Here is a 56486-nt window from a genome sequence, read left to right as displayed (position 1 = left end):
GGGCCAGGATCCTCGACCCGGCCGTCAACTACCTCCAGTGGTACCCGGCCGAGGCCGACGTCTCCAACCGGCCCGGCTGGTTCTACCACGAGGACGAACGGCCCAAGACCGCAGCACAGTTGATGAACCTGTACGAGAAGAGCGTCGGCCGCAACGCCTCGCTCCTCCTCAACGTCCCGCCGGCGCCCGACGGCCGGATCGCCGAAGGGGACGTCGCGTCACTCACCGCGTTCGGCGACGACGTGCGCCGGATCTACGGCGGTGACGTACGGACCCAGGGCCCGGCCCCGTACACCTTCGACCGGGTGGCCGTCCGTGAGGACATCAGGCACGGCCAGCGGGTCGAGCGGTTCGCCGTGGAGGCCCGGATCGACGGGGCCTGGCAGCGGATCGCCGAAGGCACCACCATCGGCAACGAGCGCATCCTGCCGCTCCCCGCGGCCGTGACCGCCACCTCGGTCCGCGTCAAGGTGCTGGAATCCAGGGCGAAGCCGTACCTGGCTGCCACGACGCTGCACCTCACCACCGCACCGGCCGGTTCCTGACCGGCCACGAGCCCGCGCATCCGGGCCGGCCCTGACCCGGCCCGGATGCGCGACGCCCCGGCACGCCCTACCCCTGGTCCAGATACGCGAGCACCGCGAGAACACGGCGGTTGTCGTCGTCGGAGGGCGGCAGGTCCAGCTTCCCGAAGATGTTCGAGGTGTGCTTGGCCACCGCCCGCTCCGTGATCACCATGTGTGAGGCGATCGCCGCGTTCGAACGGCCCTGGGCCATCAGTTCCATGACCTCCCGCTCCCGCGGCGTCAGCCCGCCCATCGGCTTGTCCTGCGCGCGCCGCGACAGCAGCTGCGAGATCACCTGCGGGTCCATCGCCGTGCCGCCCGCCGCGACCCGCCGAACCGCGTCGATGAACTGGTCGGCGTCGAAGACCCGGTCCTTGAGCAGGTAGCCGATCGCCCCGTTGCCGTCCGCCAGCAGCTCGCGCGCGTACAACTGCTCGACGTGCTGGGAGAGCACGAGCACCGGCAGCCCCGGCCTGGCCCGGCGGGCCGCGAGGGCGCACTGCAAGCCCTCGTCCGTGTGGGACGGCGGAAGCCGGACGTCGACCACGGCGACGTCCGGCTTCAACTCGGCAAGGGCCCGGGTGAGTTCGGGCCCCGTCTCGACGGCGGCCGCGATCTCGAAGTCGTACGCCTCCAGCATGCGCACCAGGCCGTCGCGCAACAGGAAGAGATCTTCGGCTAGGACAACTCGCAAGGGATCTCCATGGTCACCATGGTGGGACCGCCCGCGGGGCTGCTGACGGCCATGATGCCGTCGAATGTACCGAGTCGGCGTTCGATGCCGCTCAGGCCCGAGCCCTTCCCGGTCGCCGCACCGCCCTTCCCGTTGTCCGTGACCGAGATCCTCAGCATGCCGTCGACATGGTTCAGGTCCACCCAGATCCGGTCCGCGCCCGAGTGCTTCGCCGCGTTCGTCAGGACCTCGCTGACCGCGAAGTACGCCGCCGACTCGACCGGGGCCTCGGCCCGGCCGTCCAGCTCCACGTCCACCTCGGACGGGATCGGCATCCGCAGCGCCAGCGCCCTGACCGCGTCCCCGAGACCGCGCTCGGCGAGAACCGGCGGGTGGATGCCCTGGACGAGATCGCGCAGCTCGGTCAGCGCCTCGGCCGAGGACGCACGGGCCATCGCCACGAGCTTCTTCGCCTGGGCCGGGTCCTTCTCGATCAGCGCCTCGATCGTGCCGAGGTTCATGCCCATGGCGACCAGCCGGGCCTGCGCCCCGTCGTGCAGATCCCGCTCGATGCGCCGCAGTTCGGAGGCGGCGGTGTCGACCGCCTCGTGCCGGGTCTCGGTCAGCCGGTCGATGCGCAGGGCCAGTTCCTGCTCGTGCGTGGGGGCCAGCACCGAGCGGGCGAGCACGAAGTGGGCCCGCAGCAGCCGCTCGCTGAGCAGTACACCGGCCGCGAAGAGCGCCACTCCGAGCGCCGCGGCGGCCAGCCCCGACGCCTGGCTGTCGACGGGCACGAACGCGTACCAGTACCGGTCGTCCGTGTAGACCCGCCACAGACCCGCCGCCAGGACGAAGCCCTCCACCGGGTAGATCATCAGGGCCGCCGCCAGGGTGGCCACCACGTAGCCGGCGGTCATGTCGACCATCAGCCACTGGATGTCCCGCCAGGTCGCCGGGTCCTTCAGCATGAGTGTGGTGCGCTCCACCTGCCCGGTGAACCCGCCGCGCACATCCTTCGGCAGTGGCCGGTACGGGACGGGGATGCGGACGTCCGACCAGGTGATGGCCAGCAGCCGGCGCTGATTGGCGTGCCGGCGGACCGTCGTCAGCACCCAGGGGGTGGTCACCAGCCCGATGCCCAGCAGGATGAAGGCGATGGAGAGCACCGTCAGCACGAACAGGGTGAGCGATCCCGCCAGCGAGGCGACCGACAGCAGCAACCCACGCCCCGCGGCCAGCAGCGCGCCCCTCACCCGTCCCCGTGTCGCGTTCATCCTGATCCCTCTTCCCTCTCCGGGCCGGTCCCGTCCGGCCTGATCCGCCGGACGCGCCCTGGCCGGGGCCGCCGTGCCGGCCCCGGTCCGTACACAGTCTGACCCGGTGGCCCCTGTGGGCGTCAGCCGTTTCGCCACCCGGCGGGGGTGTACCTACCACCACCCCCGCACCGACGCCCTACGTCACGCCGAGTGGGGGCTTCGACGGCTGGGGCGGCGGGCCCGGAATTCCTAGATTCGTGGTGTCCGGTCCGACGCCTACACAGGGGGCGAACAACACCATGAGGCCCAACCTCGCGGCACGTATCGGTGTGTGGAGCACACACCATCGCAAGACAGCCGTTCTCGGCTGGCTGCTCTTCGTCGTACTCGCCGCGGGCATCGGCGGCGCGTCGGGGATGGTCGAGATGACCAACGCGGAGAACGGGGCGGGCGACTCGGCGCGCGCCGAACAGATCCTCTCCGACGCCGGCCTCAGCCACCGCGCGGGTGAGCTGGTCATGGTGTCGTCGACGAAGCCCGACGGCTGGCGGACGGCGGCCGGCGAGCTCACCGCGGCCATCGGCCGGACCGGCGAGGTGGCGGACCTCGCGGCTCCGGTCCCGTCCAAGGACGGCAAGGACGCGCTGATCACCTTCGAGATGAAGGGGGACGCGGTCACCTCCGCCGACCGGGTGCAGCCCGTCCTGGACGCCGTGGCCGGCGTCCAGGAGGACCGGCCGGACGTCACCGTCCGCCAGTTCGGCGAGGCCAGCGCCGGCAAGTGGCTCGGCGACCTGCTCTCCGACGACATGAAGAAGGCCGAGTTCACCGCCGTACCCCTGGCGCTCGGCATTCTGCTGGTCGCCTTCGGGGCCGTCGTCGCGGCCCTGCTGCCCGTGGGGCTCGCGCTGACCGCGTGCATGGCCGCGTTCGGACTGCTCTCGCTCGCCAGCCACCAGCTGCACCTCTTCCAGACCACGTACTCCGTGATGTTCCTGATGGGCTTCGCCGTCGGCGTCGACTACTGCCTCTTCTACCTGCGCCGCGAACGCGACGAGCGGGCCGCGGGACGCGACGCCGAGACGGCGCTGCGCATCGCCGCGGCGACCAGCGGCCGGTCCGTGCTCGTGTCCGGGCTGACGGTCATGGTCGCGATGGCCGGCATGTTCCTGTCCGGCCTGATGCTGTTCAAGGGCTTCGCCCTCGCCACGATCATCGTGGTCTTCATCGCCATGATGGGCTCCGTGACGGTCCTGCCCGCCCTGCTCTCCTGGCTGGGCGACCGGATCGACGCAGGGCGTGTGCCGCTGCTGAACCGGCGCGACAAGCGCGGCGGGAAGGAGAGCGGCAGGATCGCCGGCAAGCTGCTGCGGCCGGTCCTGGCCAAGCCGAAGTTCTTCGCTGCCGCATCGGTCGTCGTTCTGCTGGTACTGGCCGCACCGGCCCTCGGCATGAAGACCGAGTCGCTCGGCCTGGAGAAGCAGTTCGGTTCGGACTCCGCACTGTCCGTCGCCTACCAGCACATCAACGAGACCTTCCCCGGCGGACCCGCCCCGGCCCAGGTGGTCGTCGAGGCCGACGACATCGAGGCCCCCGCCGTACGCAAGGCGCTGGCCGGATTCGACCAGGTGACCGTCCACCGGGCGCAGAACGTCGCCGAGATCGAGGTACCGCTGCCCGGCGGCGAGGCGGCCCTGACCGAACTGAGGGAGGACCGGCTGCCGGCCGCGTTCGACGGCACGGGCGCCCGCGCCCATGTCACCGGTGAGGTGGCCGGGTCCGTGGACTTCAACGACCAGCTGAAGCGCGGCATCGTGCCCGTCTTCCTCTTCATCACCGCGGTGACCTTCCTGCTGATGCTGTTCTGCTTCCGCAGCTACGTCATCGCCGTGACCTCGATCCTGCTCAACCTGCTCTCCGTGGCCGCCGCCTACGGCGTGATGACGGCCGTGTTCCAGCACGGCTGGGGCGCCTCGCTGATCGGCTCGGAAGGCGTCGGCGCGATCGAGGCCTGGATGCCGCTGTTCGTCCTCGTCGTCCTGTTCGGGCTCTCGATGGACTACCACGTCTTCGTGGTCTCCCGGATCCGCGAGGCCCACAGCCGCGGTCTCTCCACCCCGGCCGCGATCGACGAGGGCATCCGGCGCACGGCCGGTGCGGTGACCGGTGCGGCCGTGATCATGGTGGCGGTGTTCTCGGTCTTCGGGACGCTGTCGATGCAGGACATGCAGCAGATGGGCGTCGGCCTGGCCGTCGCGGTACTGCTCGACGCCACGATCGTACGCATGGTCCTGCTGCCCTCCGCGATGGCGCTGCTGGGCGAACGGAACTGGCGCACCCCGCGCGTCCTGCGCCGCCTGCCGGAGATGGACCACGGCGAGCCGCAGCCGGAACCCGCCCGCGCGGCGGCCCCTGCGATGCACGGCTGACCCCGGACGAACGAAGTGGGCCCCGGCTGCGGTACGTTCCGCAGCCGGGGCCCACTTCGTGTGCGATCAGGGCGTGTACTTGTAACCGACGCGCCGCACCGTCTGGATCGACCGGCGGTGCTCCGCGCCCAGCTTGCGGCGCAGCCGGGCGATGTGGACGTCGACGGTGCGCCCGTCGCCCACATGCCCGTAGCCCCAGACCGTGGTCACCAACTGGTCCCGGGTGTGCACCCGGTGAGGGTGCGTGACCAGATGGGCCAGCAGTTCGAACTCCAGGTAGGTGAGGTCGAGCGTGTTCCCGTTCACCGCGGCCGTGCGCTGGACGGAGTCGATCCGCACCGGCCCCGTCCCGGCGTCCGCCGGCACCAGGTACTGGGCGGTCGCGGCCGCGATGGCCGACTGCTGATCGGCGGGGACGAGCACCAGGTATCCGACCATCGGCGGCCGGCCCGGCAGCGCCGGCAGGGTGTGCTGGGGCGCGGGCAGCCAGGTGGCGCCCGGAGTCAGGAACGCGGAGACATCGGCCGGCCGGACGACCTCGTCCGGAGCGACGGCGCGCAGCCGGTGACGGTTGGGGGAGGGGGGACGGGAAGAGGCGGTCGCAGCGGTCGCCGACGGCGCTGCGGTGGCAGCGGCTGCGGCGGAGAAGATACGGGTGTTCGCCATGAGGGTCAGCTCTTTCGCGCGAGGGAGTCGTCTGTGGACTGACTTGCTTCGTGCGCGCGGACCGAAGACCGGGGTGAGCGGTGTTAGAGGGCCTGCGCGTTCAACGCGCGGCAACACACCCGGTCGAAGTCGTGATGCTGACGGGAGGGCCAGAACGGCTCGAGGTCGCTGCGACCTGACGAGGAGTGCTGGATGCTGGCCATGACCCCATTGAACCAGAGAACGGGGCGTGGGAGCAGACCTCTCTCACCCGTCGATACGGCCCCTTTGCCATGGCCCCGCCCCGGGCTCAGCCCACCAGCCGTTTCCGCCAGTCCAGGCCCGCCAGTTCGATCGCCCGGTCCGGCGAACCGTCCCACTCCACGGTCAGTCCGGCTTCCCCCAGCACGGCCGCCACCTCCCGGCCCACAGCCGCAGCCGTCTCCGCAGACTTGTCGAACCCGCCGTAGTACAGGGTCAGTCCGTGCCCGGCCGCGGCGCTCTCCGTGCCCTGTATGTGGAAGAAGACGAAGCCCCGGGCGTCGTCCCGTCCCTCCGCGCGGATCTCACCCACTCCGCACGACCGGCAGCACGCGAAATGCTCCCGGGCGGTGATGCCCCGCCCGTCCAGCACGGCGAAGGCATCCCCCAGCCGGTCCGGATCGGTCACATCCGCCCACCGCCGCTGCTCTTCGACCCGCTCCAGCCACAGCCGCTCCACCAACTGCCGCGCCTGCGCGAGCGTCACCGGATGCACGCCGTCCTTCACCAGGTAGTCCTCGGCCGACTCGGCGAGATCCGCCACACTGCCGTACCCGCCGCGGAGCAACTCCCGTACGCGCTCCTCCAACTGCCCGCGGATGTCCGCCGCGATCTCCGGTACGGGCTCCGGCTCCGGCAGGCCGGCGCTCTCCCAGCCGATCCCCGTGTCCCACCCGGGCTCCTGGCGGGCCCAGCGCGCCATCAGGGCGGCGACCTGCCCGGGCGTCTCGACGAGGGCGCGGACATGGGTGGCGGCTCCGCCGGTGCGGTGCTCCACGTCGTACGCCCCGTCGACCTCGTGCCACACCTGGATGAACGTGCCCGGGATGTCCGGTATCCGCTGCACGACCAGGAAGCGGTCACCGGTCATGCCGATCCGGTGCACCAGGCCGCCGAGCTCCTGCTCCGAAACACGGGTGTGCGTCTGCTGGTTCTCGGTCGCGATCTTGATCTCGAGCATGCGACCAGCCTGGCACACCGCACTGACAGTGCCCCGGGCACGCGCAGGGGCGCCCGCCGGACCAACCGGTGGGCGCCCCTCGTGCGGACGGTCGCTGCTGCGGGATCAGACCTGGTCGGCCTTCTCCAGCGCGGTGCAGCAGGTGTCGACGATCAGCCGCGTGACGACGTACGGGTCGACGTTGGCGTTCGGACGACGGTCCTCGATGTAGCCCTTCTGGTCCTGCTCGACCTGCCACGGGATACGGACCGAGGCGCCGCGGTTGGAGACGCCGTAGCTGTACTCGTTCCACGGGGCGGTCTCGTGCAGACCGGTCAGCCGGTCGTCGATGCCCGCGCCGTAGTTCTTGACGTGGTCCATCGGCTTCGAGCCCTCGCCGAGCGACTCGGCCGCGGTGATGATCGCCTCGTAGCCCTCGCGCATCGCCTTGGTGGAGAAGTTGGTGTGCGCGCCCGCGCCGTTCCAGTCGCCCTTGACCGGCTTCGGGTCCAGGGTCGCGGAGACGTTGAAGTCCTCGGCGGTGCGGTAGAGCAGCCAGCGGGCGATCCACAGGTGGTCGGAGACCTCCAGCGGCGAGACCGGACCGACCTGGAACTCCCACTGGCCGGGCATGACCTCGGCGTTGATGCCGGAGATGGCGAGGCCCGCCTTCAGGCAGTTGTCGAGGTGCTTCTCGACGATCTCGCGGCCGAAGATCTCGTCCGCGCCGACGCCGCAGTAGTAGCCGCCCTGCGCGGCCGGGAAGCCGCCCTCGGGGAAGCCGAGCGGCCGGTGGCCGTCGAAGAAGGTGTACTCCTGCTCGATGCCGAAGATCGGCTCCTGGCCGGCGAACTGCTCGGCGACCGGACGCAGCTCGGCCCGCGTGTTGGTCTCGTGCGGGGTCATGTCGATGTGGAAGACCTCGCACAGGACCAGGATGTCGTCACCGCCACGGATCGGGTCCGGGCACGTGAAGACCGGCTTCAGCACCCGGTCGGAGGCGTGGCCCTCGGCCTGGTTGGTGCTCGACCCGTCGAAGCCCCAGATGGGCAGCTCGGCCACGTCGGACGACGGGGAACCGGGCATGATCTTGGTCTTGGAGCGGAGCTTGGCGGTCGGCTCGGTGCCGTCGATCCAGATGTACTCAGCCTTGAACGTCACGGAAGCCCATCCTTTGCGGGTGCTGCGGTCTATGCAGCGCAGCTTCGCAAGACGCGATTTCCCGACCGTTGCCCTCGTGTGAACCCCGTGTTACCGAGGTTTCCTGCGTAAGACGGCCCCGCCGTGGGGCGTCGGCTACCGGCCGCGGTTCCGGGGCGGAGCCCGGAAGCCGGCGCCCCGGATTCCGGTCGTCCTCAGGCCGGCGGTGTGCCCCGCGACAGCCGCCGGACGCCGGAACCGTCCCCGTCGTATACAGGGCCCGGGCGCCCCCTTCCCGTCCCGGTGGGACCGGTTCCTCTGGGCGGTCGGGCGCACCGGCACACTGGTCCCATGACGACACCCGCGACACCTCTGCGTATCGGCCTGGTCGGTACGGGCCCCTGGGCCCGCAACACCCAGGCCCCCGCCCTCGCCGCCCACCCCGGCGTCGTGCTGAGCGGGGTGTGGGGCCGCCGTGCCGAGGCCGCCGGGGAACTGGCCGCCGCACACGGCACCACGGCGTACACCGGTGACGCGGGCCTCGACGAGCTCTTCGCCGCGAGCGACGCCGTCGCGTTCGCCCTGCCGCCCGATGTCCAGGCACCCCTGGCAGCCCGGGCCGCAGCGGCCGGCTGTCATCTCCTGATGGACAAGCCGGTGGCCACGACCGTCGAGGGCGCACGGGAGGTGGCCGAGGCCGCCGAGCGGGCCAGGGTCGCCTCGATCGTCTTCTGCACCCTGCGATTCGCTCCGGAGACCGCGGACTGGATCGCCGAACAGGGCGCGACGGGCGGCTGGTTCACGGCCCACGCCGAGTGGATCGGCGCCCTGTGGGCGCCGGGCGAGGACAGCGAGTACGCCGCATCCCCCTGGCGCCGGGAGAAGGGCGGCCTGTGGGACGTCGGCCCGCACGCCCTCTCGGTCCTCATCCCGGTGCTCGGCGACGTCACCGACCTGACCGCGGTCCGCGGCCCGGCCGGCACCCACCACCTCGTCCTGCGCCACACCTCCGGTGCCTCCAGCACCGTGACGCTCACCCTGGCGGCGCCGGTGGCGGCGGCCGGGGTGGGGATCGAGCTCAGGGGCGAGCACGGCATCGCCGGTCTGCCGCGATGGGACGGCGCGGTCGGCGCGTTCGGCGCCGCGGTGGACGCGCTGACCGAATCGGTGCGTACGGGGGAGGCGCACCCCTGCGACGTACGGTTCGGGCTCCGGCTGACCGAACTGCTCGCGGAGGCCGAGGCGCAGGCGGGCACCTGAGCCGTGCGGGTCGGCCCGGTCGGCTGCACCCCGGCCGGGTGCGGGGCGCGGGCCGGCCCGCCGCAGCCCGGTCAGGCCCGGGACCTCCTCATGAGCGGTCCGTGCCCCCGGCCTGGTCCGGCTTTGCCGACACCGCGGCGTGGAAGCCGAGCAGAAACCGTCGTACGGCGGCGACCTCGACCTCGTCGAACCCCCGCAGCAGGGCCTCGGCGCTCCCGATCATCGGCCCGAACGCCGCCCATCCCAGTTCCACCGCCTGCGGGGTCACGGACAGCAGTACCCGCCTTCGGTCCCGGGCGTCGCGGGTGCGCGTCAGATGACCCAGGCGCTCCAGCCGGTCGATGAGCGAGGTGGTGCCGGCCGAGTTGAGCCCGAGCTCCGCGCCGAGCCGGCCGGCCGTGGCCCCGGTCCCGCTCCGCCCGGCGTCGAGCAGGCAGATCAGGGCTCGTACATCCGTCGGATGCATACCGTTCCGGGCCGCGAATTCGGCCTGACGCAGGCCGAATTCGACCGTGACCTTGCGCAGGAGATGGACGATCTCCCGCTCGGGACCCTGCTCGGCCATGGGTGACTCCTCGCCCTATTATCTCGCTCGGCGAGATAATATCTTCGGACGGAGTTCAGGGAGCATCCATGACACCCATCGCGTCCGCCAACGGTACGGCTGCCTTCCTCGCGGCCTACGACGAGGTCATCGCCACCCGCTGGCCCGCCGGCACGACCTCGACGCGGATCCCCACGCCGTACGGCACGACCCATCTCAACAGCTACGGCCCTGAGGACGCCCCACCCCTGCTCCTGCTGCCCGGCGGCGGCGCCACCTCCACCGTCTGGTCCGCCCAGGCCGCCGCTCTCGGCCGCACCCATCGGGTCCACGCCGTCGATCTCGTGGGCGAGCCCGGCCGCAGTGTGGTGGGGGAGCGCCCGATCCGCACCGTCGAGGACCTGTGCGACTGGCTCGATGCGGTGCTGGACGCACTGGACACCGGACCGGCCGCGCTGTGCGGTCATTCATACGGCGGCTGGATCGCCCTGCACCACGCTCTGCGCGCACCCCACCGCGTCCGGCGCCTGATCCTCGTCGCCCCGACCGGCTGCTTCGCCGGCTTCCGCGCCCAGTATCTGGTGCGCGCGATCCCGATGCTGCTGCGCCCCGACGCCGCACGGACGCGCGCCTTCCTCGCCTGGGAGACGGGCCATGTCCCGCTGGACCCGGTCTGGCTGCGCATGCGCGAAGCGGCGGCGGGCCTGCGCTGGGTTCGACCGGTCACCGGTCCGCGCCCGGCACCGGAGGCCCTGCGCGGGCTCGGTGTACCGGCCCTGGTCCTGCTCGCCGGACAGGGGCGGGCCCAGCAGGCGAGCCGGGTGGCGGGCGCGGTGGACCGGCTGCTGCCGCGGGCCGAAACCGTCGTGCTGCCCGGCGTCTCCCACCACGCGCTGCCGCTGTACGGGCCGGTGACGGCCGAACTCAACCGCAGAATCGGGGAGTTCCTCGATGCCGCGTCCGATGATTCCCGGTAGTCCCGGCACCGCCGTACGGGCGGTCCGGACCGGACCGGCGCGCGCTCAGCGACCCAGGGCGTCCCGGACCGCCTCGTCCGTGCGCGCGACCACGGCCGTGCCGTCCTCCGCCGTGATGATCGGCCGCTGGATGAGTTTCGGATGCTCGGCGAGGGCCGTGATCCAGCGCTCCCGCGCATCCGCGTCGCGCGGCCACTCCTTGAGCCCCAGTTCCTTCGCGTCCGCCTCCTGCGTCCGCGTGATGTCCCACGGCTCCAGCCCCAGCCGGCCGAGCACGGCCCTGATCTCGTCCGGCGACGGCACGTCCTCCAGATAGCGGCGGACGGTGTAGTCGGCGCCCTCCGCGTCGAGCAGCGTCAGGGCACTGCGGCACTTGGAACAGGCGGGATTGATCCAGATCTCCATGGGGCCAAAGGTACGCGATGGACCCCCGAAAACCCCTCTGGCCAGGGGCGATTGTCAGTGGGGGGCAGTAAAATGGGGGTAGTTCGTGAGGGTTCCACCACCGCGCCAGGAGGTTGCCAATGGCCGTAGCCGCAGTCACGACCAAGCCGCTCGACACACCCCTGAAGAAGAAGCCGCTCCCTGCCGGCCGTCCCCGTGAGTGGTACGTCTCCCACAATCGCCGGCTGAAGGCGATGCGTCTGGCGATCGCCCTGCTCGACACGGGCGTGTTCTACCCGTCGAGCGCGAGCAACGCCCGGATACGCACGACCGCCGAGCGCCTCGCCATCCACCCGCCGTCCGACACCACCTGCCGTATGGTCCGCGCGCTCATCCGCTACGGCCGCTGACCGGCCCGCCCACCATCCGTCAGGGACCGTGCCCCCGGGAGACCGGGGGCACGGTCCCTGTTCAGTACCCGTCGCAGGTAGCGGTGGCGAAGGCGCCCGAGGCCCTGGCGGTGCGGTGGGTGCCGTCGTCCACCGTCACCGAACAGGCCACGTCACCGCCCGACTTCCCCAGGCTGACCTCGAACGAACCGCCGCTCATGAAGCCCTTGGTGTCCAGTTCCCCGGTCCACGGCAGGCGCCTCAGGGTCAGCCGTGCGGTCGACAGCTCCTCGCCCTTCCACGTGCTGTAGGTGAGCGTCACGTCCTCGGCGGCGCCGGTGACCTCGTACCGGATGTGCACGGTGCGCGAACTCTCCGCGGAGACCTCACGGGCCAGCACGGCTGAGACCGCACCGGCCCCGAGCGCGAGCACCACGACGATCAGCAGCAGCACCCACGGCCACAGCCGCCGCCTCCTCGGGGGCGGCGGGGCCGGTGCGCCGGGGGCGGCCTGCTCGCTCATCCCTCCAGACTCGGTGGTCCGTGCTCCGTCCGCGACCCCACGTCCGCCACCCCCTCACCCGGTCGGCCTACACCGCATGCGTACTCCACCGCCGCCGCATTGACTTGGGCCGACGGACGAGTGCTGGGAGGCACGATGACGAGGCGAGGCGTACGGGGCGCGAGCGCGGTTCTGGTGGCGATGACGGTGGCGTTCACGGCATCGGCCTGCTCGGACGACGGGGACAGCGCGTCGAGCACGGTGTCGAAGGCGGCGTCGGCCGCTTCTTCGGTGGCCTCCTCCGTCGCCTCCAAGGGGTCCGACGTGGTCGCCTCCGCGACCGCCGCCGCCGAGGACAAGCTGAACAGCTTCAAGGACGGCGTGAACGCGAGCGGCGACGTCAAGGCGGGCGCCCCGGCCACCGACGCGGACGGCCGGGTGACCTCGAAGGTCACCGTGTCGAACGGCACCGACTCGACGCAGTCCTACGCCGTGCAGATCAACTTCAAGGACGCGGACGGCAATCTGCTCGACACGGTCGTGGTGTCGGTCGACGACGTGGCCTCCAAGAAGGCCAAGGACGCCACGGCCCGCAGCAACCGGAAGCTCGACGGCGACGTCAAGGTCGAGGTGGGCCAGGCGCTGCGGCACTGACCGTGCGAGTGGCCGCCCCTCGTACCGACCGTGCGAGGAGCGGCCACGGATCGCGTTGAGGCACCCGGGCGGGACGAGGCCGTACGGACGGTGACGGCGACGGTTCCCACCGGTCCGCGCGCACTCGTACCCGGCCCTCCCGGCCCTCCTGGCCGTACCGCGAAGCCGGAGCCGGCGCCGGGATGCGAGCTGATGGGCCGGTGGCCCGCCGGGCGCCGACGGCCGGGCCGAAGGCGCGGAAGCCAAGGGTGTGCCCGGCCCTCGTTCCAGCTGCGCATCCGCTGCTCGCCGATAGTCCGACGCCCTGTGAGACAACCTCCGCGGCATCGGCGACCTGACCGGCACGCACACGGCCGGCGACCTCGTCCGGCTCATCCGAACGGCCCTCGCGCCCGGCCTGAGGGCCGGTGGCTGTCGCGGCAGTGCATGATCGGAACACCGGCCCCGCCCGAGCGGGACGCAGACCGAACGCTCGGGCCCGACACACGGGAGAGCACCCATGCGGATTCACCTGACCAGCGTCTTCGTCGACGACCAGGACAGGGCCCTGCGCTTCTACACGGACGTGCTGGGCTTCGTGAAGAAGGCCGAGGTCCCGGTCGGCAAGGACCGCTGGCTGACGGTGGTCTCGCCGGAGGACCCCGACGGCACCGAACTCCTCCTGGAGCCGGACGGCCATCCCGCGGTGAAGCCGTACAAGACGGCTCTGGTCAACGACGGCATCCCGGCCGCCTCCTTCGCCGTGGACGACGTTCACGCGGAGTTCGCCCGGCTGCGCGGCCTCGGAGTCCGCTTCACCCAGGAGCCGATGGAGGCGGGCCCGGTGACGGTCGCGGTCCTGGACGACACCTGCGGCAACCTGATCCAGATCCTCCACAGCCGGTGACGGCGGGCAGGACGTAGCCGGGCCGGCACCGTTGTCGGAGCCGTGCGCGTTCACCGGACCTGACCGCCCGCCGGGCCGGCGGTCCCTGCGGGGGCGAACGGGCGAGGGCCGCCACCCCGGTCATGGGATGGCGGCCCTCGCCCTGCTCAGAACTGCTGAGCCACCTGCTGCCTAGAGGTCGAAGTACAGCTCGAACTCGTGCGGGTGCGGGCGCAGCTGGATCGGGGCGATCTCGTGCGTGCGCTTGAAGTCGATCCACGTCTCGATGAGGTCGGACGTGAAGACGCCGCCCGCCAGGAGGTACTCGTGGTCCGCCTCGAGGGCGTCGAGCACGGCCGGGAGGGAGGTCGGGACCTGCTGGACGTTGGCGTGCTCCTCGGGAGCCAGCTCGTAGAGGTCCTTGTCGATCGGCTCCGGCGGCTCGATCTTGTTCTTGACGCCGTCCAGGCCGGCCATCAGGAGGGCCGAGAAGGCGAGGTACGGGTTGGACGACGGGTCCGGGGCGCGGAACTCGACGCGCTTGGCCTTCGGGTTGGAGCCCGTGATCGGGATGCGCATCGCGGCGGAGCGGTTGCGCTGCGAGTAGACCATGTTGACCGGGGCCTCGAAGCCGGGGACCAGGCGGTGGTACGAGTTCACCGTCGGGTTGGTGAAGGCCAGCAGCGACGGGGCGTGCTTCAGGATGCCGCCGATGTAGTAGCGCGCCATGTCCGAGAGGCCCGCGTAGCCCTGCTCGTCGTAGAACAGCGGGGAACCGCCGGCCCACAGCGACTGGTGGACGTGCATGCCCGAGCCGTTGTCACCGAAGATCGGCTTCGGCATGAAGGTCGCGGTCTTGCCGTTGCGCCACGCGACGTTCTTCACGATGTACTTGAAGAGCATCAGGTCGTCGGCCGCGGCGAGCAGCGTGTTGAACTTGTAGTTGATCTCCGCCTGGCCGGCGGTGCCGACCTCGTGGTGCTGGCGCTCGACCTGGAGGCCGTTCTTGTCCAGCTCCATGGAGATCTCGGCACGCAGGTCGGCGAAGTGGTCCACCGGCGGGGTCGGGAAGTAGCCGCCCTTGTAGCGGACCTTGTAGCCGCGGTTGTTGTCCTCCGACCCGGTGTTCCAGGCGCCGGCCTCGGAGTCGATGTGGTAGAAGGACTCGTTCGCCGAGGTCTGGAAGCGGACGTTGTCGAACACGTAGAACTCGGCCTCGGGGCCGAAGTACGCGGTGTCGGCGATGCCGGTCGAGGCGAGGTACGCCTCGGCCTTCTTGGCGATGTTCCGCGGGTCACGGCTGTACTGCTCGCCGGTGATCGGGTCGTGGATGAAGAAGTTGATGTTGACGGTCTTGTCGCGGCGGAACGGGTCGACACGGGCGGTCGACAGGTCGGCGCGCAGGGCCATGTCGGACTCGTGGATGGCCTGGAAGCCGCGGATCGAGGAGCCGTCGAAGGCGAGCTCCTCGGTCGGGTCGAAGACCGCCGCCGGGATGGTGAAGTGCTGCATCACACCGGGCAGGTCGCAGAACCGGACGTCGATGAACTTGACGTCTTCGTCGGCGATGTACTTCTTCACGTCGTCGGCGTTCTGGAACATCCAACTCCTCCTACTCCCGGCCCGGGAGGGACGGGGTTGCAGCTCGTTGTGTGGCCAGTGCGGTGGCACACGCTGGACCCGACCATAGGCAGACCGGATTTCTCAAGCATGACCCATTTGTTTCGCCGAAGTTAACCGGGCCGGGTGTGAGCGGCACCTCATGTGCGCGGCGACGGCCGGTTCCCGGCACGTTCCGGGCCGGTTTCGGTGCGATGTCCCCGACGGTCCCGGCCCCCGCCCGGCGGGGCGCGGGAGCGGGCGCAGTACCGTGGTCGGGTGGACAATAGGCAAGCAATCGGATCGTGGCTCTCCGGGCCGCGCGCGGCCGCCGAGGAGATGGGCGCCGACTTCGGCTACCGGGGCAAGCGGCTCGGGCTTCCCGAGCAGGGGCCGGGGGCCATGGCGCCGCTCGGACGGCGTTTCGGCGCGATCTTCGTGGACTGGGCCCTGTGCATGCTGATCGCATACGGGCTGTTCGCTCGCGGTGACCAGCAGGCGACCGGGAACTGGGCGCTCGGCGTCTTCCTCGTACTGAGTGTGCTCACCGTCGGCACCATCGGCTGCACACCCGGCAAGCGCCTGCTGCGTATCAAGGTCGTCGCCGAGGACGGCGGGCGCCTGGGGTTCGGGCGGGTGCTGGTGCGCAGTGTGCTGCTGTGCCTGGTGATCCCGGCCCTGGTCTGGGACCGCGACGGCCGCGGGCTGCACGACCGGCTGGCCCGCGCGGTTCAGATCCGTATCTGAGGAACGCGCGCGACGGGCGGAAGAACACGAAACGAAGCAGCACGAAGCAACGCAGCACGAAGCGAAGCAGCACGAAGCAAGGCGGCACGAAGCAAGGAAAACCAAAGAGGGCGGGTCGCGAACCGGTGGTTCGTGACCCGCCCTCTTCGTGCGTTCTCTCAGTCCGCTCAGCGCATCTTTCCGCCGCGCGGCATCCGCATGCCCTTCGGCATGGGGCCCTTCGGCAGTGGCATGTTGCTCATCAGGTCGCCCATGGCGCGCAGCCGGTCGTTGGCGGCCGTCACCTGCGGGCCGGTCAGGACGCGCGGCAGCTTCAGCATCGTCGTCCGCACCTTCTTGAGCGGCACCTGACCCTCGTCGTTGCCGACGATGATGTCGTGCACGGGTACGTCGACCACGATGCGGGCCATCTTCTTCTTCTCGGCCGCGAGCAGGCTCTTCACCCGGTTCGGGTTGCCCTCCGCCACCAGCACGATGCCCGCCTTGCCCACGGCACGGTGGACGACGTCCTGGCTGCGGTTCATCGCGACCGCCGGCGTCGTGCTCCAGCCTCGGCCCACGCGGTCCAGCACGGCCGCAGCGGCGCCCGGCTGTCCCTCCATCTGCCCGAAGGCCGCCCGCTCGGCACGCCGCCCGAAGACGATCGCCATCGCGAGGAGGGCGAGCACGAAGCCCAGGATGCCCAGGTAGACCGGGTGGCCGATCAGGAAACCGATCGCGAGGAGGACACCGAAGGTGACGATTCCCACACCCGCGACGACAAGCCCGATCTTGGAGTCGGACCGCCTGGTCATCTTGTAGGTCAGGGCGATCTGCTTGAGCCGCCCCGCGTTCTCGGCGCTGTCCGCGCCTTCAGTGGTTTTTGCCTTCCTCGCCATGCAATGAAGTTTACGTGGCCTAGGAACGGTGGTCGGCCACGGCCTCCAGTACGTACTCGGACTCGACCCGGTCCTTGGCCCGGCGGCGGTCCTCGAGGACGGCCGTCCAGGCGTTTCGGCGGGCGGTGCGCTGGCCGCTGCTCAGCAGCAGCGACTCGACGGCGCGGAGGGCGTCGGTGACGGACGGAAGGGCGGTGGCGCGTACCGGCACGGCCTGCATCGTGGAAGTCCCCTCGGAACGGATGCGCTCACCGGGCGGTGCCCGGCGGGCGGAGTGTGCTGCGCGGACTGGATACGGGGCGCAGGGGCGACGCGGCCGCGAGAACCACTGCGCTGCCTGTATCCAGGGTCACTGCTTGGTGTTACCAGCGCGTGACCGGTCGGTCAAACACCAATGAAACCTTGATACGGGCGTCGCGCACGCCGACGCGGCCCATCCGCGCCTCGGACCTGCGAGGAGTGGACGGGCCGCGTCGAACGAGCTATTACTGCTCAGTAGCTTCTTGTGCCCGGATTCACACGGGCGCTGCTACGCGGTGGGCGCCGGGGCCACCGCACCACGCCGCTCCATCGCCTGCTGGAACAGCCGGCCCGCGCGGTACGAGGAGCGGACGAGAGGTCCGGACATCACACCGGAGTAGCCGATCGCGTCGGCCTCCTCCTTGAGCTCCACGAACTCGTGCGGCTTCACCCAGCGCTCGACCGGGTGGTGGCGCGGCGTGGGCCGCAGGTACTGCGTGATCGTGATGAGCTCGCAGCCCGCGTCGTGCAGGTCCTGGAGTGCCTGGCTGACTTCCTCGCGGGTCTCGCCCATGCCGAGGATCAGGTTGGACTTGGTCACCAGACCGGCCTCGCGGGCGCGGGTGATGACCTCCAGGGAACGCTCGTAGCGGAAGCCGGGCCGGATCCGCTTGAAGATCCGCGGCACCGTCTCCACGTTGTGGCCCAGCACCTCGGGGCGCGAGGAGAAGACCTCGGCGAGCTGCTCGGGCTCCGCGTTGAAGTCGGGGATCAGCAGCTCCACCTTGGTGTAGCCGTCCTCCCGCTCCGCCGTCTGCGCGTGGATCTGGCGGACGGTCTCCGCGTACAGCCAGGCGCCGCCGTCCTCCAGGTCGTCGCGCGCGACGCCCGTGATGGTGGCGTAGTTCAGGTCCATCGTGACGACCGACTCGCCGACGCGGCGGGGTTCGTCCCGGTCCAGCGCCTGCGGCTTGCCCGTGTCGATCTGACAGAAGTCACAGCGCCGGGTGCACTGGTCGCCGCCGATGAGGAACGTGGCCTCGCGGTCCTCCCAGCACTCGAAGATGTTGGGGCAACCGGCCTCCTGGCACACCGTGTGCAGACCCTCGCTCTTCACGAGCTTCTGCAGCTGGTTGTACTCGGGGCCCATCTTCGCCCGGGTTTTGATCCACTCGGGCTTGCGCTCGATGGGGGTCTGGCTGTTCCGGACCTCGAGGCGCAACATCTTGCGCCCGTCGGGTGCGACAGCGGACACTCCGGCACTCCCCTTTGCTTTCGCTGCATTGGATTCTTCGGCGAACACCAGGGTACGCCCGTAGTTCAAACGGCTTTACGTCTGCCCAACCTGTGGCCGGCAGGGCCTATTCCCGCGGAGGTGTTCCGAGGGTCAGGCCGTGGCCACGACATCGTTCGTACGCTCGATGGTGCGCGGCGCGAGTTCGGCGTTCTCCAGGACGTCCCGGAGGTGCTTCTCGACGACCGGGAGCACCTGGGCGATGGTGAGGTCGCGGCCCAGTTCGTACGCGAGCGAGGTGACGCCCGCGTCCCGGATGCCGCAGGGCACGATCCGGTCGAACGAGGTGTTGTCGGGGTTCACGTTGAGGGCGAAGCCGTGCATGGTCACGCCCTTGGCGACCCGGATGCCGATCGCGGCGAGCTTGCGGTCCTCGCGGCGCTGGCCGGCGTTGGACGGGGCGTACTCGGGTCCGTTCAGCCGGGCGTCGAACTCCTCGTCCTGGAGCCGTGGGTCGAAGTCGAGCGAGAGACCGCCGATCGCCGGGCGCTGCTCGACCGGGTCGCCCAGGACCCAGACACCGCTGCGGCCCTCGACCCGGCTGGTCTCCACGCCGAACTCGGCGGCCGTACGGATCAGCGCCTCCTCCAGCCGGCGGACGTGTGCGACGACGTCCACGGGGCGCGGCAGCTTCTGGATCGGGTAGCCGACCAGCTGGCCCGGACCGTGCCAGGTGATCTTGCCGCCGCGGTCCACGTCGATGACCGGGGTGCCGTCCAGCGGGCGCTCGCTGTCGGCGGTGCGCCGGCCGGCCGTGTAGACGGGCGGGTGCTCCAGCAGCAGGCAGGTGTCGGGGACGGTGTCCTCGAACCGCGCCGCGTGCACCTCGCGCTGCTTCTGCCAGGCCTCCTGGTAGTCGACGGCTTCCTCGCCGAATCCCAGACGGACGAACCGAAGCTCAGTCACGACAGCAGCCTCTCTACTTGCGGTGCCGGGGCCGGGGGTGTCCCGTCACCATGCACCGAATCGCGCCTCCGGCCACTGTACGACCGGTGCCGGAGCGGGGGCCCGGCAGGTGGTTCCCGTCAGCGCCGCCCTCAATCCTCACACGATCGGATGAATGTGATGCGAAGGCGGCCGGGGTTGCCCCGGAGGCCGCTAAATTCGCGCCGTTCCCTCGGGCCCGGCCCAGCACCGCGACGCCGTGGGGAGCACAGAACAGTCCCTGAGGGGCTGCCCGCCCGGCCCCGTAGGCAGGAGACCGTACAGCTGATGTCGGAACGACCTCCGCAGCGCACCCCCAACCGCCGACTCGCCTCACTCATCACCGAAGCCGGGTTCTCCAACGCCGGCCTCGCCCGCCGGGTGGACCAGCTCGGACTCGAACACGGCCTCGACCTGCGGTACGACAAGACCTCCGTGACCCGCTGGCTGCGCGGACAGCAGCCGCGCGGCACCACGCCCGCGCTGATCGCGGAGGTCTTCACCAGGCGGCTCGGCCGCCGGCTCTCCGCGCAGGACCTGGGACTGGACGCCTGCGCGCCCGTCTACGCGGGCCTGGAGTTCGCGGCCACGCCCGCCGAGGCGGTCGACATCGTCAGCGGGCTGTGGCGCAAGGACTCCGGCAGTCATGTGGAGCTGCGGAAGATCGCCTTCACTCCGGCGGGGCTGGTCGTCCCCAGCCGGGACTGGCTGATCGGACGGGCGGACGAGTGGGTGGGACGGACCGGGGACGGCGCCGCTGTCGCGGGCCAGGCCGCCAGGGCGCACGCCGGGCCGCGCCCGGCACCCGGCGCCGCCGGGACACACGGCGGCGCGGCGCAAGGGCCGTACGGAGGCGGGATCGGTTCCGGAGGGGGGTCCGTGCCCGGGGTGCCCGAGCAGGGCGGCGTGCCCGGGCCCGGTGTCCGGCACGGCTTGCGCGGGCCCACCCCGTCCCGGCCCGCCGGACCGCACGGGCCGGGCGGCTCCCCGCCCGCCCTCGCGGCCGGGCCGGGCGGCGTCCCCAGGCAGCGGCAGACCGAGCGGGGCTCCGGGCAGAAGGTCAGCAGCGGTGACGTCGCCGCCCTGCGCTCGGTCGCCGAGCTCTTCCGCACCCTGGACAACGCCTACGGCGGCGGCCACGCCCGGCAGGCCCTCGTCCGGTACCTGGAGCACGAGACGGAGCCGATGCTGCGCGGCACGTACGGGGAGGCCACCGGGCGGCGGCTCTTCGCCGCCGCCGCCGACCTGACCCGGCTCGCGGGCTGGACCTCGTACGACATCGCGGCCCACGGGCTCGCCCAGCGCTACTTCGTCCAGGCGCTCCGGCTGGCCCAGGCCGCCGGTGACCGGGCCTACGGCAGCTTCGTCCTGATCACGATGAGCCGGCAGGCCGTCTACCTCGGGCACGGCCGGGAGGCGGTCCAGCTGGCACGGGTGGCCCAGCAGGGCGTCGGCTCTTCCGCGCCCCATGCCGTCCTGGCCCTGCTGCACGCGGTCGAGGCACGCGGACACGGGGTCCTCGGCGATGCCAAGGCCTGCGCGGCCTCGCTCACCCGGGCGGAACGCGCCCTGGAGGCCTCCCGCCCCGGCGACGAGGTGCCGCACTGGGCGCGCCATTTCGACGAGGCCCAGCTCGCCGACGAGTTCGGGCACTGTTACCGGGACCTCCAGCAGTACCGGGTCGCCGCGCAGCACGCGGAGCGCTCGCTCCAGCTGCGCGCCCCCGCGTACGCCCGCAGCCGCCTGTTCTGCCGAGTGGTGCTGGCCTCCGCGCGGCTCGGGCTCGGCGAGCTCGACCAGGCCTGCCGGCTGGGTGCGGAAGCCGCGCAGCAGGCCGCCGAGATGCGGTCGGTACGCGCCACGGAGTACGTACGGGACTTCGAGCGGCGCCTCGAACCCTTCCGGGACGCCGCCGCGGTCCGCGGCTACCGCGAACGGGTGGCCGCGCTGGGCTGACGGGAGGCCCTGGGACCTCCCGTCAGGGTCAGGCCGCCTCCGGGAGCGCCGCGGTGCCCCCGGAGGCCGGCTGCACCCCCAGGTCGGTGAGGATCGCCCCGGCCGCGCGCCGTCCGGAGGACAGGGCCCCCTGCACCGATCCGGTGTCGCGGTGGTCGCCGCACACGTACAGCCCCGCGAGCAGCCGGACCGGGCGCTGCGGGTCGTGCGGGGGCGCCATGGCGGGCACCGCCTCCGGATCGTGGTGGGCCGCCAGCAGCTCCCAGTCGTCGGTGGGCATGCCGTACAGGGCCGCGAGATGCGTGCGGACCGTGCGGTCCAGATCGGCCGGCGGCGTACCGAGCACCGTCGAGCTGATCAGGACCCGGCCGTGCGGGGCGCGCGACGGGTCGACCTCGCTCATCACCGCGGTGTGCGCGACCGGACCCGAGCGGTCGGCGTCCAGGAGCAGCGAGGCGCCGGTCGGCGGGGGAGCGGGGGCGGTGTGGTGGAGCACCGTCACCGGGTGGAAGGGCGGCACGCGCAGGCCGGGCAGCAGCTCGGCCGCGGCGCCCGCGCCGGTCGCCAGCAGCAGGGAGCGGCAGCCGATCTCGCCGTGTTCCTTGGTGCGCACCGCGGTGATGTCCGCCGATGTGACGTGCACGCCCGTGCGTACGGTGCCGGGCGGCAGGGCGGCCGCGAGCAGATCGGGCAGCGTGGCCGAACCTCCCGACGGTACGCAGAGCCTGCCGCTCGCGTAGCCGCGCAGCGCGAGATCGGCGCACCGGCTCGACGTGCCGAGCGCGGGGTCGCTGAGCAGCGCCGTGAGCAGGGGGCGCACGAATCCGTTCAGCGTCCGGGCGGACAGGCCGCGGCCTGACAACGCGTCGAGCGCGGCGCGTTCGGGCCGGGCCAGGACGCGGGCCCGGGGGGTGGCCGCGAGCCGGGCCAGCGCCACCCCGAGCCGGGCGTGGTCGATCGCCCCGCCCATGGCCCCGGTGAGGCTCCCGCTCAGAGGGGCCCGGGGGGCGCTTGCGAGGGCGCGCGCTGCCTTGAGTGCGCCCCGTGCGCCGCGTGCGCCCCGGGGACTGCGTATCTCCCCGGTCCGGTACCGGCGGCCCTCGCTGTGGACGAGCACGCCGGGATCGAAGTTCCGCAGGACGAGTCCGTCGAGTCCGGGCGTCGCGTACAGCTCCGGATACGAGGTGTTGAGAAGTGGTCCCAGGTGGTCGAGCCGGAACCCGTCCACCTCGTCGGTCATCATCCGGCCGCCGACCCGGGGGCCGGCCTCCAGGACGCTGACGCTCACTCCCGCACTGGTCAGTAGGTGGGCCGCTGACAGGCCGGCGATCCCGGCCCCGATGATGACGACGTCCGCGTGGTGTGCCGTGCTGAGCACGTGCCCCTCCCCGAGTCGGCGCAACTGGTGGGAGGCTCTTGCCCTCAACCGGCCCCCGGAATGCGCGAGTTCGCCACGAGGCTAGGAGGGTGGCGGGATTCCGCGCAGTCGCGCGCGGGCCGGGGCACCGGTGCACGGGGTCGCACGTCCGTCCGAACGGAGCGACGGAGGACGGCTCCTGGGCGGCGGGGTCAGCGCAGAGCCGCCCGGATGGCGGCGTCGATCCCGGGGAAGGCGAACGCGAACCCGGAGTCCAGCAACCGTCCCGGCAGCACCCGCTGACTGCCCAGCACATCCTCGGAGAAGTCGCCCAACGCGATCCGCAGCGCGGGCGCGGGAGCGGTGAACAGCGTGGGCCGGCGCAGTACCCGGCCCATCGCCGCCGTCACCTCGCCGTTGGTGACCGGGGCCGGACCCGTCAGATTGACCGGTCCGGACAGCTCCGGGGTGTCCAGGGCGTGCCGCAGCGCAGCGATGTGGTCGTGCAGCGCGATGAAGCTCCAGTACTGCCGGCCGTTGCCGAGCCGGCCGCCGAGCCCCGCGCGGAACAGCGGGAAGAGCCGGGCCCAGGCACCGCCCTCCCGGGCGACGACCAGTCCGGTGCGCGCGTGCACGGTCCGCACCCCGGCCTCCTCCGCGGCGGCCGTGGCTTCCTCCCACTCCACGCACACCGACGGCAGGAACCCGTCGCCGGGCGGCGCGCCCTCGTCCACCGAGCGGTCCCCGGTGTCGCCGTAGAAGCCGATCGCGGACCCGGACAGCAGCACGTTCGGCGGGACGTCCAGTGAGGCGACGGCCTCGGCGATCGCGGCCGTGCCCAGGACCCGGCTGTCCCGGATCTCCCGCTTGTACGCCTCGGTCCAGCGATGGTCGCCGACCCCGGCCCCGGCGAGATGGACGACGGCGTCGCAGCCCACCAGACCGGCCACGTCCACGTAACCCCGCTGGGGGTCCCACTCCACCTCGTCGCCCGACCGGGCGGGCCGCCGGACCAGCCGGACCACCTCGTGCCCGTCGGACCGCAGCGAGCGCACCAGCGCCGCTCCGATGAGTCCGGTCGATCCGGTCACGGCGATACGGGAGTGCGGCACGGGTCGCGGCATGGGTCCATCCTGCCCCACATGCCGCAGGCGACGCATGGCACAGTGACGCGCATGGCCGAGTCCCTCCCCCTTCCAGTGCCCCTCGTCCGCCCCGCGGTCCTCGACGACGGCCCCGCTCTCACGGAGCTCGACCGGAGCACCTGGTCGACGCTGCACGCCGTGCAGCCGCGGCCGCAGCCGCCGTACGCGCCGTTCTTCGACGACCGGCACCTGCCGCAGGACATCCTGGTGGCCGACGCGGTGAACCCGGCGGGCGCGACGGTCATCGCCGGGTACATACGCGTGGTGCCGCCCACCCCGCTGTCCTGCAACGCGCACGTCCGGCAGATACAGGGCCTCGCCGTGGCCGCCTGGGCGCGGGGCCGCGGCACCGGCCGCACGCTGATCCGCGCGGCGTGCGGGACGGCACGCCGTCAGGGGGCCAACCGGATCACCCTGCGGGTACTGGGGCACAACGCTCCCGCCCGCGCGCTGTACGAGTCGGAGGGGTTCACCGTCGAGGGCGTCCTGCCCGGCGAGTTCTTCCTGGGCGGGCGCTACGTGGACGACGTGCTGATGGGCCGGCCGCTCGGCCCGTGACCGGCACCGGGCCGGCCGCGCCTCAGCCGGCGCCGAACCGCTGCCACAGCTCGGGCAGCCGCGCGGCCAGGACCGCGTCGTCCTCGAAGCCGAACGGGGTGCCCTCCGGCTCGGCCGGCTGCGGCGGCAGCCCGAGGTCCGGCGCGACCACACCGGTGAGCTGCTCGTACGCCTCGTCGGCTGCGTAGCCCAGTTCTTCCGCGTCCCCGTCCAGCTCGTCGTCGAAGTCGTCGAGGAGCTCGGCCAGGCTGTCCGGATCGTGCACCGCGCCCTCGAAGACCTCCCGGCCCTGGCCGATCAGCCAGCAGCGGAAGTAGTCGAAGGCGTCGTCGCCGGCCCCGCCGAGCAGCACGGCGGCGGCAGCCCACAGGTCCCAGCGGTACGCACGGTTGTAGCGGGCCTCGAAGTGCCGCGCGAAGTCCAGCACGGAATCGGGATCGAGCTGCACCAGCCGTTCGACGAGCAGGTCGGCATGGTCCTCGGGGTCGCCGTCGGCGGCCTCGCGGGTGCTGTCGATGAGCTCCCAGAATTCCGTCTCGTCCATCACGGGTCCAGCATCTGCCCCCGGGAGGGCCGATGCACGCCCAGACGCCGAAATGAAGCCTTACGGCCTCACATAGAGCGAGTGGAGGGCTTCGGCGGCCGCCGCGAACCTGCCGCGCAGCGTGGCCGGCTCCAGGATCTCCAACTCCGGCCCCAGGGCCAGCAGCTGACCGAACGCGACGTCCAGGGACTCGACCGGCAGGGTGACCGTGACCCACCCGTCGGCCCCGGGCGCACCGGCCCCCTCCAGAGCGTCCCGCGCCGCGACGCGGTCCACGGCGTGCGGCAGCCGGCGCACCCCGGCCTCCGAGAGCCGCAGCGTCACCTCGGCCCGCAGGAGCGACCGGGCGAACTGGGCCGCGCGTTCGTCCCAGAACGCGGGCAGGTCGAAGCTCTCGTCCCGGACGAACCGGGTGTCCGACACGGTCACGGCCGTGAAGCGGTCGATCCGGTAGACCCGGAAGTCCTCCTCCGCACGGGCGCAGAGATACCAGACCCCGGCTTTGAGGACGAGGCCGTACGGGGCCAGCTCACGCTCCACCTCGGTGTCCCGGCCGGCCCGCCGGTAGTGGGCGCGCACGGTCCGGTCGTCCCACACCGCCTCGGCCACGGCGGGCAGGAGCTCAGGTGTGACCGGTTCCTGGTACCAGCCCGGAGCGTCCAGATGGAAGCGCCGGGCGGCGCCCGCGGAGGCGTCCCGGAGGGAGGGCAGGAGGGCCGCCGACACCTTGAGCCGGGCGGCGGACGCGGCGTCGGCCAGCCCCATCTCGCGCAGGGCGGAGGGCAGGCCGGAGAGGAAGAGGGCCTCGGCCTCGTCACGGGCCAGCCCGGTGAGACCGGTGCGGTACCCGCCGACGAGCCGGTACCCGCCGGCACGGCCCCGTTCCGCGTAGACGGGGATCCCGGCCTCGGAGAGCGCCTGGGCGTCCCGGGTGACGGTCCGCTCCGACACCTGGAGCTCGTGGGCGAGCTCGGCGGCGGTCATGGCGGGGCGGGACTGCAGGAGCAGCACCATTCTGATGAGCCGGGCAGCACGCATGCGGCCATTGTGGCCGCGGCAGGGGGCGCGTGTGGCCCGGGCCCGTCGAGCCTCGGCCTCAAGCGCCGGCCGGGCTGGGTGTGGCCTCACGCGCCGGCCGGGCTCAGAAGATGGCCTCACTCGCCGGCCGGGCTTGAATGTGCGCCCGGGCGGGGTTGGAAGTGCGGCTCGACCGGGCTGCCATGCGCACAGCAGCTCCACATGGCAGCACTCCGGCGGGCAGAGCAAGCCCGTCCGGCGATCGAGGACGAAAGCCTGCGCCGGAGTGGGGCGGACGCATGCGGAGGACGGGGCGCGGGAAAGACCCGTGCCCCGTCCTCCGGGCCGTCAGAGCCCGTACCGCTCGCGGGCTTCCTTGACCGCCGACGCCGGCACCTCGCCGCGGCGGGCCAGCTGGGCCAGGGCCGCGACCGTGATCGACTGGGGGTCGACGCCGAAGTGGCGGCGAGCCGCGTCACGGGTGTCGGAGAGGCCGAAGCCGTCCGTGCCGAGCGAGGTCCAGTCCTGCTCCACCCACTGGCTGATCTGGTCCGGCACCTGGCGCATCCAGTCGCTGACCGCGAGGACCGGACCCGGTGCGCCTTCCAGCGCCTGGGTCACGTACGGCACCCGCAGCTCACCGCGGAGCAGCGCCTCGTCGCACTCCAACGCGTCGCGGCGCAGCTCGCCCCACGAGGTGGCGGACCAGACGTCGGCCGTGACACCCCAGTCCGAGGCCAGCAGTTCCTGGGCCTCCAGGGTCCAGTGGATCGCCGTACCGGAGGCCATCAGCTGCACGCGCGGGCTGTCCGCCTTCGCGGGCGTGCCCTCCTTGAACCGGTAGAGGCCCTTGAGGATGCCCTCCTCGATGCCTTCCGGCATCGCGGGCTGCGGCTTCGGCTCGTTGTAGACCGTCAGGTAGTAGAAGACGTTCTCGGCGTCGGGGCCGTACATCCGGCGCAGACCGTCCTGGACGATCACCGCGATCTCGTACGCGAACGCCGGGTCGTAGTTGAGCGACGCCGGGTTCGTGGACGCGATCAGGTGAGAGTGGCCGTCCGCGTGCTGGAGACCCTCACCCGTCAGCGTCGTACGGCCCGCCGTGGCGCCGACCACGAAGCCGCGGCCGAGCTGGTCGCCGAGCTGCCAGAACTGGTCGCCCGTGCGCTGCCAGCCGAACATCGAGTAGAAGATGTAGAACGGGATCATCGGCTCGCCGTGCGTCGCGTACGACGTGGACGCGGCGATGAAGTCGGCCATCGCGCCGGCCTCGGTGATGCCCTCGTTGAGGACCTGGCCGTCCTTGGCTTCCTTGTAGTACATCAGCTGGTCGCGGTCGACCGGGTCGTACGTCTGACCCAGCGGCGAGTAGATGCCGGCCGACGGGAACAGCGCCTCCATGCCGAAGGTGCGGGCCTCGTCGGGGACGATCGGAACCCAGCGCTTGCCGGTCTCCTTGTCCCGCATCAGGTCCTTGGCCAGGCGGACGAACGCCATCGTGGTGGCCAGTTCCTGCTTGCCGGAGCCCTTCTTCAGCGCGGCGAACGCGCGCTCCTCGGGCTGCGGCAGGGCCACCGCGTGCACCCGGCGGGCCGGGGCGGGGCCGCCGAGGGCGGCACGGCGCTCCTGGAGGTAGCGGACCTCGGGGGAGTCGGCGCCCGGGTGGCCGTACGGCACCAGGCCCTCGTCCAGTTTCGAGTCCGGGATCGGCAGCTCCAGCAGGTCGCGCATGGCGCGGAACTGCTTGCCGTCCAGCTTCTTCATCTGGTGGTTGGCGTTGCGCGACTCGAAGCCCGGGCCGAGCGTGTAGCCCTTCACCGTCTGCGCCAGGATCACCGTCGGCGCACCCTTGTGCTCCAGCGCCGCCCGGTAGGCCGCGTACACCTTGCGGGCCTCGTGGCCGCCGCGCGAGGTGTGGAAACACTCGGCGATCTTCGCGTCGGTGAGCAGCTTCGCCAGCTCGGCGAGCGCCGGCTCGGTGCCGAAGAAGTGCTGACGGATGTAGGCGACGTCGCGCGTGGCGTACGTCTGGAACTGCGCGTCCGGGACCTCACGGAGCCGGCGCACCAGCGCACCCGTGGTGTCGAGCTGGAAGAGCTCGTCCCAGGCGGTGCCCCAGAGCGTCTTGACGACGTTCCAGCCGGCGCCGCGGAAGGCGCCCTCCAGCTCCTGGACGACCCGGAAGTTGGCGCGGACCGGACCGTCGAGGCGCTGCAGGTTGCAGTTGATGACGAAGGTCAGGTTGTCGAGCTGCTCACGCGCCGCGAGGGCGAGGGCGGCGGTCGACTCGGGCTCGTCCATCTCGCCGTCGCCCAGGAAGGCCCAGACGTGCGAGTTCGACGTGTCCTTGATGTTGCGGTTGGCCAGGTAGCGGTTGAAGCGCGCCTGGTAGATCGCCGAGAGAGGGCCGAGGCCCATCGACACGGTGGGGAACTCCCACAGCCAGGGCAGCCGCCGCGGGTGCGGGTAGGACGGCAGACCGTCGCCGCCCGCCTCCTGGCGGAAGTTGTCGAGCTGCTGCTCGCTGAGCCGGCCGTCGAGGAAGGCGCGGGCGTAGATGCCGGGGGAGGCGTGGCCCTGGATGTAGAGCTGGTCGCCGGAGCCGTCCCCCTCCTTGCCGCGGAAGAAGTGGTTGAAGCCGGTCTCGTACAGCCAGGCCGCCGAGGCGAAGGTCGCTATGTGGCCGCCGACGCCGAAGCGGGAGCCACGGGTGACCATCGCGGCCGCGTTCCAGCGGTTCCACGCGGTGATCCGCGATTCCATCTCCAGGTCACCGTCGAAGGCGGGCTCCGCGGCGGTGGGGATGGAGTTGACGTAATCGGTCTCCAGCAGCTTGGGCAGCGCGAGACCGGCGCCCTCGGCGTGCTGGAGCGAGCGGCGCATCAGATACGCGGCACGGTGCGGGCCCGCGGCCTTGGTGACGGCATCCAGGGAGGCCGCCCATTCAGCGGTCTCCTCCGGGTCGCGGTCCGGGAGCTGGTCGAGCTCGCTCGGAAGCTTTCCTACGGGGTCGGTCATGATCGCCGCCTTCCGGTGAGGAGGGGGGTGGAGAAGTCCCTGACTGGCAGGACAGGGCGATGGGGCCGGTGGGCCCGCGGAGTGAACTGTAAGGCTCCGATCGATGATCGATCAAAGGATGAAAGGCAAAACTTCTCGATATGAAGAAAGTGGCATGGGGTGCCGCGAAACGGGGCACGGAGTGACGGGATATAACAGTCAAAAGGGGCGCTCATCTGCACAGGCGAGCGACCCTCGCCACACATGCGCACCGCAGTGCGCCCTGGCCTCAGGCGTATGCCGCCCCGGCCTCAGGCGCGCGGCGCGCAGCCGAGCACATGCGCCTTGACCAGCACCCCGATGTCCGGGTCCTTCCGCAGGAACGCCTCGATGAGCGCCTCGTGCTCCTCGGCGTACGACTTCTGCACCGTCCCCAGCCAGCGGATCGAGAGCGCCGTGAACACCTCGATGCCCAGGCCCTCCCAGGTGTGCAGCAGGACCGCGTTGCCGGCCGCCCGGACCATCTCCCGGTGGAAGCCCACCGTGTGGCGCACCTGCGCCTCGCCGTCGGCCAGCCGGTCCGCCTCGTACAGCGCCGTCACGTGCGGGGCGAGGAGCGAGCAGTCCTCGCCGAGCCCCGGGGCCGCCAGCTCGGCGGCGATCTGCTCCAGGCCGGCCCGTACCGGGTAGCTCTCCTCCAGATCGGCCGCCGTGAGGTTGCGGACCCGGACGCCCTTGTTGGGCGCCGACTCGATCAGCCGGAGCGTCTCCAGCTCGCGCAGCGCCTCGCGCACGGGCGTCTGGCTGACTTCCAGCTCGGTGGCGATGCGCCGCTCCACGATCCGCTCGCCCGGCTTCCATCGCCCGCTGACGATCCCGTCCACGATGTGCTCGCGGATCTGTTCGCGCAGCGAGTGGACGACGGGCGGGGTCATGAGTGGCTCCTTCGGGGCAAACCGGTGCTGCCTGCACCAACTCGGCGGCCGGAGCGACCGGTGGTGTCTAGACAATACGGCGGCGCCCCCGTCCGGGAGTGTTCCGGACGGGGGCGCCGCTGGTGAGGCTTGTTACAACTGCGGTGCTCAGAGGCCGAGCTCGACCTCGAACTCACCGGCCTCCAGGATCGCCTTGACCGCGGTCAGGTAACGGGCGGCATCCGCGCCGTCCACCAGACGGTGGTCGTAGGAGAGCGAGAGGTACGTCATGTCGCGGACGCCGATGACGGTGCCCTCCTCGGTCTCGATGACCGCGGGACGCTTGACGGTGGCGCCGATGCCCAGGATGGCTGCCTGGTTCGGCGGCACGATGACGGTGTCGAACAGCGCACCGCGCGAACCGGTGTTGCTGATGGTGAAGGTGGCCCCGGACATGTCGTCCGGCGTCAGGCCGCCACCGCGGGCCTTGCCGGCCAGCTCGGCGGTCTTCTTCGAGATACCGGCGATGTTGAGGTCGCCCGCACCCTTGATGACCGGGGTCATCAGACCCTTCTCGGCGTCCACGGCGATGCCGATGTTCTCCGAGTCGAAGTACGTGATCGTGCCTTCGTCCTCGTTGATCCGGGCGTTGACGACCGGGTGGGCCTTCAGCGCCTGGGCGGCGGCCTTGACGTAGAACGGCATCGGGGAGAGCTTGACGCCCTCACGGGCCGCGAAGCCGTCCTTCGCCTTGTTGCGCAGCTTCATCAGCTTGGTGACGTCGACCTCGACGACCGAGGTCAGCTGGGCCTGCGAGTGCAGCGCCTTCATCATGTTGTCGCCGATGACCTTGCGCATGCGGGTCATCTTGACCGTCTGACCGCGCAGCGGGGACACCTCGAGCTTCGGCGCCTTGGAGGAGGCGGCCGGAGCGGCGGCGGCAGCGGGGGCCGGAGCGGCAGCGGCGGCCTTGGCGGCCTCCGCGGCGGCGACGACGTCCTGCTTGCGGATACGGCCACCGACACCGGTGCCCTTGACCGCGCCCAGGTCGACACCGTTCTCGGCGGCGAGCTTGCGGACCAGCGGCGTGACGTACGCGCCGTCGTCACCGGAGGTCGCGGCGGGAGCGGCCGGGGTGACCGGAGCCGGAGCTGCGGCGACGGGCGCCGCAGCGGCCGGGGCCGGAGCCGCGGCGGGCGCGGCGGGAGCCACCGGAGCCGGGGCCGGAGCGGCCGGCGCGGGGGCGGCCGGAGCCGGAGCCGCGGCAGCGGGTGCCGGGGCAGCGGCCGGAGCCGGAGCGGCAGCAGCCGGAGCAGCGGCCGGAGCCGGAGCGGCAGCAGCCGGAGCAGCGGCCGGGGCGGCGCCGGGAGCACCGATGACGGCCAGCTTGGCGCCGACCTCGGCGGTCTCGTCCTCGGCGACGACGATCTCCAGCAGCACGCCGGAGACCGGGGCCGGGATCTCGGTGTCGACCTTGTCCGTGGAGACCTCGAGGAGGGGCTCGTCCTCCGTGACCTCCTCGCCGACCTCCTTCAGCCAGCGGGTGACGGTGCCCTCGGTGACGCTCTCGCCGAGCGCCGGAAGGGTTACGGAAACCGACATGGTTTCAGTTGCTCCTAACGAAAATGCGGAAGTGGTCGGTCGTCGCGCCCGGTCGACTGATCAGTCGTGGGAGTGCAGGGGCTTGCCGGCGAGGGCCAGGTGGGCCTCGCCCATCGCCTCGTTCTGCGTCGGGTGGGCGTGGATGAGCTGCGCGACCTCGGCCGGCAGCGCCTCCCAGTTGTAGATCAGCTGGGCTTCGCCGACCTGCTCGCCCATACGGTCACCCACCATGTGGACGCCGACCACGGCACCGTCCTTGACCTGGACGAGCTTGATCTCGCCCGCGGTCTTGAGGATCTTGCTCTTGCCGTTGCCCGCGAGGTTGTACTTCAGCGCGACGACCTTGTCCGCGCCGTAGAGCTCCTTGGCCTTGGCCTCGGTGATGCCCACGGAGGCGACCTCGGGGTGGCAGTACGTCACCTTCGGGACACCGTCGTAGTCGATCGGGACGGTCTTCATGCCGGCCAGACGCTCCGCCACGAGGATGCCCTCGGCGAAGCCGACGTGCGCCAGCTGAAGGGTCGGGACCAGGTCGCCCACGGCCGAGATCGTCGCAACGTTCGTCTGCATGTACTCGTCGACGAGGACGTAGCCGCGGTCCATCGCGACGCCCGCCTCCTCGTAACCGAGGCCCTGCGAGACCGGGCCGCGGCCGATCGCGACGAGCAGCAGCTCCGCCTCGAAGGTCTTGCCGTCGGCGAGGGTCACCCGGACGCCGTCCTGGGTGTACTCGACACCCTGGAAGAACGTGCCGAGGTTGAACTTGATGCCGCGCTTGCGGAACGCGCGCTCAAGAAGCTTCGAGCTGTTCTCGTCCTCGACCGGGACCAGGTGCTTCAGGCCCTCGACGATGGTGACGTCGGTGCCGAAGGACTTCCACGCCGATGCGAACTCGACGCCGATGACGCCGCCGCCCAGCACGATCGCGGACTTCGGGACCCGGTCCAGCTTCAGCGCGTGGTCCGAGGAGATGACGCGGTTGCCGTCGATCTCCAGGCCCGGGAGCGACTTCGGCACGGAGCCGGTCGCCAGGAGCACGTGGCGGCCCTGGATGCGCTGGCCGTTCACATCCACCGAGGTGGGGGAGGAGAGCCGTCCCTCACCCTCGATGTAGTGCACCTTGCGGGAGGCGATGAGACCCTGCAGACCCTTGTACAGGCCCGAGATCACGTCGTCCTTGTACTTGTGGACGGCCGCCATGTCGATGCCCTCGAAGGTGGCCTTGACACCGAACTGGTCGGCCTCGCGCGCCTGGTCCGCGATCTCACCGGCGTGCAGCAGGGCCTTCGTGGGGATACAGCCGTTGTGCAGGCAGGTGCCGCCGACCTTGCCCTTCTCGATCAGAGCGACGTCCAGGCCCAGCTGCGCTCCGCGCAGGGCCGCGGCATAACCGCCGCTACCACCGCCGAGGATCACTAGGTCGAAAACGGTGCTGGCGTCGTTCGCCACGTCACGTCCTCCATGCATGTGCGCCGTACGCCGGGCCCCGTCATCGGGGTGTGACCGGCCGGTCGGCTGGTGTTCGGCCGCTTTTGTCATTCGGCCCTGTGGTGGGGGCCCTGTCCTGCCGAGAACCCATCTTCGCACTTGTTGACGGTGGGCGGGACGCGGGGCCCGTGTCTGGGACGGATCATCGTCCGTCCCAGTGGGTTACCGCTGCGTAGGGACAGGCCGATTCCGTCTGGTTTCGTCGAGAGCGAAACCGCCCGGGCCCTGCCGCGGTGCCGTGGGTGCAACACGTACGGCCCCGGACGTATGCCCGGGGCCGTACATCAGCTTCCGGCTCAGCCGAGGTCTCCGGCCGCGGTGCGCTCCGCCAGCTTCACCAGGGTGCGGACCGCGGATCCGGTCCCGCCCTTCGGCGTGTAGCCGTACGGGGCGCCCTCGTGGAAGGCCGGGCCCGCGATGTCCAGGTGCGCCCAGGCGATGCCCTCGCCCACGAACTCCTGAAGGAACAGACCGGCCACCAGGCCGCCACCCATCCGCTCGCCCATGTTGGCGATGTCGGCGGTCGGGGAGTCCATGCCCTTGCGGAGGTCGGCCGGGAGCGGCATCGGCCAGGAGGCCTCACCGACCTCCTCGGCGATCTCGTGGATCGAGGTACGGAACGCGTCGTCGTTCGCCATGATGCCGAAGGTGCGGTTGCCCAGGGCCAGCACCATCGCGCCGGTCAGCGTCGCCACGTCGACGATCGCGTCCGGGGTCTCCTCGGAGGCGCGGGTGAGCGCGTCCGCGAGGACGAGCCGGCCCTCGGCGTCCGTGTTGAGGACCTCGACGGTCTTGCCGCTGTACATGTGGAGCACGTCACCGGGGCGGGTGGCGTTGCCCGACGGCATGTTCTCGGCCAGCGCCAGCCAGCCGGTGACGTTGACCCGCAGGCCCAGACGGGCGGCCGCGACGACGGACGCGAACACGGCGGCGGCGCCGGCCATGTCGCACTTCATCGTCTCGTTGTGGCCGGCCGGCTTCAGCGAGATGCCGCCCGAGTCGTAGGTGATGCCCTTGCCCACGAGGGCCAGGGTCTTCTCCGCCTTCGGGTGCGTGTAGGCGAGCTTCACCAGGCGCGGGCCGCGGGCCGCGCCCTGGCCGACGCCGAGCAGACCGCCGTAGCCGCCCTTGACGAGCGCCTTCTCGTCGAGGACCTGCACCTTGATGCCGTGCTCCTTGCCGGCGGCGGTGGCCACGGCGGCGAAGGACTCGGGGTACAGGTCGTTCGGCGGGGTGTTGACCAGGTCGCGGGCGCGGTTGATCTCCTCGGCCAGCGCGACGGCGCGCTCGGCGGCGGCCTTGAAGGCCTTGTCACGCGGCTTGGCGCCGAGGACGGCGACCTCGCCGAGCGGCAGCTTCGGGCCGTTGGCCTTGGCGTCCTTGGGGGCGAGCTTGTTCTCGCCGCCCTGGTAGGCGGTGAAGGCGTACGCGCCCAGCAGGGCGCCCTCCGCGATGGCCTCGGCGTCCTCGACGGAGGCGATGGGCAGCGCGAAGCCGGCCTTCTTCGAGCCGGCCAGCGAGCGGGCGGCGGAGCCCGCGGCCCGGCGCAGCGTCTCGGCGTCGTACGCGCCGTCCTTCTCTGGGACCGGGCCGAGTCCGGCCGCGATGACGACCGGGACCTTCAGGCCGTCGGGTGCGGGGAGCTTGGTCAGTTCGCCCTCGGCACCGGAGGCGCCCAGGGTCGCCAGGACGGTGGCGAGCTTCCCGCCGAACGCCTTGTCCACGGCCTCGGCGCCCGGTGCCAGGACCAGGTCCCCGGACTTGGAGCCGGCGGCCTTGGCGACGCCGACGACGAGCGCGTCGGCGCGCAGCGTCGCCGCACCGGCAGTGCTGAGAGTGAGAGCAGTCACGGTGGTGAAATCTCGCTTCCGTTGAGTTCTTTTTCGGCCTGTGCCGGTCGAGGGGGTGGCCGACCGGGCCCGGCGCATCGTAGACGCCGCCGCGATGTGCCGGGAATGAGCCTACGCGCGCCTTTGCTGCCCGATTACGGCGGCGGGCCGTCAGTGCGCCGCGGCGCACGTACGGTTGTCACGCCGGGATGATCATCCCGGCGGAACGGACCGCGACCGCACAGGCGTTGGCGGACGTCCTGCGGATGGATCCAGGGGGAGCGATGGACGACCGGATGGCCGCCCGGGTGAGCGGCCGGCCGAAGGCGCTGCCCGCCACCGTACTGATTCTGTTGGTGATGCTGGCCGGCTGCACCTCGGCACCGGGGCCCGCTCCCTCGCCCGCCCCCTCCGGGCGGTCCGCCGCGGCGCGCTGGCAGCCGGAGCCGGGCACCGACTGGCAGTGGCAGCTCTCCGGCCGGCTGGACACGTCCGTGGACGCCCCGGTGTACGACATCGACGGCTTCGACCACGAAGCGGCGCAGGTGGCCGAGCTGCACCGCAAGGGGCGCAAGGTCATCTGCTACCTGTCCACGGGGGCCTGGGAGGAGTTCCGTCCGGACGCGGCGAGGTTCCCCACGGCGGTCCTCGGCAAGGGCAACGGCTGGAAGGGGGAGCGCTGGCTCGACATCCGGCGCACCGACGTCCTGGAGCCGCTGATGGAGAGCCGGATCTCCATGTGCGCGAAGAAGGGCTTCGACGCGGTCGAACCCGACAACATGGACGGCTACCGCAATCCGAGCGGCTTCCCGCTGACTGCCGCCGACCAGCTGCGCTACAACCGGCTGGTCGCCCGCATCGCCCACCGCCACCACCTCGCCGTCGGCCTGAAGAACGACCTGCCCCAGATTCCCCAGCTGGTGGGCGACTTCGACTTCGCGGTCAACGAACAGTGCGCCCAGTACGAGGAGTGCGAGGAGCTCTCCCCGTTCATCGAGGCGGGCAAGGCGGTCTTCCACGTCGAGTACGAGCTGCCCGTGGCGCGGTTCTGCGGGCAGTCCCGGCAGCTGGGGCTGAGCTCGCTGCTGAAGAAGTACGAGCTCGGCGTCTGGCGGGAGCGGTGCCCGGCGGCGGGAGCCTGACGGGACGTCCGAGGGGGCTCAGCCGAGGGCCAGCCCCACGAGCGTCACCGTCGCCGCCGTCTCCGCCAGCGCGCCGAACACATCGCCGGTCACTCCGCCGAAGCGCCGCACACAGTGCCGCAGCAGCAGCTGGGCCACCGCGAGGGCGGCCAGGGCGGCGAGGGCGTACCGCAGGGCCCCGTACCCGCCGAGCAGCGCTCCAGCGCCCGCGCAGGCCGCCACGGTCAGGACCGCGGCCGCCACCGCGCCGGCCGCCGGGACCGTGCCCGCGACCGCGGCACCCAGCCCTTCCGGGCGGGCCGCGGGGACGCCGGGCCGGGAGGCCAGCGTGAGCGCGAGCCGGGCGACGACACCGGACACGGCGGCCGCCACCGCGCCCTGCGCCCAGCCCTGCGCGTACAGCTGCTGAAGGACCGCCACCTGGGCGAGCAGGACGAACAGCAGGGTGATCACACCGAACGGCCCAATGTCCGACTGCTTCATGATCCGCAGTGCGTCGTCGGCCGGCTTGCCGCTGCCCAGGCCGTCGGCGGTGTCCGCGAGACCGTCCAGGTGCAGCCCCCGGGTGAGGGCCGCCGGGACGGCGGCCGAGGCGACCGCGGCGAGCAGCGCCCCCGAGCCCAGCAGCAGCAACAGGGTGCCGGGCACCGCCGCGAGGACCCCCACGGTGAGGCCCGCCAGCGGGGCGCACAGCATCCCGGTCCGGGCGGTCTCGCGGTCCCAGCGGGTGACGCGGACGGGGAGCACGGTGAGGGTGCCGAAGGCGAAACGCAGGCCGTGGCTGTTCAGGGAGGTCACGGCGCGCAGGCTAATCGGTGGGCGGGGCCGATAGATTGTCCGGAACGTCATATAGCGGAGCAGAAGCGACTTATCGGGAGTGGGTGGGATGGGTCACTGGTTCGATCGGAACATCGTCGAGCCGGGGAAGCTGCCCCTGCTCCTGGCGCTTGCCGCCTTCGTCCTGACGTTCGCCATCACCCGGGTCATCACCCGGATGATCCGGGCCGGCAAGGGGCCCTTCGGCAACATCACGCCGGGCGGGGTCCATGTCCACCACGTGGTGCCGGGCGTGGTGCTGAGCGTGGTCGGCGGGTTCGGCGCGGTGGCCAGCGGGAAGCACGGCTTCGCGGCCGGGGCCTTCGCGGTCGTCTTCGGCGTGGGCGCGGGGCTCGTGCTGGACGAGTTCGCCCTGATCCTGCACATGGACGACGTGTACTGGACCGAGCAGGGCCGCCAGAGCGTGGAGGTCGTGGTCCTCACCGCGGCCCTGGTGCTGCTGGTGCTGGGCGGGTTCTCCCCGCTCGGCGTGGACGACCTGAGCGACGATCAGCAGCAGGGCAGGCTCGGTGTCGTCCTCACCCTCGTCGTCAACTTCTGCTTCGTGCTCATCGCGCTGTTCAAGGGCAAGGTGCGGATGGCGGTGCTCGGCACCCTGGTTCCGTTCGTCGCCCTGGTCGGGGCGGTCCGGCTGGCCAGACCGGCCTCGATGTGGGCCAAGCGGTTCTACCGCAACCGGCACCGGGCCCGCTCCCGCTCGGTGTTGCGTGCCTACCACCACGACGTCCGCTGGGCCGGGCCGCGGCGAAGGTTCCAGGACCTGATCGGCGGCGCACCCGACCGGGTCCCCGCCCGCTCACCCAAACCCTGACGGCACCGCCCGCGCAGGGCCGGCACCGCGCACAGCACGAGTGCCGCCGCGATGGCCACCAGGTGCTCCCTGCCCGCCAGGTTGTCCTTCACCGCGACCTCCACCACCATCGCCACGATCACCAGCCCGCCCGTGAACCGGGCCCGGTAGGCGAAGCAGACGCACACGGCCATGGCGACCACGGCCGCCGATGGCCCGGTGTCGACGACCTGCGCGTCGGAGCCGGGCAGGCCCGGGAACCCGTCGGGGCCGACCGCGACGCCGATCCGTGCGTACAGCGTCCCGGCCAGCGTCGCGACGTACGCGATCAGCAGCGTCCGCCACCGGCCCAGGCAGATCTCGGCGATCCCGAACACCAGCAGCACCTGCGCCAGCGCACCCCAGACCGGCAGGTCGAGCGCCGGGACGAAGAGGGACAGCGGGGTACGCAGCAGAGCCGCCCAGAGCGGATCATCGGCCCGCACCGCCCCCAGCGCCTGCACCGGCCCGTACCCCCAGGACCTGTTCTGCACCACCTGGAGCAGTGCCGTCAGACAGACCGCGGCCAGGGTCATCGGGACGGCCCGCAGCCGCTCGGTGGCGACCGCCGTGCGTACGGCAGCCCACAGCGGACCCCACTCCCGGCGGACCGCCCGCCCGAGCGGCCGGACCCGTCTCATGCGCGAGGTCCGAGCTTCGAGCGGTGCAGCCACTTGGGCAGTCCCGGCGCCTCCAGGAAGCCTTCGGCGCGCCCTGCGGCGATGCCGATGCGCGGCAGGTCCGCACTCTTCTCGAAGAGCAGGTAGCGCGGTTCCCAGATCGGCCGGTACTTGGCGTTGGCGCGGTAGAGCGACTCGATCTGCCACCACCGGGAGAAGAAGCTGAGCAGCGAACGCCACAGCCTGAGCACCGGCCCGGCGCCGAGCCGTGATCCGCGCTCGAAGACGGAGCGGAACATGGCGAAGTTCAGCGAGACCTGGGTGACGCCGATCTTCTCGGCGCGTTGCAGGAGTTCGATGACCATGAACTCCATCAGGCCGTTCTCGGCGTTCCGGTCACGGCGCATCAGGTCCAGCGAGAGGCCGTGCGGACCCCAGGGGACGAAGCTGAGTACGGCGCGCAGCGCACCGGCTCCGCCGCCCTCGACGGGGGTCGCGTCACGGCATTCGAGCATGACGCACTGTCCGTCGGCCGGGTCGCCCAGCCGGCCCAGCGCCATGGAGAAGCCGCGTTCGGTCGCGCCGTCGCGCCAGTCGTCGGCCCGGCGCACCAGTTCGGCCATCTCGGCCTCGGAGATGTCCGCGTGGCGGCGCACCGTCACCTCGTAACCGGCCCGCTTCACCCGGTTGTACGCCTGGCGGACGGTCCGCATCGCCCGCCCCTCCAGGGTAAACTCGGCGGTCTCCACGATCGCCTCGTCGCCCAGCTCCAGGGCGTCGAGGCCGTGCCGGGCGTAGACCGTGCCGCCCTCCTCGCTGACCCCCATCGCCGCCGGGATCCAGCCGTGCGCGCGTGCCTCGGCCAGCCAGGGGCCGATCGCCCCTGGCCAGGCCTCCGGGTCGCCGATCGGGTCGCCGGAGGCCAGCGAGACGCCGCCGACCACCCGGTAGGCGACGGCGGCCTTCCCGGTCGGTGACCAGACGACGCTCTTCTCGCGGCGCAGCGCGAAGTAGCCGAGGGAGTCCCGTTCGCCGTGCCGGACGAGCAGGGCGCGCAGCGCCGCCTCGTCCTCGGGAGTGATCGGGTCGACCGCGCGGCGGGCCCGGAAGGCCGCGTACACGACGGCGATGAGCAGCAGTGTGGAAAGGATGTTGATGACGACGTTCACCCAGCCCGGCGTGGTGATGCCGGGGAACCGGGAGTCGTCGGCGGCGACGGAGACCAGACGCAGCGCGCCGTAGCGCCAGCGGTCCAGGAACGTCGAAAGACGCTCGTCGTGCGCGGTGTTGGTGAGCGTGACCAGACCGGCGGCGATCAGCGAGGTGACCAGCAGCCCGCCGACCGCCACCAGCGCGGCCAGCTTCGGGTTGGACCGGTCGCCCTTCGCGTAGAACTCCCGCCGGCCGAGGGCGAGCGCGAGGACGAAGGCGGCGGTCAGCGCGAGCGAGATCCAGTTCTGCGGATACCGCCGCACCTCCGGGAAGCCGATCACCGCCGCGAAGAGCAGCAGGGTGAGGCCGCTCAGCACCATGTTGACGATCCACGCGGCCCGTTTGCGCCGGCGCATCGTGACGGCGAGGAACAGGGCGACGACTCCGGAGGAGAAGCCGGCCGTGAGCAGATAGGGCGTGAAGTAGTTCTCGGTGTTGTGGCGTCGGAGGTCCTGGCCGAAGGTGACCCAGACGGCGCTCAGGAAGTTGACGAACGACACGACGCGCAGATACCAGATGGCGAAGGCCGCGCCCCGCCGCGACCGGTCGGTGCTCTGCGGCCGGACGGCAGTCCGGCCGGATTCCTCGCTGGCCAAGTAGACCTCTCCCATGAAAAGCGATCATATGGGGCATCGCGTTTCATGAAAGGGGCCGCGCTGCGGCCGGTGTCCGGACGGCCGCAGCCCCGTCGGTCAGCCGCCGCTCGTCACTCCCCGGCCGGGGAGGCCACCTCGTCGGCCGTCTCGCCGCCGGACGTCTCCTCGTCGTCCTTCGCGTCGTCCTCGTCGGCTGCCGGCGTACGTTCGGGCAGCTCGGCCGCCAGCGCGGCCGCGGCCTGGACGAACGGGAGCGCGAGCAGCGCCCCGCTTCCCTCACCGACGACGACGCCGTGGTCCAGCAGCGGGTTGAGCGCCATCCGGTCCAGGGCCTTCGCCTGCGCCGGCTCACCGCTCAACTGCCCCGCCAGCCACCAGTCGGGCGCCCGGAACGCGGCACGCTGCCCGACCAGCGCGCACGCCGCGGAGACCACCCCGTCCAGGATCACCGGGAGCCGGCGCACCGCGCACTGCAACAGGAAGCCGGTCATCGCCGCCAGGTCCGCGCCGCCCACCTTGGCCAGCAGTTCCAACTGGTCGCCCAGCACCGGCCGGGCCCGGCGCAGCGCGTCACGGACCGCCGCGCACTTGCGCATCCAGGCCAGGTCGTCGATGCCCGCACCGCCGCGCCCGGTGACCACGGAGGCATCGGTGCCGCACAGCGCCGCGATCAGCGTGGCCGCGGCCGTCGTACCGCCCACGCTCAGATCGCCGAGCACCACCAGATCGGTGCCCGAGTCGGCCTCCTCGTCGGCGATCGCCATGCCGAGGCGCACCGCCTGCTCGGCCTCCTCGACCGTCATCGCGTCCTCGACGTCGATCCGGCCGCTGCCACGCCGTACCCGGGTCCGGACGACCGCTTCCGGCAGCAGCCCGGGTTCGCAGTCCAGCCCGGCGTCGACGATCCGCACCGGCACGGAGAACCGGCGGGCCAGCACGGCCAGCGGCGTCGCACCGTCCAGCGTGGCGCGCACCAGCTCGTGCGCGGTGCCGGCCACGCGGCCGGACACGTCCAGCTGCGCCACCCCGTGATCACCGGCGAACAGCACCACGCGGGCCTGCTCGATCGCTCTGACCGGTACGGCCTGCTGGGCGGCCGAGAGCCATTCCCCCAGCTCGTCGAGGCGGCCGAGGGCACCCGGCGGCACGATGAACCGCTCCCGGCGTTCCTCGGCATCGCGCCGTACACCCCCGTCGGGGCGTTCGATCAGGTCGGAGAAGTCGTCCAGATTCACGGGGGTCTGCCTCGCGGGTCGATACGTGGTGTGGGCCGGGGAGCCGGCTCCCCGCCGAACAGTACCTGCCGCGATTTCCGGCCCTCCTCAGTGCGGCGTACGGTCCCCGAACCGGAGTTGGGTGATCGCGGGCGTCAGGGTCCGCACTCCGGGGAGCAGGTTCTGGATCCGGATCAGCTCACCCATCGCGCCCCGCCCGCGCGGCAGACGCAGGGCCCGCACCTCGGTGATCCCCGGATGCGCGCCGCGCAGCTTTTCGCGCTCGCCGGGGTCCATCGCCCAGCGCATCGGCGGAATCGTCATGGCACCCACCTTCGAGGTGCCGGCCACCGTGCCCCGCGCGAGCCACCGGCCCATCGAGTCCAGGACGAGGATCCCGCCGGGCAGCCGTGCGGCGCAGGCCGCCAGGATCCCGCGTACCTCGGCGGGCCGCAGGTACATGAGCAGACCCTGCGTCGTGACGACCACACCCCGTCCCTCCGGGTCCTCGATCTCGTCCAGCCAGGAGAGATCCGTCGCCGAACCGGACAGCGTCCGCAGCCGGTCCGAGGGCGGCAGCAGGGTGCGGCGCAGGGTGGCGACCTCCGGCAGTTCCACGCTCAGCCAGTTCAGCCGGCCGTTGTCGACCCGCCAGAAACCGGTCTCCAGGCCGTCGCCGAGCGCGACCACGGTGGCCTCCGGGCGGTCCGCGAGATACTCCTGCACGGCCAGGTCGAAGCAGCGCGAGCGCAGCGCCTGAGCCTGCGAGTGGAAGGCGTTCGGGACCCCGAACCGCTCCTCGAACGGGTAGTCAAGGTTCGCCAGCAGCTGGAGCGCCATCGGGTCGTCCAGCACCGGATAGCGGCGGCCCGCCTCGAACGCCCGGTTGTGCAGCGTCCACAACAGGGTTTCCGGAACCCCGTCCAGCATCGGCCGTACACGTGCCATCTTCCGCTCCTCCTGTTTCCGTTCGGTGGCGGCTCCTTCAGCCGCGCAGCGTCAACGCCTGCCCGGCCACCACGAGCAGTACCTGCTCGCACTCGTCGGCGACCGCGGCGTTCAGCCGGCCCAGCTCGTCCCGGAAACGCCGTCCCGCCGCGGTCCCGGGTACCACGCCCGAGCCGGTCTCGTTGGTCACCGCGACGACGGTGCGCCGCGTCCCGCGGACCGCGGCGACGAGTTCGGCCGTCCGCTTCCGCAGCGTGCTCAGACCACCGCCTGCCCACGCCGCGTCGTTCCAGGCGTCCACCCGGTCCATCGCGTCCGTCAGCCAGAGCGCCAGGCAGTCGATCAGCAGTGGCGGCCCGTCCGAGGCCAGCAGCTCCACCAGCTCACAGGTCTCCTCGGTGCGCCAGGCCGCCGGTCTGCGCTCCCGGTGCAGTCCGATCCGGGCCGCCCACTCCGTGTCGCCCTCCCGGCTGCCGCCGGTCGCCACGTACACGACCTCGGGGTAGGTCTCCAGCCGCCGCTCGGCCTCGACCGACTTCCCGGACCGCGCGCCGCCGGTGATCAGGGTGCGCCGGGGGACGTCGGGTTCGGCGTGGTAGCCGCCTACCGTCAGAGTCGTCCCGTCCGGCACGGCCCGGGCCCCGCCCGCGGAGAGCCGGCGGTCGAGCTCGGGGCCCGGCGGCGCGTCGTGGTCCAGATGGACGGCGATCACCTCGGTGGCCGGCCCGATCGCCTCGACCGCCCGCAGCCGGGCCACTGCGTCGGGCCGTCCCACGACGTCGGCGACGACCATGTCGTACGGCTCCGCCATCCGGTCGGCGAGACCGGCCGGTGCTGCGCCGGGCGGCAGGTAGAGAAGCCGTTCGCCGTCCGGCGAGGTGACCTCGTAGCCCGTGCCGGGCGCGTCCATCGGGACGGCCCGCACCCGGTGTCCGCTGATCAGCGTCAGCACCCGCCCGTCCGGGACCCGGCCGGCCGAGGGCAGCCCGGCGGGCAGTTCGACGGCGGGCCCGTCGTGCGGATGGGTGAGCAGTACCTGTCGTACGCCCGTGAGCGAATGCCCCGCGCGGGCGGCGGCGAACACCGCGCCGGGGGTCAGATCGAGCAGCAGGGCGTCGTCGACCAGCAGGGCGGTCGCGGCCCGTGCCCGCGCCCCGCGGGCGGTGGCACAGGCGGCGCAGGGGCAGTCGGGCCGCGGCAGCCCGTCGGGGGCTCCGGTGCCGAGCAGAGTCAGATCCACGCTCCGATCCTCCCGCGTCCCCGCACTCGGTGCGCGACGTGGGGGTGACCTGCCATGCGCGGGCCCCTTCCCGCCCTGGTCGTAAGCACTAGGCTGCGGACGGAACAAAGTGACCCAGGAGGCGGACATGGCGTGGACGTGGCGGTTCGAGAAGTCCGACGGTACGGAGACGGAGCCGGCCCTGCAGCCGGAGGAATTCACGACCCAGGGCGACGCGGAGTCCTGGATCGGTGAGTACTGGAAGGAACTCCTCGACGGCGGGGCGGCCCAGGTGACGCTCTTCGACGACACGACGAAGATCTACGGCCCGATGAGCCTCCAGGCCGAACAGAGCGAGCCCGAGAGGGCCCACGCGGTGGACTGGGCCGTGGTGGACGAACCGCCTGTGGCTCCGTCGTCTCAGATCTCGCCGAGCGTGACCTCGGCCGTCTTCTCCGCATCGCTGCGCAGATACGTCACGGTGACCTTCTCGCCCGGCTCGTCCGAGGCCAGGGCCTCCGACAGGGACGTGATCGTGGTGACGGATGCGTCGCCGACCTTGGTGATGATGTCGCCGGCCCGCAGCCCCGCCTTCTGCGCCGCGCCGCCCCCGGCCACACTGACGATCGCGACGCCCACCGGCTTGTAGCTGTCGTCGACGACCGTGCGGCCGGTGATGTTCAGGGCGGCCCGGCCGGAGTCGGTGACCTTGCCGCTCTTGATGATCTGGCCGGCGACCGTCTTCACCATCGAGGCGGGGATCGCGAAGCCGATGCCGGGCGCCGCGCTGTCACCCATCTGGGGGTCCGTCGCCGCCAGCGTCGGGATGCCGATGACCTCGCTGTTCAGGTTCACCAGCGCGCCCCCGCTGTTGCCCGGGTTGATCGCCGCCGAGGTCTGCACCATGTTCGCGATGGTCGCGCCCGTGCCGCCGCCCGCGCGGCTCTCGCTCACGGTCCGGCCGAGGGCGGAGACGATGCCCTGGGTGACGCTGCTGGACAGCCCGAGCGGTGAGCCCATGGCCAGCACGATCTGGCCGACAGCGACCTTCTCCGAGTCGCCGAACTTCGCGGGCTTCAGCCCGTCCGGGACATCGTTCAGCTTGATGACGGCCAGGTCCTGTTCGGGGTAGGCGGCCACCAGTGAGGCGCTCATCACCTTCTCGCCGTTCGCCACGGTGACCTTGAAGGTCTTCTCGTCACCGACGACATGGGCGTTGGTGACGATGTGGCCCTTGGTGTCGTAGACGATGCCCGAGCCCAGACTGTCGGAGGCGTCGATCTGCACCACGGACGGAAGCACGTTGTTGATGACGGTCTGGTACGCGCCCTGCAGATCGCCGGTGGCCTTCGAGGCCGAGCCCTGCTGGGCCGATCCGGACTTCGTCGCAGCGGCGTTCGAGGCGTTGGAATTCGAGTCGGAGCAACCGCTCACCAGCGCGATCGCACAGACACCTGCGGACAGGGGCAGCAGCAGTCGGCGCACACCGCTGCGGGAGTGAAAGGCATCCATGTCCGGATTATTACTTTTAACCCGGTTAGCGGCCTGTTGGGTTCACCCGGCAGGGGAGCCCCGGCCGAGGAGGTCTCCCGCCGGGCGGATTCAGCCCCGCACCCCGCACAGGTGGAGCAACGCGGCCACTGAGCGGTACGGATCCGTCCGTCCCGCCCGGTCCTCCGCCGCGAGCACCCGCTCCAGCTCCGCCGCCGACGGCAGCTCCACGTCGTTGCCCACGTTGTCCGTGAAGACCCGCACCCCGTACCAGGCGCGCAGCGGCGCCGCGATCCCGGCGAGCGTGGCAGTGAGGGCGTCGAGCCGGTCCGCGCGCACGGAGAGCCCGAGGCGGTTGGTGTACCGGTCCGAGTCGAACGCGGCCAGGGCCGCGTCCCAGTCCCCGGCGGTCCCGGGCCGCATCGCCAGCGCGTCGGCGTTCCGCACGAGGAGTGACAGCAGGCCGCCCGGCGCCAGCATCCTGGCCAGACCGGCCACCATGGCGTCCGGTTCCTGGACATACATCAGCACGCCGTGGCAGAGCACCACGTCGAAGCTCCCGGGCAGGAAGTGGACCCCGGTGTCCTGGCCGTTCCCCTCGATGAGCCGGACCCGCTCACGGATACCCGCCGGTTCGCCGCTGAGCGCCTCACGGGCGACCCGCAGCATGTCCGCATCGGATTCGAGGCCCGTGACGGTGTGGCCGGCCCGGGCGAGGCGCAGGGCCTGAGTGCCCTGGCCCATGCCCACGTCGAGGATCCGCAGCCGCTGCCCGACGGGGAAGCGTGCCGCGATCTGTTCGTCCAGCTGTCGGGCGACCAGCTCCTGGCGCACGGTGTTGCGCAGTCCGCCGAGCCCCTTCAGCCACGCCGGCGAAGCCCCGGAGAACCCGGAGACCGCATCACCCGGCCGGCCCGCGGACACGCCGCCGGCCGAACCGGAGAGATCCGTACTCAGGGCCGCTCTCCGCGCTTGACCTGCGGCTTCGGCAGCCGGAGCCGACGCATCTGGAGCGTACGCATCAGCCCGTAGGCCACCGCGCCGCGCTTGGGCGTATCGGGGAAGCGCTCGTTCAGCTGCTTGCGCAGACGGAACGTGAGCCCGATCGAGTCGACGACGATCAGCACGATCACGCCGAGCCAGAGCAGCAGCGAGATGTTCTGGATGCCCTGCACCTGGATCACGCTGAGAATCAGGATGACCACGGCGAGCGGCAGGAAGAACTCCGCGATGCAGAACCGCGAGTCCACGAAGTCGCGGACGAAGCGGCGCACCGGGCCCTTGTCACGGGCCGGCAGATAGCGCTCGTCGCCACTGGCGAGCGCCTCGCGCTGCTTGGCCATGTCGACGCGCCGCGCTTCGCGCTGGCGCTTCATGGCCTCCTTGCGGTCGAGCGGCGCACCACTGGAGGCACGACGGCGCTGCGACTGGGAGTCGCTTCGCTTGGGGGTGGGGCGACCCTTGGGAGCCTGCGGGTCGCGGGACGTCTTGGAGAGGTCCGCCGTCACCTTGTCGGTGGGGGCCTTCTCTTCCTTGGAGCGGCTACGGAACACAAGGCCCAAGGGTACGGGGTCGATCGCCACGACACCGGGCCGGCCGGGAACGATCCGGCAACGGCCTGCGTCCTTGCTGGTGTCCGAGCCGGGCGATACGGGCGTCATCGGCTGTTTCCCCGACCGTCACCTACTCCCTGGGCTGGAGCGGTCACCGGGGGCAGTCGTCCTTGGGGAGGACCCCATCGCTGCTCGAACAGTGCGGTAATAGAGACAGGGCCCGTACTGTGGGTTCTGTCGGAGTGCTGGTGACCGGTTGAGTCAGAAGGGGGCGCGCGAAGCCCATGAGCGGTGTCATGAAGCGTATGGGGATGATCTTCCGCGCGAAGGCAAACAAGGCCCTTGACCGGGCCGAGGATCCGCGCGAGACCCTCGATTACTCGTACCAGAAGCAGCTGGAGCTGCTTCAGAAGGTGCGCCGCGGCGTCGCCGATGTGGCGACTTCGCGCAAGCGCCTGGAGCTGCAGCTGAACCAGCTGCAGGGCCAGACGTCCAAGCTGGAGGACCAGGGCCGCAAGGCGCTCGCGCTCGGCCGCGAGGATCTGGCCCGCGAGGCGCTGTCCCGCCGCGCGGCCCTCCAGCAGCAGGTCACCGACCTGGAGACGCAGCACACCACGCTGCAGGGCGAGGAGGAGAAGCTCACCCTGGCGGCCCAGCGGCTGCAGGCCAAGGTCGATGCCTTCCGTACGAAGAAGGAGACCATCAAGGCCACCTACACGGCGGCCCAGGCCCAGACCCGGATCGGCGAGGCCTTCTCGGGCATCTCCGAGGAGATGGGCGATGTCGGCCTGGCCATCCAGCGGGCCGAGGACAAGACCCAGCAGCTGCAGGCACGCGCCGGCGCGATCGACGAGCTGCTCGCCTCCGGAGCCCTGGACGACCCGACCGGCACGGCGAAGGACGACATCGCCGCCGAGCTGGACCGGATCTCCGGTGGTACGGATGTGGAGCTGGAGCTGCAGCGCATGAAGGCCGAACTGGCCGGCGGCTCCACCTCGAAGCAGGCCATCGAGGGCGGCCCTCAGGACGCCGCGCAGCAGCAGGACCGGTCCCGGTCCCCGCACAAGTTCGACAAGGAGTAAGGCGGCGTCATGATCGTACGGATCATGGGGGAGGGCCAGGCAGTCCTGGCCGACAGCCATCTCGCCGAGCTCGACAAGCTCGACGACGAACTGCTCGCCGAAATGGAGCGAGGCGACGGCCCCGGCTTCCGCTCGACGCTCCACGCGCTCCTCGCCAGGGTGCGCGAACTCGGCACGCCCTTGCCGGACGACTCCCTGGAGCCGTCCGAGCTGATCCTGCCGTCGCCCGACGCGACCCTCGAAGAGGTCCGCGCCATGCTGAGCGACGACGGTCTGATTCCCGGCTGACCGGCCGACCGGCCGACGACCCGACCGGCAGCGCAGGCACCCGCACCGCTGTGCCCCGTGACAGGCCCCGGCCGCTCACGGGGCACAGTGCTGTGAGGTCCCTGCCGGTTCTCCTGCCGCGCGGCCCGACTTCCTCGCGACACGCCGTAACGTAGCTTGACGTGACCACCCTCGGAACCGGGGTTCTGCGCATCCGGAACTGGCTGCGCGACCATCCCCTCGCGCTGGACGGCGCGCTCGCCCTGGCCGTGTTCGTGGCCATGGTCGTCGGATCGTTCGTCGACCCGGGCTCGCATCCCCGGCCCACCTTCGGCACCCGTGTGCCCGCGGCCGGCAGCGTGCTCCTGATGGCGCTCGGAGCCCTCGCCCTGGTCTGGCGCCGCCGCCGGCCGGTGGCCGTGCTCGGTGCCACCGGTGTGCTCGCCGTGGTGGAGCTGCTGACCGCCGATCCGCCGGCCCCCGTGGTGATGAGTACCGTCATCGCGCTCTACACCGTCGCCGCCCGCACCGACCGGCCGACGACCTGGCGGGTCGGGCTGCTCACCATGGGTGCGCTCACCGCGGCCGCGATGCTCTTCGGAGCGGCGCCCTGGTACAGCCAGGAGAACCTCGGGATCTTCGCCTGGACCGGGATGGCGGGCGCGGCGGGGGACGCGGTCCGCTCCCGGCGGGCGTTCGTCGACGCGATCAGGGAGCGTGCCGAACGGGCCGAGCGGACCCGGGAGGAGGAGGCCCGGCGCCGGGTCGCTGAGGAACGGCTGCGGATCGCCCGCGACCTGCACGACGTCGTCGCCCATCACATCGCCCTGGTCAACGTGCAGGCCGGGGTCGCCGCCCACGTCATGGACCGGCGCCCCGACCAGGCCAAGGAGGCGCTCGCCCATGTCCGGGAGGCCAGCCGCTCCGCGCTCAACGAGCTGCGGATCACCGTGGGCCTGCTGCGCCAGTCCGGCGATCCGGCGGCGCCGACCGAGCCCGCCCCCGGCCTCGCCGTCCTCGACGCGCTCGTGGAGACCGTGCGGCGGGCCGGGCTGCCCGTCGAGGTGGCCTGCGCGGCGAAGGACGGCCCGCCACTGCCCGCCGCCGTGGACCTGGCCGCGTACCGGGTGATCCAGGAGGCGCTGACCAATGTGGGCAAGCACGCGGGGCCCGGGGCGAAGGCCGAGATCAGCGTCGTACGGGTCGGGGCCACGGCCGAGGTCATGGTGCTGGACAACGGCCGCGGTACGGCCGCCGGTACGGGCGGCGACATCGTCCGCGGCGGCCACGGCCTCCTCGGCATGAGGGAGCGGGTCACCGCTCTCGGCGGCACCCTCACCGCCGGACCCCGTTACGGCGGCGGCTTCAGGGTCCATGCGATCCTGCCCCTCAAGGCCCGGGACCGGGAGCCGGATCAGCCGGGCGCGGCGGGCCGCACGGGGGAGAACGTATGACACCGGCCATCAGGGTGCTGCTCGTCGACGACCAGGCGCTGCTGCGCAGCGCGTTCCGGGTGCTGGTCGACTCGGAACCCGACATGCAGGTGGTCGGCGAGGCGGCGGACGGGGCACAGGCCGTGGACCTGGCCCGCTCGACGCGCGCCGACGTGGTGCTGATGGACATCCGGATGCCCGGCACGGACGGGCTCACCGCGACCCGGATGATCAGCGCCGATCCCGAACTCGCGGACGTGCGCGTGGTCATGCTCACCACCTTCGAGGTGGACGAGTACGTGGTGCAGTCGCTCCGGGCCGGCGCCTCGGGCTTCCTCGGGAAAGGGGCGGAACCGGAGGAACTCCTCAACGCCATCCGGATCGCCGCGGGCGGCGAGGCGCTCCTGTCGCCCGCCGCGACCAAGGGGCTGATCGCCACGTTCCTCGCTCAGGGCGGCAGTGCGGGCGGGGACGGGCCGGGCGCCGCCGAGTACTCCGCGCGTCTGGAGGCCCTGACCGCCCGGGAGCGCGAGGTGCTGGTGCTGGTCGCGGGCGGGCTGTCCAACGACGAGATCGCCGAGCGGCTGGTGGTCAGCCCGCTGACCGTCAAGACCCATGTGAACAGGGCGATGGCGAAGCTGGGGGCGCGGGACAGGGCCCAACTCGTCGTGATTGCGTACGAATCGGGCCTGGTCCGCCCTCGGGTGGAGTGAGGGTGCAGCCGCGGCGTACTCCAGCTGCGGTATGCGCGGCATAAGGAAAGCGACCTGCGGCCGACGATTTCGGCCTGCGGCATGGGCGATCGTATAAGGGTCGACCGGCATGCCGGTCGGCCCGGGCCGGGTCTGTCCCCGAGTCACCCGCCCACCTGCCGCGTAAGCCACAGAAGAGAGACCTAACCCATGTCCTGGCTGTCCAGATTCAGCCTCGCGCAAAGGGCCCTGATCGGGCTGATGTCGATCGTCGCGCTCGTATTCGGAGCGATCGCGATCCCGCAGCTCAAGCAGCAGCTGCTGCCCACCATCGAACTCCCGATGGTGTCGGTGCTCGCTCCCTATCAGGGTGCGTCCCCCGATGTGGTCGAGAAGCAGGTCGTCGAACCGCTCGAGAATTCGATCAAGGCCGTCGACGGCGTCACCGGAATCACCTCCACCGCCAGCGAGGGCAACGCCGTCATCATGGCGACGTTCGACTTCGGCGACGAGGGCACCAAGCAGCTCGTCGCGGACATCCAGCAGGCGGTGAACCGCTCCCGCGCCCAGCTGCCCGAGGACGTGGATCCGCAGGTGATCGCCGGCTCGACCGACGACATCCCGACCGTCGTCCTCGCCGTCACCTCCGACAAGGACCAGCAGGCGCTCGCCGACCAGCTGGACCGCACCGTCGTCCCCGCTCTGGAGGACATCGACGGCGTCGGCCAGGTCGCCGTCGACGGGGTGCAGGACCTCCAGATCTCCGTCACGCCCGACGACACGAAGCTCGCGGCGGCCGGACTGAACGCCGGCTCGCTCGCCCAGGCACTCCAGGCAGGCGGCGCGACCGTCCCGGCGGGTTCCTTCTCCGAGTCGGGCAAGAGCCGCACCGTCCAGGTCGGCGGCGCCTTCACCACCCTGCGGCAGATCGAGGACCTGCGGGTCACCGGGCAGAACCCGGCATCCGGCAAGCCCGGCAAGCCGGTCCGGGTCGGTGACATCGCGACGGTGAAGCAGGAGCCCTCCACCGCGGTCTCCATCACGCGGACGAACGGCAAGCCGAGCCTCGCCGTCATGGCGACGATGGACAAGGACGGCAGCGCCGTCGCCATCTCCGACGCTGTCAAGGACAAGCTCCCCGACCTGCGCAAGGACCTCGGCGCGGGCGCCGAGCTGACCGTCGTGTCCGACCAGGGCCCCGCCGTCTCCAAGGCGATCTCCGGCCTGACCACCGAGGGCGCGCTCGGCCTGCTCTTCGCGGTCATCGTGATCCTGGTCTTCCTGGCCTCGCTGCGCTCGACCCTGGTCACCGCGGTCTCCATCCCGCTCTCCGTGGTCCTCGCGCTGATCGTGCTCTGGACCCGCGACCTGTCGCTCAACATGCTCACCCTGGGCGCGCTGACCATCGCGATCGGCCGGGTCGTCGACGACTCGATCGTCGTCCTGGAGAACATCAAGCGTCACCTCGGCTACGGCGAGGAGCGCCAGTCGGCGATCATCACCGCGGTGAAGGAGGTGGCCGGCGCGGTCACCGCGTCGACCCTCACCACGGTCGCCGTCTTCCTGCCCATCGGTCTGGTCGGCGGCATGGTCGGCCAGCTCTTCGGCTCGTTCTCGCTGACTGTCACCGCGGCCCTGCTGGCCTCCCTGCTGGTCTCGCTGACCGTGGTCCCCGTCCTGTCGTACTGGTTCCTGCGCGCCCCCAAGGGCAGCGCCGAGGACCCGGACAGGGCCCGCCGCGAGGCCGAGGAGAAGGAAGCCCGCAGCAAGCTCCAGAAGCTGTACGTCTCGGTGCTGCGCTTCGCCACCCGGCGCCGCATCACCAGCATCGTCATCGCCGTCGCCGTGCTGTTCGGCACCTTCGGCATGGTCCCGCTGCTGAAGACCAACTTCTTCGACCAGGGCGAGCAGGAAGTCCTGTCCATCAAGCAGGAGCTCACCCCGGGCACCAGCCTGGCGGCCGCCGACGAGGCGGCCCAGAAGGTCGAGAAGGTCCTCGCCGACGACAAGGGCGTCAAGGACTACCAGGTCACCGTCGGCTCGTCCGGCTTCATGGCGGCCTTCGGCGGCGGCACGGGAGCCAACCAGGCCTCCTACCAGGTCACCCTGAAGGACTCCGGGGACTACGAGGCCGCTCAGGACCGCATCGACGAGGCCCTCGGCAAGCTCGACGGCATCGGTGACACCACCATCGCCGCAGGCGACGGCTTCGGCAGCCAGGACCTGAGCGTCGTGGTCAAGGCCGCCGACGCGGACACCCTGAAGAAGGCCTCCGAAGAGGTGCGCACCGAGGTCGCGAAGCTCAAGGACGTCACCGACGTCCAGAGCGACCTGGCCCAGAGCATCCCGCGGATCTCGGTCACGGCCAACGCCAAGGCCGCCGACGCGGGCTTCAGCCAGGCCACGCTGGGCGCCGCCGTCGCCGGCGCGGTGCGAGGCACCCCGTCCGGCAAGGCGATCATGGACGACACCGAGCGTGACGTCGTCATCAAGTCCGCCCACCCGGCCACCACGATGGAGGAGCTGAAGAACCTCCCGCTCGGCCCGGTCAAGCTCGGCTCGATCGCCGACGTGAAGCTGGTTCCCGGACCGGTCTCCATGACCCGGATCGACGGCCAGCGCGCCGCGACCATCACCGCCAAGCCCATCGGCGACAACACCGGTGCGGTCGGCACCGACCTCCAGTCCAAGATCAAGGCACTGGACCTCCCGGACGGCGCCACCGCCACCATCGGCGGCGTCACCGAGGACCAGACCGACGCCTTCGTGAAGCTGGGCCTGGCCATGCTGGCGGCGATCGCGATCGTCTTCATGCTGCTGGTCGCGACCTTCCGCTCGCTCATCCAGCCGCTGATCCTGCTGGTCTCCATCCCGTTCGCGGCCACCGGCGCGATCGGCCTGCTCCTCATCACCGGCACCCCGATGGGCGTCGCGGCGATGATCGGCATGCTGATGCTCATCGGCATCGTGGTGACGAACGCGATCGTGCTGATCGACCTGATCAACCAGTACCGGGCGCAGGGCAAGGGCGTCGTCGAAGCGGTCGTCGAGGGTGGCCGCCACCGTCTGCGCCCGATCCTGATGACGGCACTGGCGACGATCTTCGCCCTCCTCCCGATGGCGCTCGGCGTCACCGGCGAGGGCGGGTTCATCTCGCAGCCGCTGGCCGTCGTGGTCATCGGCGGCCTGGTCACCTCGACGCTGCTGACGCTGCTTCTGGTGCCCACGCTCTACACGATGGTGGAGCTCTTCAAGGAGCGCCGCGCGACGAAGAAGGCCGCGAAGCGGGCCAGGAAGGCCGGCATCCCGGCCCCGGCCGCCTCGGAGGAGTCCTCCTCCGAGGAACCGGAGCCCGCGAAGGCCTGACCGGTCACGAAGGAAGGCCCCGGCACCCTCGGTCCGAGGGTGCCGGGGCCTTCCCGCGTACGGGTGCCAGCCCTTCCCGGGTGCGGGGAGGGGAGGGGACCTACGGCAGCGCCAGCATCCGCTCCAGCGCGAGCTTGGCGTACTTCTCCGTCTCCGGGTCGACCTCGATCCGGTTGACCAGGTTCCCCTCGGCCAGCGACTCCAGCGTCCACACCAGGTGCGGCAGGTCGATCCGGTTCATCGTCGAGCAGAAGCAGACCGTCTTGTCGAGGAAGACGATCTCCTTGTCCTCCGCGGCGAACCGGTTGGCCAGGCGGCGTACCAGGTTCAGCTCGGTGCCGATCGCCCACTTCGAGCCGGCCGGGGCCGCCTCCAGAGCCTTGATGATGTACTCCGTCGAGCCGACGTAGTCCGCGGCCGCGACGACCTCGTGCTTGCACTCCGGGTGCACCAGCACGTTGACGCCGGGTATGCGCGCCCGCACGTCGTTGACGGACTCCACCGAGAAGCGCCCGTGCACCGAGCAGTGCCCGCGCCACAGGATCATCTTCGCGTTGCGCAGCTCCTCGGCGGTGAGGCCGCCGTTCGGCTTGTGGGGGTTGTAGAGGACGCAGTCCTCCAGCGTCATCCCCATGTCCCGTACGGCCGTGTTGCGGCCCAGGTGCTGGTCGGGCAGGAACAGGACCTTGTCGCCCTGCTCGAAGGCCCACTCCAGGGCGCGCTTCGCGTTCGACGAGGTGCAGATCGTGCCCCCGTGGCGGCCGGTGAAGGCCTTGATGTCGGCGGAGGAGTTCATGTACGAGACGGGGACGACCTGCTCGGCGACGCCGGCCTCGGTCAACACGTCCCAGCACTCGGCGACCTGCTCGGCGGTGGCCATGTCGGCCATCGAACAGCCCGCCGCCAGGTCCGGCAGCACGACCTTCTGGTCGTCTGTTGTCAGGATGTCCGCGGACTCGGCCATGAAGTGCACACCGCAGAAGACGATGTACTCGGCCTCCGGGCGGGCCGCCGCGTCCCGGGCGAGCTTGAACGAGTCGCCGGTCACATCCGCGAACTGGATGACCTCGTCGCGCTGGTAGTGGTGCCCGAGGACGAAGACCTTCTCGCCCAGCTTCTCCTTGGCCGCGCGGGCGCGCTCCACCAGGTCCGGGTCGGACGGGGAGGGCAGGTCGCCGGGGCATTCGACGCCGCGCTCGCTCCTGGGGTCCGCGTCGCGGCCGAGCAGGAGCAGGGCGAGGGGCGTCGGCTGGACATCGAGTTCCTGGACGGGGTGGGCCGTGGTCACGTCACGCACCCTTTCTTCTCTGCGGGGGAAGCCTTTTCGTCGAATTGACGCTATCTATCATAACTGCTTCACGTCACTTTGACGATGCCGATAGCGTCGATGTGACGCATCCGCCCGCGCGGCCGGTGTGCGAGCATGAATGGAACAGGCAAGCGCTCGGCCCGGAATGAATCCGCGGCCTCGACGGTTGCAACGTCGGCAAGCAGTCTCCGTACAACCCGGGAGAGAAGCAGATGTCCGTATCGGACGAGACCACCACCGTGAGCGACGGCATCCTCCTGTCCGACGCCGCCGCAGCCAAGGTCAAGGGCCTGCTGGAGCAGGAAGGCCGCGACGATCTGGCACTGCGCGTCGCCGTCCAGCCCGGCGGCTGCTCGGGCCTGCGTTACCAGCTCTTCTTCGACGAGCGTTCGCTGGACGGCGATGTCGTGAAGGACTTCGACGGCGTCAAGGTCGTCACCGACCGGATGAGCGCCCCCTACCTGGGCGGCGCCTCGGTCGACTTCGTCGACACGATCGAGAAGCAGGGCTTCACGATCGACAACCCGAACGCCACGGGTTCCTGCGCCTGCGGCGACTCGTTCAGCTAGGGCGAACGCGCGGCGACGGTACGCCGCGTAGGTGCTGCAGGCGCCGCCCCAGAACGTCACCGAGAGCGTCCGCCCGTCGGCGCTGTACGACAGCAGCTTGCCGCCGGACTCCTTCGTGCCGTCGCCGCCCGGGGTCTTCTCCGACGGGGCGTCCTTCGTCAGGTACGCCGGATCCACCGCGACCTGGGTGACGGTGTCACCCGTACCGCCGGTGCCCGGCCGCACCGTGAAGATCCAGGACGGTACGAGCAGCTGCTTCCCGTCCACGTACCGGGCCGACAGTCCGAAGACCGCCTTGTCGACCGTCACCGTCGTCGTGGGCGGCTCCGCGCCGGTCCGTGTGCCGCAGCTCATGCCGGACGGCTTCTCGNGCCCTTCTCCAGGCCCTTCAACTGACCGCTTCCGCCGACCACTTCACCCTGGGGGTCGACCTGGATCCCGGTCGCCCAGCCGTACGTCGGCAGTCCGTCCACCACCGGGTCGGCGTTCACCACCCGGACCGAGCCCATCAACTGGCGGGCGTCGAGGGCTGCGTCGTCCTGGCCGACCGCCTTCAGTACCGGCACCGCGGCGGCCTTCGCGGCCTTCTCGCTCACCGGTGTCCCCGATCCGCCCGGACCCACGTGCTTGCTCGAACAGACCGTCGTGCTCTCGCAGTTGTCCGTGCCGCCGGTTCCGTACCGGGCGAACGTCCAGGTCCCGGGTGCCTGCTTGGGCCGAAACGGTGCCGCTCGCACGCTGGACCGCCGCCTTGCCGGGCCCGTCCGGCAGGGCGCCGGACGCGCGGTAGACCAGCCGGCCGCCATGCGGATCGGGCTCACCCGGCGCGATGCCCTCCGTCGGGGCCGACGGCCGGGGGGACGGCGTGGCGGGTCCGCCCGGCCGCTCGTCCAGGGAGAGGGGCGGGGGAGTGGCGCCGGAACCGTCCGAGGCGCTGTACTCGCCGCCACCATGGCCGTCCGCCGCCATCGCCCAGTACGCGCCGCCGCCACCGGCCAGCAGTACGGCCGCCGCCACCGAGGCCACGGCGAGGGGAGACCGCCGCCGGGGGCGGGTCACATCGTTGTCGGGTCGCTCGGTGCTCACCGGTTCGCTCCTTCGCCGTCGTACGCCAGGACCCTGTCGGGCCCGTCCCGTTGGTACGGAACACCGTTGGGACGGGACGAGGGCGCACCCGGTTCCCTCCGGGGGCGGCCGGCGCGGCGAGGGCCCGGTGACTCAGTCGCCGTACTCCGCCATCGAGTCGATCAGCCGGGCCGAGGCGGGCGGCACGTTCACGCCGTGAATCAGGGAGGGTGCCACGGGGGTGGGAGCGGTCCTCACGGGTACCACCCAGTGGGGTGCCATCCGTGCGCAGTCTCCACGCAACTCGGCCAGAGTGGTCTCGGACTCGCGCGGGGCGATGTTGTTCGACATATCGGCACCGTAGGCACCCTCGAGCTCAGGAGGAAAGCCCTACTATCGGGTAGTTTCTACCCTTCGCCTGATTGCCGGAAACGGGTAGCGTGGAGTGGCTCGGAAATCGGGGGTGGG

The 56486-nt window shown here is 71.5% G+C and carries 51 protein-coding genes and 2 pseudogenes (1 of these 53 running past the window's edge); 19 read left to right on the top strand and 34 right to left on the bottom strand.

Annotated elements, in window-relative coordinates; all coding sequences use genetic code 11:
- Positions 1-545: the 3' portion of an alpha-L-fucosidase gene (locus JGS39_RS07825; RefSeq protein WP_219568019.1), read on the top strand. The gene continues 1129 nt to the left of window position 1, outside the view; the window shows 545 of its 1674 coding nt (coding positions 1130-1674); the start codon falls outside the window, past its left edge; its stop codon occupies positions 543-545.
- Between the two features lie 67 nt (positions 546-612).
- On the opposite strand, the gene JGS39_RS07820 is transcribed toward JGS39_RS07825, so the two are convergent.
- Together JGS39_RS07820 and JGS39_RS07815 are read right to left on the bottom strand one after the other, a co-directional pair.
- The gene (locus tag JGS39_RS07820; RefSeq protein ID WP_219568018.1) at positions 613-1260 is read right to left on the bottom strand and encodes a LuxR C-terminal-related transcriptional regulator; all 648 of its coding nucleotides are present in this window, start codon (positions 1258-1260) and stop codon (positions 613-615) included.
- Positions 1245-2513 carry a sensor histidine kinase gene (locus JGS39_RS07815; protein ID WP_219568017.1) on the bottom strand — a complete coding sequence of 423 codons (1269 nt, stop codon included), beginning with the start codon at positions 2511-2513 and terminating at the stop codon, positions 1245-1247. The genes JGS39_RS07820 and JGS39_RS07815 overlap by 16 nt, the downstream gene beginning before the upstream one ends.
- A 281-nt stretch (positions 2514-2794) precedes the next feature.
- On the opposite strand from JGS39_RS07815, the gene JGS39_RS07810 reads away from it, so the two are divergent.
- Positions 2795-4924 (top strand): MMPL family transporter, encoded by a 2130-nt coding sequence (locus tag JGS39_RS07810; protein ID WP_219568016.1) that lies wholly within the window; start codon positions 2795-2797, stop codon positions 4922-4924.
- 66 nt (positions 4925-4990) lie between these two features.
- Here JGS39_RS07810 and JGS39_RS07805 read toward each other — a convergent pair whose 3' ends face one another.
- The 3 genes from JGS39_RS07805 to glnII all read right to left on the bottom strand — a co-directional run bounded on the left by JGS39_RS07805 (position 4991) and on the right by glnII (position 7931).
- Entirely contained in the window at positions 4991-5590 is a 600-nt protein-coding gene (locus tag JGS39_RS07805) for a winged helix-turn-helix domain-containing protein (protein ID WP_219568015.1), read from the bottom strand.
- Between the two features lie 289 nt (positions 5591-5879).
- Entirely contained in the window at positions 5880-6791 is a 912-nt protein-coding gene (locus JGS39_RS07800; protein WP_219568014.1) for a DUF6891 domain-containing protein, read from the bottom strand.
- Positions 6792-6896: 105 nt separating this feature from the next.
- On the bottom strand, positions 6897-7931 hold the full coding sequence (gene glnII, locus JGS39_RS07795; RefSeq protein ID WP_219568013.1) for a glutamine synthetase: 1035 nt from the start codon (positions 7929-7931) through the stop codon (positions 6897-6899).
- Between the two features lie 330 nt (positions 7932-8261).
- Here glnII and JGS39_RS07790 point away from each other — a divergent pair, with 330 nt between their 5' ends.
- The gene (locus JGS39_RS07790) at positions 8262-9170 is read left to right on the top strand and encodes a Gfo/Idh/MocA family protein (protein ID WP_219568012.1); all 909 of its coding nucleotides are present in this window, start codon (positions 8262-8264) and stop codon (positions 9168-9170) included.
- A gap of 88 nt (positions 9171-9258) precedes the next feature.
- On the opposite strand, the gene JGS39_RS07785 is transcribed toward JGS39_RS07790, so the two are convergent.
- Positions 9259-9735 carry a MarR family winged helix-turn-helix transcriptional regulator gene (locus tag JGS39_RS07785; protein WP_219568011.1) on the bottom strand — a complete coding sequence of 159 codons (477 nt, stop codon included), beginning with the start codon at positions 9733-9735 and terminating at the stop codon, positions 9259-9261.
- Between the two features lie 68 nt (positions 9736-9803).
- Between JGS39_RS07785 and JGS39_RS07780 the strand changes: the two genes are divergently transcribed.
- Positions 9804-10691, top strand: a complete 888-nt coding sequence (locus tag JGS39_RS07780) for an alpha/beta fold hydrolase (protein WP_219568010.1) — start codon at positions 9804-9806, stop codon at positions 10689-10691.
- 45 nt (positions 10692-10736) lie between these two features.
- Here JGS39_RS07780 and JGS39_RS07775 read toward each other — a convergent pair whose 3' ends face one another.
- A complete protein-coding gene (locus tag JGS39_RS07775; protein ID WP_219568009.1) occupies positions 10737-11096 on the bottom strand; it encodes an arsenate reductase family protein in 360 nt (119 codons plus the stop codon).
- Positions 11097-11215: 119 nt separating this feature from the next.
- Here JGS39_RS07775 and JGS39_RS07770 point away from each other — a divergent pair, with 119 nt between their 5' ends.
- Entirely contained in the window at positions 11216-11485 is a 270-nt protein-coding gene (locus tag JGS39_RS07770; RefSeq protein ID WP_219568008.1) for a hypothetical protein, read from the top strand.
- A gap of 61 nt (positions 11486-11546) precedes the next feature.
- On the opposite strand, the gene JGS39_RS07765 is transcribed toward JGS39_RS07770, so the two are convergent.
- Entirely contained in the window at positions 11547-11987 is a 441-nt protein-coding gene (locus JGS39_RS07765; RefSeq protein WP_219568007.1) for a hypothetical protein, read from the bottom strand.
- Between the two features lie 135 nt (positions 11988-12122).
- Here JGS39_RS07765 and JGS39_RS07760 point away from each other — a divergent pair, with 135 nt between their 5' ends.
- Both JGS39_RS07760 and JGS39_RS07755 read left to right on the top strand, forming a co-directional pair.
- Positions 12123-12620: a hypothetical protein gene (locus JGS39_RS07760; RefSeq protein ID WP_236062834.1), complete on the top strand. Its 498-nt coding sequence runs from the start codon at positions 12123-12125 to the stop codon at positions 12618-12620.
- Positions 12621-13119: 499 nt separating this feature from the next.
- Positions 13120-13506, top strand: coding sequence for a VOC family protein (locus tag JGS39_RS07755; RefSeq protein WP_219568006.1), 387 nt, complete (start codon positions 13120-13122; stop codon positions 13504-13506).
- A 171-nt stretch (positions 13507-13677) separates the two neighbouring features.
- Here the strand turns inward: JGS39_RS07755 and glnA are convergent, their stop codons facing one another.
- Complete coding sequence (gene glnA / locus JGS39_RS07750) at positions 13678-15087, bottom strand: type I glutamate--ammonia ligase (RefSeq protein WP_219568005.1); 1410 nt, start codon at positions 15085-15087, stop codon at positions 13678-13680.
- A 276-nt stretch (positions 15088-15363) separates the two neighbouring features.
- Between glnA and JGS39_RS07745 the strand changes: the two genes are divergently transcribed.
- Positions 15364-15831 (top strand): RDD family protein, encoded by a 468-nt coding sequence (locus JGS39_RS07745; RefSeq protein WP_219568004.1) that lies wholly within the window; start codon positions 15364-15366, stop codon positions 15829-15831.
- 167 nt (positions 15832-15998) lie between these two features.
- Here JGS39_RS07745 and JGS39_RS07740 read toward each other — a convergent pair whose 3' ends face one another.
- The 4 genes from JGS39_RS07740 to lipB all read right to left on the bottom strand — a co-directional run bounded on the left by JGS39_RS07740 (position 15999) and on the right by lipB (position 19149).
- On the bottom strand, positions 15999-16709 hold the full coding sequence (locus tag JGS39_RS07740; RefSeq protein WP_219568003.1) for a DUF4191 domain-containing protein: 711 nt from the start codon (positions 16707-16709) through the stop codon (positions 15999-16001).
- A 19-nt stretch (positions 16710-16728) separates the two neighbouring features.
- Positions 16729-16929, bottom strand: a complete 201-nt coding sequence (locus JGS39_RS07735) for an SCO2195 family GlnR-regulated protein (RefSeq protein WP_136330099.1) — start codon at positions 16927-16929, stop codon at positions 16729-16731.
- A gap of 309 nt (positions 16930-17238) precedes the next feature.
- Complete coding sequence (lipA, locus tag JGS39_RS07730) at positions 17239-18204, bottom strand: lipoyl synthase (RefSeq protein ID WP_219568002.1); 966 nt, start codon at positions 18202-18204, stop codon at positions 17239-17241.
- A gap of 132 nt (positions 18205-18336) precedes the next feature.
- Positions 18337-19149: a lipoyl(octanoyl) transferase LipB gene (gene lipB, locus JGS39_RS07725; RefSeq protein ID WP_219568001.1), complete on the bottom strand. Its 813-nt coding sequence runs from the start codon at positions 19147-19149 to the stop codon at positions 18337-18339.
- A gap of 306 nt (positions 19150-19455) precedes the next feature.
- Here lipB and JGS39_RS07720 point away from each other — a divergent pair, with 306 nt between their 5' ends.
- Positions 19456-21123, top strand: coding sequence for an NsdA family TPR-like regulatory protein (locus JGS39_RS07720; RefSeq protein ID WP_219568000.1), 1668 nt, complete (start codon positions 19456-19458; stop codon positions 21121-21123).
- Positions 21124-21151: 28 nt separating this feature from the next.
- Here JGS39_RS07720 and JGS39_RS07715 read toward each other — a convergent pair whose 3' ends face one another.
- Together JGS39_RS07715 and JGS39_RS07710 are read right to left on the bottom strand one after the other, a co-directional pair.
- On the bottom strand, positions 21152-22501 hold the full coding sequence (locus JGS39_RS07715; RefSeq protein WP_219567999.1) for an NAD(P)/FAD-dependent oxidoreductase: 1350 nt from the start codon (positions 22499-22501) through the stop codon (positions 21152-21154).
- A gap of 191 nt (positions 22502-22692) precedes the next feature.
- The gene (locus tag JGS39_RS07710; protein WP_219568041.1) at positions 22693-23592 is read right to left on the bottom strand and encodes a TIGR01777 family oxidoreductase; all 900 of its coding nucleotides are present in this window, start codon (positions 23590-23592) and stop codon (positions 22693-22695) included.
- Between the two features lie 63 nt (positions 23593-23655).
- Here JGS39_RS07710 and JGS39_RS07705 point away from each other — a divergent pair, with 63 nt between their 5' ends.
- Complete coding sequence (locus JGS39_RS07705) at positions 23656-24183, top strand: GNAT family N-acetyltransferase (protein ID WP_219567998.1); 528 nt, start codon at positions 23656-23658, stop codon at positions 24181-24183.
- 22 nt (positions 24184-24205) lie between these two features.
- Here JGS39_RS07705 and JGS39_RS07700 read toward each other — a convergent pair whose 3' ends face one another.
- From JGS39_RS07700 to JGS39_RS07670, 7 genes are all read right to left on the bottom strand, one after another.
- Positions 24206-24727 carry a DUF4240 domain-containing protein gene (locus tag JGS39_RS07700; protein ID WP_219567997.1) on the bottom strand — a complete coding sequence of 174 codons (522 nt, stop codon included), beginning with the start codon at positions 24725-24727 and terminating at the stop codon, positions 24206-24208.
- A gap of 60 nt (positions 24728-24787) precedes the next feature.
- Positions 24788-25765 (bottom strand): helix-turn-helix transcriptional regulator, encoded by a 978-nt coding sequence (locus tag JGS39_RS07695; protein ID WP_219567996.1) that lies wholly within the window; start codon positions 25763-25765, stop codon positions 24788-24790.
- Positions 25766-26092: 327 nt separating this feature from the next.
- Entirely contained in the window at positions 26093-28762 is a 2670-nt protein-coding gene (aceE, locus tag JGS39_RS07690) for a pyruvate dehydrogenase (acetyl-transferring), homodimeric type (RefSeq protein ID WP_219567995.1), read from the bottom strand.
- 290 nt (positions 28763-29052) lie between these two features.
- Positions 29053-29676, bottom strand: coding sequence for a GntR family transcriptional regulator (locus tag JGS39_RS07685; RefSeq protein ID WP_148017657.1), 624 nt, complete (start codon positions 29674-29676; stop codon positions 29053-29055).
- Positions 29677-29823: 147 nt separating this feature from the next.
- Positions 29824-31257 carry a 2-oxoglutarate dehydrogenase, E2 component, dihydrolipoamide succinyltransferase gene (sucB, locus tag JGS39_RS07680; RefSeq protein ID WP_236065701.1) on the bottom strand — a complete coding sequence of 478 codons (1434 nt, stop codon included), beginning with the start codon at positions 31255-31257 and terminating at the stop codon, positions 29824-29826.
- A gap of 60 nt (positions 31258-31317) precedes the next feature.
- Complete coding sequence (gene lpdA, locus JGS39_RS07675; RefSeq protein ID WP_219567994.1) at positions 31318-32706, bottom strand: dihydrolipoyl dehydrogenase; 1389 nt, start codon at positions 32704-32706, stop codon at positions 31318-31320.
- A 335-nt stretch (positions 32707-33041) separates the two neighbouring features.
- Positions 33042-34595: a leucyl aminopeptidase gene (locus tag JGS39_RS07670; protein ID WP_219567993.1), complete on the bottom strand. Its 1554-nt coding sequence runs from the start codon at positions 34593-34595 to the stop codon at positions 33042-33044.
- Positions 34596-34858: 263 nt separating this feature from the next.
- Here JGS39_RS07670 and JGS39_RS07665 point away from each other — a divergent pair, with 263 nt between their 5' ends.
- Positions 34859-35716, top strand: a complete 858-nt coding sequence (locus tag JGS39_RS07665) for an endo alpha-1,4 polygalactosaminidase (protein WP_219568040.1) — start codon at positions 34859-34861, stop codon at positions 35714-35716.
- A gap of 18 nt (positions 35717-35734) precedes the next feature.
- Here JGS39_RS07665 and cobS read toward each other — a convergent pair whose 3' ends face one another.
- Positions 35735-36514: an adenosylcobinamide-GDP ribazoletransferase gene (cobS, locus tag JGS39_RS07660; protein ID WP_219567992.1), complete on the bottom strand. Its 780-nt coding sequence runs from the start codon at positions 36512-36514 to the stop codon at positions 35735-35737.
- Between the two features lie 88 nt (positions 36515-36602).
- Here cobS and JGS39_RS07655 point away from each other — a divergent pair, with 88 nt between their 5' ends.
- The gene (locus JGS39_RS07655) at positions 36603-37364 is read left to right on the top strand and encodes a hypothetical protein (RefSeq protein WP_219567991.1); all 762 of its coding nucleotides are present in this window, start codon (positions 36603-36605) and stop codon (positions 37362-37364) included.
- On the opposite strand, the gene JGS39_RS07650 is transcribed toward JGS39_RS07655, so the two are convergent.
- From JGS39_RS07650 to JGS39_RS07630, 5 genes are all read right to left on the bottom strand, one after another.
- Complete coding sequence (locus JGS39_RS07650; protein WP_219567990.1) at positions 37265-38023, bottom strand: hypothetical protein; 759 nt, start codon at positions 38021-38023, stop codon at positions 37265-37267. The two genes, JGS39_RS07655 and JGS39_RS07650, sit on opposite strands and share 100 nt — an antisense overlap.
- On the bottom strand, positions 38020-39825 hold the full coding sequence (locus JGS39_RS07645) for a phosphatidylglycerol lysyltransferase domain-containing protein (protein WP_219567989.1): 1806 nt from the start codon (positions 39823-39825) through the stop codon (positions 38020-38022). The genes JGS39_RS07650 and JGS39_RS07645 overlap by 4 nt, the downstream gene beginning before the upstream one ends.
- A 95-nt stretch (positions 39826-39920) precedes the next feature.
- Complete coding sequence (gene cobT / locus JGS39_RS07640; protein WP_219567988.1) at positions 39921-41045, bottom strand: nicotinate-nucleotide--dimethylbenzimidazole phosphoribosyltransferase; 1125 nt, start codon at positions 41043-41045, stop codon at positions 39921-39923.
- Positions 41046-41132: 87 nt separating this feature from the next.
- Positions 41133-41972: a class I SAM-dependent methyltransferase gene (locus tag JGS39_RS07635; RefSeq protein ID WP_219567987.1), complete on the bottom strand. Its 840-nt coding sequence runs from the start codon at positions 41970-41972 to the stop codon at positions 41133-41135.
- Between the two features lie 37 nt (positions 41973-42009).
- Positions 42010-43212: a bifunctional adenosylcobinamide kinase/adenosylcobinamide-phosphate guanylyltransferase gene (locus JGS39_RS07630; RefSeq protein ID WP_219567986.1), complete on the bottom strand. Its 1203-nt coding sequence runs from the start codon at positions 43210-43212 to the stop codon at positions 42010-42012.
- Positions 43213-43339: 127 nt separating this feature from the next.
- On the opposite strand from JGS39_RS07630, the pseudogene JGS39_RS40670 reads away from it, so the two are divergent.
- Positions 43340-43540, top strand: a pseudogene (locus tag JGS39_RS40670) (hypothetical protein); the annotation flags it as partial.
- Positions 43541-43611: 71 nt separating this feature from the next.
- Here the strand turns inward: JGS39_RS40670 and JGS39_RS07625 are convergent.
- The 3 genes from JGS39_RS07625 to JGS39_RS07615 all read right to left on the bottom strand — a co-directional run bounded on the left by JGS39_RS07625 (position 43612) and on the right by JGS39_RS07615 (position 46235).
- Positions 43612-44703 (bottom strand): S1C family serine protease, encoded by a 1092-nt coding sequence (locus tag JGS39_RS07625; protein WP_219567985.1) that lies wholly within the window; start codon positions 44701-44703, stop codon positions 43612-43614.
- Between the two features lie 90 nt (positions 44704-44793).
- Positions 44794-45546: a class I SAM-dependent methyltransferase gene (locus JGS39_RS07620; protein WP_219568039.1), complete on the bottom strand. Its 753-nt coding sequence runs from the start codon at positions 45544-45546 to the stop codon at positions 44794-44796.
- A gap of 89 nt (positions 45547-45635) precedes the next feature.
- A complete protein-coding gene (locus JGS39_RS07615; RefSeq protein ID WP_219568038.1) occupies positions 45636-46235 on the bottom strand; it encodes a DUF3043 domain-containing protein in 600 nt (199 codons plus the stop codon).
- A 296-nt stretch (positions 46236-46531) separates the two neighbouring features.
- Here JGS39_RS07615 and JGS39_RS07610 point away from each other — a divergent pair, with 296 nt between their 5' ends.
- From JGS39_RS07610 to JGS39_RS07590, 5 genes are all read left to right on the top strand, one after another.
- The gene (locus JGS39_RS07610; protein ID WP_219567984.1) at positions 46532-47317 is read left to right on the top strand and encodes a PspA/IM30 family protein; all 786 of its coding nucleotides are present in this window, start codon (positions 46532-46534) and stop codon (positions 47315-47317) included.
- A gap of 9 nt (positions 47318-47326) precedes the next feature.
- A complete protein-coding gene (gene pspAA, locus JGS39_RS07605; protein WP_148017670.1) occupies positions 47327-47605 on the top strand; it encodes a PspA-associated protein PspAA in 279 nt (92 codons plus the stop codon).
- Between the two features lie 161 nt (positions 47606-47766).
- Positions 47767-49038 (top strand): sensor histidine kinase, encoded by a 1272-nt coding sequence (locus JGS39_RS07600; RefSeq protein ID WP_219567983.1) that lies wholly within the window; start codon positions 47767-47769, stop codon positions 49036-49038.
- Positions 49035-49730: a response regulator gene (locus JGS39_RS07595; protein WP_219567982.1), complete on the top strand. Its 696-nt coding sequence runs from the start codon at positions 49035-49037 to the stop codon at positions 49728-49730. The genes JGS39_RS07600 and JGS39_RS07595 overlap by 4 nt, the downstream gene beginning before the upstream one ends.
- 189 nt (positions 49731-49919) lie before the next feature.
- The gene (locus tag JGS39_RS07590) at positions 49920-53075 is read left to right on the top strand and encodes an efflux RND transporter permease subunit (RefSeq protein ID WP_219567981.1); all 3156 of its coding nucleotides are present in this window, start codon (positions 49920-49922) and stop codon (positions 53073-53075) included.
- Positions 53076-53175: 100 nt separating this feature from the next.
- On the opposite strand, the gene nadA is transcribed toward JGS39_RS07590, so the two are convergent.
- On the bottom strand, positions 53176-54372 hold the full coding sequence (gene nadA, locus JGS39_RS07585; protein ID WP_219567980.1) for a quinolinate synthase NadA: 1197 nt from the start codon (positions 54370-54372) through the stop codon (positions 53176-53178).
- Positions 54373-54596: 224 nt separating this feature from the next.
- On the opposite strand from nadA, the gene JGS39_RS07580 reads away from it, so the two are divergent.
- Complete coding sequence (locus tag JGS39_RS07580; RefSeq protein ID WP_030970782.1) at positions 54597-54953, top strand: HesB/IscA family protein; 357 nt, start codon at positions 54597-54599, stop codon at positions 54951-54953.
- Positions 54954-54974: 21 nt separating this feature from the next.
- On the opposite strand, the pseudogene JGS39_RS07575 reads toward JGS39_RS07580, so the two are convergent.
- Positions 54975-56039 (bottom strand): annotated as a pseudogene (locus tag JGS39_RS07575) (hypothetical protein); the annotation flags it as partial.
- Positions 56040-56171: 132 nt separating this feature from the next.
- Complete coding sequence (locus JGS39_RS07570) at positions 56172-56369, bottom strand: hypothetical protein (protein WP_219567979.1); 198 nt, start codon at positions 56367-56369, stop codon at positions 56172-56174.
- Positions 56370-56486 lie beyond the last annotated feature (117 nt).

This window comes from Streptomyces poriferorum, assembly GCF_019399235.1.
Lineage (GTDB): Bacteria > Actinomycetota > Actinomycetes > Streptomycetales > Streptomycetaceae > Streptomyces > Streptomyces poriferorum.
This window is presented reverse-complemented; position numbering and strand designations above follow the sequence as displayed.

Bases quoted from the DNA above. Each gene is read 5' to 3' on its own strand.
- JGS39_RS07815 (WP_219568017.1), bottom strand. From the start codon at position 2,513: ATGAACGCGACACGGGGACGGGTGAGGGGCGCGCTGCTGGCCGCGGGG.
- JGS39_RS07810 (WP_219568016.1), top strand. From the start codon at position 2,795: ATGAGGCCCAACCTCGCGGCACGTATCGGTGTGTGGAGCACACACCAT.
- JGS39_RS07805 (WP_219568015.1), bottom strand. From the start codon at position 5,590: ATGGCGAACACCCGTATCTTCTCCGCCGCAGCCGCTGCCACCGCAGCG.
- JGS39_RS07800 (WP_219568014.1), bottom strand. From the start codon at position 6,791: ATGCTCGAGATCAAGATCGCGACCGAGAACCAGCAGACGCACACCCGT.
- JGS39_RS07790 (WP_219568012.1), top strand. From the start codon at position 8,262: ATGACGACACCCGCGACACCTCTGCGTATCGGCCTGGTCGGTACGGGC.
- JGS39_RS07785 (WP_219568011.1), bottom strand. From the start codon at position 9,735: ATGGCCGAGCAGGGTCCCGAGCGGGAGATCGTCCATCTCCTGCGCAAG.
- JGS39_RS07780 (WP_219568010.1), top strand. From the start codon at position 9,804: ATGACACCCATCGCGTCCGCCAACGGTACGGCTGCCTTCCTCGCGGCC.
- JGS39_RS07775 (WP_219568009.1), bottom strand. From the start codon at position 11,096: ATGGAGATCTGGATCAATCCCGCCTGTTCCAAGTGCCGCAGTGCCCTG.
- JGS39_RS07770 (WP_219568008.1), top strand. From the start codon at position 11,216: ATGGCCGTAGCCGCAGTCACGACCAAGCCGCTCGACACACCCCTGAAG.
- JGS39_RS07765 (WP_219568007.1), bottom strand. From the start codon at position 11,987: ATGAGCGAGCAGGCCGCCCCCGGCGCACCGGCCCCGCCGCCCCCGAGG.
- JGS39_RS07760 (WP_236062834.1), top strand. From the start codon at position 12,123: ATGACGAGGCGAGGCGTACGGGGCGCGAGCGCGGTTCTGGTGGCGATG.
- JGS39_RS07755 (WP_219568006.1), top strand. From the start codon at position 13,120: ATGCGGATTCACCTGACCAGCGTCTTCGTCGACGACCAGGACAGGGCC.
- glnA (WP_219568005.1), bottom strand. From the start codon at position 15,087: ATGTTCCAGAACGCCGACGACGTGAAGAAGTACATCGCCGACGAAGAC.
- JGS39_RS07740 (WP_219568003.1), bottom strand. From the start codon at position 16,709: ATGGCGAGGAAGGCAAAAACCACTGAAGGCGCGGACAGCGCCGAGAAC.
- JGS39_RS07735 (WP_136330099.1), bottom strand. From the start codon at position 16,929: ATGCAGGCCGTGCCGGTACGCGCCACCGCCCTTCCGTCCGTCACCGAC.
- JGS39_RS07720 (WP_219568000.1), top strand. From the start codon at position 19,456: ATGTCGGAACGACCTCCGCAGCGCACCCCCAACCGCCGACTCGCCTCA.
- JGS39_RS07705 (WP_219567998.1), top strand. From the start codon at position 23,656: ATGGCCGAGTCCCTCCCCCTTCCAGTGCCCCTCGTCCGCCCCGCGGTC.
- JGS39_RS07700 (WP_219567997.1), bottom strand. From the start codon at position 24,727: ATGGACGAGACGGAATTCTGGGAGCTCATCGACAGCACCCGCGAGGCC.
- JGS39_RS07695 (WP_219567996.1), bottom strand. From the start codon at position 25,765: ATGCGTGCTGCCCGGCTCATCAGAATGGTGCTGCTCCTGCAGTCCCGC.
- aceE (WP_219567995.1), bottom strand. From the start codon at position 28,762: ATGACCGACCCCGTAGGAAAGCTTCCGAGCGAGCTCGACCAGCTCCCG.
- JGS39_RS07685 (WP_148017657.1), bottom strand. From the start codon at position 29,676: ATGACCCCGCCCGTCGTCCACTCGCTGCGCGAACAGATCCGCGAGCAC.
- sucB (WP_236065701.1), bottom strand. From the start codon at position 31,257: ATGTCGGTTTCCGTAACCCTTCCGGCGCTCGGCGAGAGCGTCACCGAG.
- JGS39_RS07665 (WP_219568040.1), top strand. From the start codon at position 34,859: ATGGACGACCGGATGGCCGCCCGGGTGAGCGGCCGGCCGAAGGCGCTG.
- JGS39_RS07655 (WP_219567991.1), top strand. From the start codon at position 36,603: ATGGGTCACTGGTTCGATCGGAACATCGTCGAGCCGGGGAAGCTGCCC.
- JGS39_RS07650 (WP_219567990.1), bottom strand. From the start codon at position 38,023: ATGAGACGGGTCCGGCCGCTCGGGCGGGCGGTCCGCCGGGAGTGGGGT.
- JGS39_RS07645 (WP_219567989.1), bottom strand. From the start codon at position 39,825: ATGGGAGAGGTCTACTTGGCCAGCGAGGAATCCGGCCGGACTGCCGTC.
- JGS39_RS07635 (WP_219567987.1), bottom strand. From the start codon at position 41,972: ATGGCACGTGTACGGCCGATGCTGGACGGGGTTCCGGAAACCCTGTTG.
- JGS39_RS07625 (WP_219567985.1), bottom strand. From the start codon at position 44,703: ATGGATGCCTTTCACTCCCGCAGCGGTGTGCGCCGACTGCTGCTGCCC.
- JGS39_RS07610 (WP_219567984.1), top strand. From the start codon at position 46,532: ATGAAGCGTATGGGGATGATCTTCCGCGCGAAGGCAAACAAGGCCCTT.
- pspAA (WP_148017670.1), top strand. From the start codon at position 47,327: ATGATCGTACGGATCATGGGGGAGGGCCAGGCAGTCCTGGCCGACAGC.
- JGS39_RS07595 (WP_219567982.1), top strand. From the start codon at position 49,035: ATGACACCGGCCATCAGGGTGCTGCTCGTCGACGACCAGGCGCTGCTG.
- JGS39_RS07590 (WP_219567981.1), top strand. From the start codon at position 49,920: ATGTCCTGGCTGTCCAGATTCAGCCTCGCGCAAAGGGCCCTGATCGGG.
- JGS39_RS07580 (WP_030970782.1), top strand. From the start codon at position 54,597: ATGTCCGTATCGGACGAGACCACCACCGTGAGCGACGGCATCCTCCTG.
- JGS39_RS07570 (WP_219567979.1), bottom strand. From the start codon at position 56,369: ATGTCGAACAACATCGCCCCGCGCGAGTCCGAGACCACTCTGGCCGAG.